The 57,255-nt window shown below is 67.9% G+C and carries 51 protein-coding genes, 1 tRNA gene and 2 pseudogenes (1 of these 54 only partly in view); 24 read left to right on the plus strand and 30 right to left on the minus strand.

Features of this window, described 5'->3' with window-relative positions; all coding sequences use genetic code 11:
* The 4 genes from A5622_RS08115 to A5622_RS08130 all read right to left on the minus strand — a co-directional run.
* Nucleotides 1-382, minus strand: a 382-nt coding sequence (locus A5622_RS08115) for an SIS domain-containing protein (RefSeq protein ID WP_197507971.1), incomplete at its 3' end; no start/stop codon positions are given.
* Entirely contained in the window at nucleotides 370-1,386 is a 1,017-nt protein-coding gene (locus A5622_RS08120) for a GHMP kinase (RefSeq protein WP_066877808.1), read from the minus strand. The genes A5622_RS08120 and A5622_RS08115, both read right to left, overlap by 13 nt.
* Before the next feature lie 141 nt (nucleotides 1,387-1,527).
* Nucleotides 1,528-2,661 (minus strand): M42 family metallopeptidase, encoded by a 1,134-nt coding sequence (locus A5622_RS08125; RefSeq protein ID WP_066877811.1) that lies wholly within the window; start codon nucleotides 2,659-2,661, stop codon nucleotides 1,528-1,530.
* A 74-nt stretch (nucleotides 2,662-2,735) separates the two neighbouring features.
* Nucleotides 2,736-3,938 carry an aromatic ring-hydroxylating dioxygenase subunit alpha gene (locus A5622_RS08130; protein WP_066877812.1) on the minus strand — a complete coding sequence of 401 codons (1,203 nt, stop codon included), beginning with the start codon at nucleotides 3,936-3,938 and terminating at the stop codon, nucleotides 2,736-2,738.
* A gap of 58 nt (nucleotides 3,939-3,996) precedes the next feature.
* Here A5622_RS08130 and A5622_RS08135 point away from each other — a divergent pair, with 58 nt between their 5' ends.
* The 3 genes from A5622_RS08135 (at nucleotide 3,997) to A5622_RS08145 (ending at nucleotide 6,861) form a co-directional block, all read left to right on the plus strand.
* Nucleotides 3,997-4,605 (plus strand): TetR/AcrR family transcriptional regulator, encoded by a 609-nt coding sequence (locus A5622_RS08135; RefSeq protein ID WP_066877848.1) that lies wholly within the window; start codon nucleotides 3,997-3,999, stop codon nucleotides 4,603-4,605.
* A 118-nt stretch (nucleotides 4,606-4,723) separates the two neighbouring features.
* A complete protein-coding gene (locus A5622_RS08140) occupies nucleotides 4,724-5,953 on the plus strand; it encodes a cytochrome P450 (protein WP_066877813.1) in 1,230 nt (409 codons plus the stop codon).
* Between the two features lie 98 nt (nucleotides 5,954-6,051).
* Nucleotides 6,052-6,861 (plus strand): DUF1906 domain-containing protein, encoded by an 810-nt coding sequence (locus A5622_RS08145; RefSeq protein ID WP_066877814.1) that lies wholly within the window; start codon nucleotides 6,052-6,054, stop codon nucleotides 6,859-6,861.
* A 35-nt stretch (nucleotides 6,862-6,896) separates the two neighbouring features.
* Here A5622_RS08145 and A5622_RS08150 read toward each other — a convergent pair.
* The 5 genes from A5622_RS08150 to A5622_RS08170 form a co-directional block, all read right to left on the minus strand.
* A tRNA-Ala gene (locus A5622_RS08150) sits at nucleotides 6,897-6,969 on the minus strand.
* A 51-nt stretch (nucleotides 6,970-7,020) separates the two neighbouring features.
* Entirely contained in the window at nucleotides 7,021-8,094 is a 1,074-nt protein-coding gene (gene glpR, locus A5622_RS08155; RefSeq protein ID WP_066877815.1) for a gephyrin-like molybdotransferase receptor GlpR, read from the minus strand.
* Between the two features lie 216 nt (nucleotides 8,095-8,310).
* The gene (locus A5622_RS08160) at nucleotides 8,311-8,964 is read right to left on the minus strand and encodes a GNAT family N-acetyltransferase (RefSeq protein WP_197498223.1); all 654 of its coding nucleotides are present in this window, start codon (nucleotides 8,962-8,964) and stop codon (nucleotides 8,311-8,313) included.
* Nucleotides 8,965-8,984: 20 nt separating this feature from the next.
* Nucleotides 8,985-10,274 (minus strand): gephyrin-like molybdotransferase Glp, encoded by a 1,290-nt coding sequence (gene glp, locus A5622_RS08165; RefSeq protein ID WP_066871932.1) that lies wholly within the window; start codon nucleotides 10,272-10,274, stop codon nucleotides 8,985-8,987.
* Nucleotides 10,275-10,408: 134 nt separating this feature from the next.
* Nucleotides 10,409-11,320 carry a UTP--glucose-1-phosphate uridylyltransferase gene (locus tag A5622_RS08170; RefSeq protein ID WP_066877816.1) on the minus strand — a complete coding sequence of 304 codons (912 nt, stop codon included), beginning with the start codon at nucleotides 11,318-11,320 and terminating at the stop codon, nucleotides 10,409-10,411.
* Between the two features lie 76 nt (nucleotides 11,321-11,396).
* Here A5622_RS08170 and A5622_RS08175 point away from each other — a divergent pair, with 76 nt between their 5' ends.
* The 4 genes from A5622_RS08175 (at nucleotide 11,397) to mscL (ending at nucleotide 13,696) form a co-directional block, all read left to right on the plus strand.
* Nucleotides 11,397-11,996, plus strand: coding sequence for a 5-formyltetrahydrofolate cyclo-ligase (locus A5622_RS08175; protein ID WP_066877817.1), 600 nt, complete (start codon nucleotides 11,397-11,399; stop codon nucleotides 11,994-11,996).
* An 88-nt stretch (nucleotides 11,997-12,084) separates the two neighbouring features.
* Nucleotides 12,085-12,426 carry an FmdB family zinc ribbon protein gene (locus A5622_RS27985; protein ID WP_082990644.1) on the plus strand — a complete coding sequence of 114 codons (342 nt, stop codon included), beginning with the start codon at nucleotides 12,085-12,087 and terminating at the stop codon, nucleotides 12,424-12,426.
* A 64-nt stretch (nucleotides 12,427-12,490) separates the two neighbouring features.
* On the plus strand, nucleotides 12,491-13,171 hold the full coding sequence (locus A5622_RS08185) for an SAF domain-containing protein (protein ID WP_066877821.1): 681 nt from the start codon (nucleotides 12,491-12,493) through the stop codon (nucleotides 13,169-13,171).
* Nucleotides 13,172-13,237: 66 nt separating this feature from the next.
* Complete coding sequence (mscL, locus tag A5622_RS08190) at nucleotides 13,238-13,696, plus strand: large-conductance mechanosensitive channel protein MscL (RefSeq protein WP_066871946.1); 459 nt, start codon at nucleotides 13,238-13,240, stop codon at nucleotides 13,694-13,696.
* A gap of 34 nt (nucleotides 13,697-13,730) precedes the next feature.
* On the opposite strand, the gene A5622_RS08195 is transcribed toward mscL, so the two are convergent.
* The 5 genes from A5622_RS08195 to rpmF all read right to left on the minus strand — a co-directional run bounded on the left by A5622_RS08195 (nucleotide 13,731) and on the right by rpmF (nucleotide 18,451).
* Entirely contained in the window at nucleotides 13,731-14,228 is a 498-nt protein-coding gene (locus A5622_RS08195; RefSeq protein ID WP_044487196.1) for a molybdenum cofactor biosynthesis protein B, read from the minus strand.
* A 59-nt stretch (nucleotides 14,229-14,287) separates the two neighbouring features.
* Nucleotides 14,288-15,820 carry a S1C family serine protease gene (locus A5622_RS08200; RefSeq protein ID WP_066877823.1) on the minus strand — a complete coding sequence of 511 codons (1,533 nt, stop codon included), beginning with the start codon at nucleotides 15,818-15,820 and terminating at the stop codon, nucleotides 14,288-14,290.
* 72 nt (nucleotides 15,821-15,892) lie between these two features.
* A complete protein-coding gene (locus tag A5622_RS08205; RefSeq protein ID WP_066877824.1) occupies nucleotides 15,893-17,461 on the minus strand; it encodes a HAMP domain-containing sensor histidine kinase in 1,569 nt (522 codons plus the stop codon).
* Nucleotides 17,462-17,477: 16 nt separating this feature from the next.
* A complete protein-coding gene (gene mprA, locus A5622_RS08210) occupies nucleotides 17,478-18,164 on the minus strand; it encodes a two-component system response regulator MprA (RefSeq protein ID WP_066871956.1) in 687 nt (228 codons plus the stop codon).
* 113 nt (nucleotides 18,165-18,277) lie between these two features.
* Nucleotides 18,278-18,451, minus strand: a complete 174-nt coding sequence (gene rpmF, locus A5622_RS08215) for a 50S ribosomal protein L32 (RefSeq protein WP_003872812.1) — start codon at nucleotides 18,449-18,451, stop codon at nucleotides 18,278-18,280.
* Nucleotides 18,452-18,737: 286 nt separating this feature from the next.
* Between rpmF and A5622_RS08220 the strand changes: the two genes are divergently transcribed.
* The 7 genes from A5622_RS08220 to A5622_RS08250 all read left to right on the plus strand — a co-directional run bounded on the left by A5622_RS08220 (nucleotide 18,738) and on the right by A5622_RS08250 (nucleotide 27,868).
* Nucleotides 18,738-20,468, plus strand: coding sequence for an acyclic terpene utilization AtuA family protein (locus tag A5622_RS08220; protein ID WP_066877825.1), 1,731 nt, complete (start codon nucleotides 18,738-18,740; stop codon nucleotides 20,466-20,468).
* Nucleotides 20,465-21,613: an acyl-CoA dehydrogenase family protein gene (locus A5622_RS08225; protein WP_066877826.1), complete on the plus strand. Its 1,149-nt coding sequence runs from the start codon at nucleotides 20,465-20,467 to the stop codon at nucleotides 21,611-21,613. Before A5622_RS08220 ends, A5622_RS08225 begins: the two co-directional genes overlap by 4 nt.
* Before the next feature lie 2 nt (nucleotides 21,614-21,615).
* Complete coding sequence (locus tag A5622_RS08230; RefSeq protein ID WP_156749383.1) at nucleotides 21,616-23,205, plus strand: acyl-CoA carboxylase subunit beta; 1,590 nt, start codon at nucleotides 21,616-21,618, stop codon at nucleotides 23,203-23,205.
* 5 nt (nucleotides 23,206-23,210) lie between these two features.
* A complete protein-coding gene (locus A5622_RS08235) occupies nucleotides 23,211-25,190 on the plus strand; it encodes a biotin carboxylase N-terminal domain-containing protein (protein WP_066877828.1) in 1,980 nt (659 codons plus the stop codon).
* Entirely contained in the window at nucleotides 25,187-26,353 is a 1,167-nt protein-coding gene (locus A5622_RS08240; RefSeq protein WP_066871971.1) for an acyl-CoA dehydrogenase family protein, read from the plus strand. The genes A5622_RS08235 and A5622_RS08240 overlap by 4 nt, the downstream gene beginning before the upstream one ends.
* Nucleotides 26,353-27,132: an enoyl-CoA hydratase family protein gene (locus tag A5622_RS08245; protein WP_066877829.1), complete on the plus strand. Its 780-nt coding sequence runs from the start codon at nucleotides 26,353-26,355 to the stop codon at nucleotides 27,130-27,132. The genes A5622_RS08240 and A5622_RS08245 overlap by 1 nt, the downstream gene beginning before the upstream one ends.
* A gap of 133 nt (nucleotides 27,133-27,265) precedes the next feature.
* Nucleotides 27,266-27,868, plus strand: coding sequence for a DUF1707 domain-containing protein (locus tag A5622_RS08250; protein ID WP_066871977.1), 603 nt, complete (start codon nucleotides 27,266-27,268; stop codon nucleotides 27,866-27,868).
* Between the two features lie 9 nt (nucleotides 27,869-27,877).
* Here the strand turns inward: A5622_RS08250 and A5622_RS08255 are convergent, their stop codons facing one another.
* The 7 genes from A5622_RS08255 to A5622_RS08285 all read right to left on the minus strand — a co-directional run bounded on the left by A5622_RS08255 (nucleotide 27,878) and on the right by A5622_RS08285 (nucleotide 37,003).
* On the minus strand, nucleotides 27,878-28,726 hold the full coding sequence (locus tag A5622_RS08255) for an aldo/keto reductase (RefSeq protein WP_066871979.1): 849 nt from the start codon (nucleotides 28,724-28,726) through the stop codon (nucleotides 27,878-27,880).
* A gap of 79 nt (nucleotides 28,727-28,805) precedes the next feature.
* On the minus strand, nucleotides 28,806-30,842 hold the full coding sequence (locus A5622_RS08260) for a VWA domain-containing protein (RefSeq protein WP_082994548.1): 2,037 nt from the start codon (nucleotides 30,840-30,842) through the stop codon (nucleotides 28,806-28,808).
* Entirely contained in the window at nucleotides 30,835-32,229 is a 1,395-nt protein-coding gene (locus tag A5622_RS08265; RefSeq protein WP_066877832.1) for an ATP-binding protein, read from the minus strand. Before A5622_RS08265 ends, A5622_RS08260 begins: the two co-directional genes overlap by 8 nt.
* Nucleotides 32,230-32,317: 88 nt before the next feature.
* Nucleotides 32,318-33,913, minus strand: coding sequence for a bifunctional phosphoribosylaminoimidazolecarboxamide formyltransferase/IMP cyclohydrolase (gene purH / locus A5622_RS08270; protein WP_066877833.1), 1,596 nt, complete (start codon nucleotides 33,911-33,913; stop codon nucleotides 32,318-32,320).
* Nucleotides 33,910-34,557: a phosphoribosylglycinamide formyltransferase gene (purN, locus tag A5622_RS08275; RefSeq protein WP_066871991.1), complete on the minus strand. Its 648-nt coding sequence runs from the start codon at nucleotides 34,555-34,557 to the stop codon at nucleotides 33,910-33,912. The genes purH and purN overlap by 4 nt, the downstream gene beginning before the upstream one ends.
* 119 nt (nucleotides 34,558-34,676) lie before the next feature.
* Nucleotides 34,677-36,044 (minus strand): DUF6350 family protein, encoded by a 1,368-nt coding sequence (locus A5622_RS08280; RefSeq protein ID WP_066877834.1) that lies wholly within the window; start codon nucleotides 36,042-36,044, stop codon nucleotides 34,677-34,679.
* Nucleotides 36,045-36,091: 47 nt separating this feature from the next.
* Nucleotides 36,092-37,003: a DUF5336 domain-containing protein gene (locus A5622_RS08285; RefSeq protein WP_066877835.1), complete on the minus strand. Its 912-nt coding sequence runs from the start codon at nucleotides 37,001-37,003 to the stop codon at nucleotides 36,092-36,094.
* Nucleotides 37,004-37,257: 254 nt separating this feature from the next.
* Here A5622_RS08285 and A5622_RS08290 point away from each other — a divergent pair, with 254 nt between their 5' ends.
* On the plus strand, nucleotides 37,258-38,106 hold the full coding sequence (locus A5622_RS08290) for an LLM class F420-dependent oxidoreductase (RefSeq protein ID WP_066866696.1): 849 nt from the start codon (nucleotides 37,258-37,260) through the stop codon (nucleotides 38,104-38,106).
* A gap of 107 nt (nucleotides 38,107-38,213) precedes the next feature.
* Here A5622_RS08290 and A5622_RS08295 read toward each other — a convergent pair whose 3' ends face one another.
* The 3 genes from A5622_RS08295 to sucC form a co-directional block, all read right to left on the minus strand.
* Complete coding sequence (locus A5622_RS08295) at nucleotides 38,214-39,737, minus strand: acetyl-CoA acetyltransferase (protein WP_066877836.1); 1,524 nt, start codon at nucleotides 39,735-39,737, stop codon at nucleotides 38,214-38,216.
* An 81-nt stretch (nucleotides 39,738-39,818) separates the two neighbouring features.
* Nucleotides 39,819-40,721, minus strand: a complete 903-nt coding sequence (gene sucD, locus A5622_RS08300) for a succinate--CoA ligase subunit alpha (RefSeq protein WP_066877837.1) — start codon at nucleotides 40,719-40,721, stop codon at nucleotides 39,819-39,821.
* A gap of 12 nt (nucleotides 40,722-40,733) precedes the next feature.
* A complete protein-coding gene (sucC, locus tag A5622_RS08305; protein WP_066877839.1) occupies nucleotides 40,734-41,915 on the minus strand; it encodes an ADP-forming succinate--CoA ligase subunit beta in 1,182 nt (393 codons plus the stop codon).
* Nucleotides 41,916-42,238: 323 nt separating this feature from the next.
* On the opposite strand from sucC, the gene A5622_RS08310 reads away from it, so the two are divergent.
* Together A5622_RS08310 and A5622_RS29575 are read left to right on the plus strand one after the other, a co-directional pair.
* On the plus strand, nucleotides 42,239-43,294 hold the full coding sequence (locus tag A5622_RS08310; protein WP_082994549.1) for a M23 family metallopeptidase: 1,056 nt from the start codon (nucleotides 42,239-42,241) through the stop codon (nucleotides 43,292-43,294).
* Between the two features lies 1 nt (nucleotide 43,295).
* Nucleotides 43,296-43,883: a hypothetical protein gene (locus A5622_RS29575; protein WP_197507972.1), complete on the plus strand. Its 588-nt coding sequence runs from the start codon at nucleotides 43,296-43,298 to the stop codon at nucleotides 43,881-43,883.
* Nucleotides 43,884-43,968: 85 nt separating this feature from the next.
* Here the strand turns inward: A5622_RS29575 and pcrA are convergent, their stop codons facing one another.
* A complete protein-coding gene (gene pcrA / locus A5622_RS08320) occupies nucleotides 43,969-46,368 on the minus strand; it encodes a DNA helicase PcrA (RefSeq protein WP_066877843.1) in 2,400 nt (799 codons plus the stop codon).
* Nucleotides 46,369-46,759: 391 nt separating this feature from the next.
* Here pcrA and A5622_RS08325 point away from each other — a divergent pair, with 391 nt between their 5' ends.
* Together A5622_RS08325 and pgi are read left to right on the plus strand one after the other, a co-directional pair.
* On the plus strand, nucleotides 46,760-47,080 hold the full coding sequence (locus A5622_RS08325) for a chorismate mutase (protein WP_082972517.1): 321 nt from the start codon (nucleotides 46,760-46,762) through the stop codon (nucleotides 47,078-47,080).
* 169 nt (nucleotides 47,081-47,249) lie between these two features.
* Nucleotides 47,250-48,914, plus strand: coding sequence for a glucose-6-phosphate isomerase (gene pgi, locus A5622_RS08330; protein WP_066866707.1), 1,665 nt, complete (start codon nucleotides 47,250-47,252; stop codon nucleotides 48,912-48,914).
* 1 nt (nucleotide 48,915) lies between these two features.
* Here the strand turns inward: pgi and A5622_RS08335 are convergent.
* The 4 genes and pseudogenes from A5622_RS08335 to cobF form a co-directional block, all read right to left on the minus strand.
* Nucleotides 48,916-49,664 (minus strand): annotated as a pseudogene (locus tag A5622_RS08335) (SDR family oxidoreductase).
* A gap of 41 nt (nucleotides 49,665-49,705) precedes the next feature.
* On the minus strand, nucleotides 49,706-50,164 hold the full coding sequence (locus tag A5622_RS30065; RefSeq protein WP_232002255.1) for a zinc finger domain-containing protein: 459 nt from the start codon (nucleotides 50,162-50,164) through the stop codon (nucleotides 49,706-49,708).
* 162 nt (nucleotides 50,165-50,326) lie between these two features.
* Nucleotides 50,327-50,569, minus strand: a pseudogene (locus A5622_RS30070) (DNA-formamidopyrimidine glycosylase family protein); the annotation flags it as partial.
* Nucleotides 50,570-50,573: 4 nt separating this feature from the next.
* Nucleotides 50,574-51,320 (minus strand): precorrin-6A synthase (deacetylating), encoded by a 747-nt coding sequence (gene cobF / locus A5622_RS08345; RefSeq protein ID WP_066866713.1) that lies wholly within the window; start codon nucleotides 51,318-51,320, stop codon nucleotides 50,574-50,576.
* 124 nt (nucleotides 51,321-51,444) lie between these two features.
* Here cobF and A5622_RS08350 point away from each other — a divergent pair, with 124 nt between their 5' ends.
* From A5622_RS08350 to A5622_RS08365, 4 genes are all read left to right on the plus strand, one after another.
* Entirely contained in the window at nucleotides 51,445-52,350 is a 906-nt protein-coding gene (locus tag A5622_RS08350) for a diiron oxygenase (protein ID WP_066877845.1), read from the plus strand.
* A 215-nt stretch (nucleotides 52,351-52,565) separates the two neighbouring features.
* A complete protein-coding gene (locus tag A5622_RS08355; RefSeq protein ID WP_232002907.1) occupies nucleotides 52,566-53,558 on the plus strand; it encodes a DUF4873 domain-containing protein in 993 nt (330 codons plus the stop codon).
* A 379-nt stretch (nucleotides 53,559-53,937) separates the two neighbouring features.
* A complete protein-coding gene (locus tag A5622_RS08360) occupies nucleotides 53,938-54,681 on the plus strand; it encodes an STAS domain-containing protein (RefSeq protein WP_066866716.1) in 744 nt (247 codons plus the stop codon).
* A gap of 114 nt (nucleotides 54,682-54,795) precedes the next feature.
* On the plus strand, nucleotides 54,796-55,662 hold the full coding sequence (locus A5622_RS08365) for an LLM class flavin-dependent oxidoreductase (RefSeq protein ID WP_066866718.1): 867 nt from the start codon (nucleotides 54,796-54,798) through the stop codon (nucleotides 55,660-55,662).
* Nucleotides 55,663-55,665: 3 nt separating this feature from the next.
* Here the strand turns inward: A5622_RS08365 and A5622_RS08370 are convergent, their stop codons facing one another.
* The gene (locus A5622_RS08370; RefSeq protein ID WP_066877846.1) at nucleotides 55,666-56,472 is read right to left on the minus strand and encodes an enoyl-CoA hydratase/isomerase family protein; all 807 of its coding nucleotides are present in this window, start codon (nucleotides 56,470-56,472) and stop codon (nucleotides 55,666-55,668) included.
* A gap of 75 nt (nucleotides 56,473-56,547) precedes the next feature.
* Here A5622_RS08370 and A5622_RS08375 point away from each other — a divergent pair, with 75 nt between their 5' ends.
* Nucleotides 56,548-57,255 carry the 5' portion of an SAM-dependent methyltransferase gene (locus A5622_RS08375; RefSeq protein ID WP_066866721.1) on the plus strand. The gene runs 210 nt beyond the window's last position, so only the first 708 of its 918 coding nucleotides appear in the window; the start codon lies at nucleotides 56,548-56,550; its stop codon lies beyond the right edge, outside the window.

Below are 57,255 nucleotides of genomic sequence, written 5' to 3' on the forward strand. Positions count from 1 at the left end.
CGACCACCACGTCGCCGGGGCGCCCGGCGGCGAGGACCTGGCGGGCGAACACCTCGTCATAGGAGTAGTCGTTGCCGATCGCCGTCATGGCCGCGGTGGCGTCGGGAAGGCTGATCGCCGCGAGTCCGGGGCGGTCAAAAGCGAAGCGGCCCATGAGTTCCGCCGCCAGATGTCCGGCATCTTGCGCAGAGCCGCCGTTGCCGAAGAAGATCACCTTGCCGCCGGCGCGCAGCGAGGCGATGATCACCTGCGCCACTTCGACGGTCCGTGCGGCGAAGTCGCCCTGCTGCATTTGTTGCTTGACCGCGATGGTCTCGGCCAGCCGCCGCTGGACCAGCTCGACGCTCGGTGACACGACGTCCGGCCCGGTCATGCCGACCATGTTGTCAATCCCTTGCTCTCAAAGGCGAATTCGGTGACGGTGGCCCCGGCACCCTCGAGGGCCTCGATGAGACGGTGTTTCTTGGCGAAGTCGCAGAACAGCAAAATGTATCCCCCGCCGCCGGCGCCGGTGAGCTTGCCGCCCAGCGCGCTGTTCTTGAGCGCGAGATCGTAGAGGTCGTCGATGCGCTCGTTGGTGATGTAGGGCGACATCCGTTTCTTGTGGGTCCAGGCTTCGCCGAGCAGAGCACCGAAATCGTTGAGCTTTCCGGTCAGCAGCGCCGCCTTCATCGCCACCGCCAGGTCCTTCTGGGCCCGAAGGCCGGCCAGGGTGTCATCCGAACCCGTTGTGGCGCGCCGGGTTTGGTCCTCGATCACCCGCGCGGAGTCACGGGTGATGCCGGTGTAGCACAGCAGCAGGCTCAGTTCGAGCTCGAAGGCGGTCTCGTCCCGGATCCGCAGGGGATTGACGATCACGCGGTCGGTGAACTCGATGAAGTTGAATCCGCCGAACGTCGCGGCGTACATGTCCTGCATGCCGCCCGCGATGCCCAGGTCTTCACGCTCGATGGCACACGCCAGTTGGGCGGTCTCGTATTCGCCCATCGGGACCCGGTAATGCTCGGCCAGCAGGCCGGTCAGGGCGACCATCATCGTCGACGACGAACCCAGCCCGGAGCCGGGCGGTGCGCTGGAACGCAGCACCAGGTCGTAGCCGTCCGTGCCGTCGCGGCCGAACCTGCGCACCGCGGCCTTGATCAGATCGAGGCTGCCGTCGTAGAGGATTTCGCTGTCGAGCGTCATCTCGTGGGTGGTCTTGAAGTCCACCGATTCGATGCTGACCCGACGGTCGGTGCGGGGCACCAGCGATCCCTGGGCGTAGCGGTCGATGGTCGCCGAAAGGACGCAGCCGCCTTCGGTCGTCGGGAACGGCGGCACGTCGGTGCCGCCCCCGGCGAACGAGATCCGCAGCGGCGCTCGTGCGCGAATTCGGGGACGCGTCACGGGGATTGGCCTTCGATTGGTTCACTCAACCAACCGGATAGCGATTTCCGAGAGGCCACGCCCGCCACGTGCTAATCCCATCATCCGGGGACAGTGAAGCGTCGCCAGCCTAACAGGCTGACCAGCGCGATCGGCGGGTTTTCAGGACTTCTTCCGACTGGGCTCCAGCACGAAATCGACGACGATCGCAGCGATGTCGTCGATCGCGCGGCGGGCGATGACTTCATAGCCGTGGGTGCTCAGCGTGGGCAGGCACAGCAGGCCGGCGCGCGCGGTCAGCCCGCTGGCCTTCGAGTGCGAGGCGTCGGATTCGAAGGCGCCCAGCGCGGCGGCCTGCGGTGACAGTTCGCGGTCGGTGGCGATTTTCAGAAGCCGGTCGGCGACGCTCTTGTCGTACACGCACAGCGCATCGCTGTAGCCGATGATCGGGCCGCCCGTCACGCTGGTGGTGTATTCGCGTTCGGTGGGGCCGACCTCCAGCGCGAGGGTGAGGTCGCCGGGCAGGGTGGCGCTGGCGTAGGTGCCGCCCACCCCGCCGATCTCTTCGTTGGTGGTGAACACCAGGTAGACGTCGTCGGCGGGCCGTTGTTGGCGCTCGCGCAGCAGCCGCGCGGCCTTCAGCAGCGCGGTCACCGCGGCGCGGTCGTCGAGGAAATAGGCGCCGACGTAGTCGCCGATCTCGACCATCGATCTCTTGCTGCGGTCCATGCAGACTCGGGTGCCTGGGTGCACCCCAGCGGCAGTCAGCTCGTCGGCGGTGCGGCCGGTGAAAACGTAGACGTGATCCCAGTCCAGCGCGCGGTCGCCCTGGTCGGGCTTGGTCTCCCAGATCCGCGAGCTTTCCTGGGTGGTGTGCTCGGAGCCGAGAGTCAGTACGGCCGTGAGGGTTTCGTTGTCGCCGAGGACGGAGACCGGGCCCAGTCCGAAGTTTCCCGGGTACATGGTGCCCAGCTGCGTCAAATGCAGTGTGCCGTCGGGTTCTACGCGCTTGACGATCATGGACAGTTCGTCCATGTGCGCCATGACGCGTGTCGCGGTGCCGGGGATGGCCTCGGTGCGGTGGCGGTGGTTGGGTGCCCCACTGTCGGCGGCGGACGGATCGGCGGCGACGTATCCGATCAGGTTGCCGGCGTCGTCGGTCCACATGTCGTCGACCACCGGTTGCAGTTCACGGGCGATGACTTCGCGAACGGCGTCCTCCTGCCCGCACGGCCCGTAGGTCAACAACAGCTCTTGCAACAACTCGTCGGTGGAATCGCGGTCGCGATGCGCCATCAGATCCTCTCCATCGTGGGGTCAGAGGATCAGTACCCGCCCCGGCCTGCGACTACGCCGAAAGCCCGAATATGTCAGCTCAGCGCCACGCCCAGTTCCTGGGCGAACACCCTGATCATGTGTTGTACGGCGATTTCGTTGCGCCCGATGATCATGTGGTCGTGCTGGCCGTGCCGGACGCCCTCGCCGCATTGCGGCAGCATCGCGAAGTCCTCGTCGCGCACGGCCGCATGGACGCCCTCGAAGACCGCGTCGTACGCGGCCCTCATCTCGTCGTTGGTGGCCGGGATGCGGCCCATCCAACTGTGGCGGACCGTGCAGCGGGTCGGCTCACCGGCGGGCAACATGTCGATGATCTCCACGCCCACCGGGCTGTTGGCCAGGATGAGGTTCGGATACACCCAATAGATCACTCCCATGTTCGCCACCGGGTCCAGCGACGCCGTGGAATCGGTGTCGGCGTTGGTGATCCAGGTGAACGGGAAGCCGATCCGGTGATGCTTGCCGAACTCGTCGTAGACCATCGTGTTGGCCAGGGTGTTCTGCCCGATGAGGCTCTCGCCGTGCACGTACGGGAAGTGGTAGCCCTCGGCGAACGCCTCCAGGGCGCCCTTCCAGGACACGTCGGAGGTGAATTCGCGCTGGGTGTGATAGCCGTAGGCCGCGTAGTTCCACAGCTCCAGTTCGGCACCGAACTCGCCCAGGTGCGCGTCGAGGTCGATGGTCGCGTCGGCGGTCAGCACCGCCCAGATGAAGCCGTACCGCTCCTCGGAGGGCAGCTCCACCAGGCCGTAATCCTTGGTGTCCATCGAGTCGAAGCCGGCCTTACCCGGGACGGTGAATAATTCGCCGGTGTTGCGGTAGGTCCAGGCGTGATACGGGCAGACGAACCGCGAGGCGTTGCCCGAGCCGCAGGCCGGCATCGCGCCGCGGTGCCGGCAGTAGTTGAGCAACACGTGGCTGGCGCCGGTGCGATCGCGGGTGACCAGCAGCGAATCCCCCAGCACCGAGCGCACCACGTAGTCGTTTTTGTTCGGCACCTGCGCCGACGGGACGATGGCCAGCGGCACCCGGCGCAGAATCTGCGATTCTTCGATCTCGGTGATCTTGGGATCGCGGTAGTAGTGCAGCGGCACCCGCAGTTCGCGCTCGGCCAGGTCGGTCGTCTTGTCCAGGGCATGACGCAGGCCGCGCCGCGTCAGCGTCGCGTCGGTGCCGGGCACCGGTCGGTCGATCGTCGTCACCCTGGCCTCCTTCGGTCCAACACTTCGGACCATACAACCACTATCGTTTGTATTGTCAAGGCGCGGGGCCGGCGTGTGCGACGATCACGCAATGCGCCGGCATGGCTGGTCGGGTGACATCCCGGCGGACGACGACGAGGCCGTCGCGCGCATCCTGACGGCGACGCGCGCGGCCATCGACGCGCGCGGGACCGTGAGCGTTTCCGAGGTCGCCTCGACGCTCGGCGTGACGCGGCAGACGATCTACCGGTACTTCCCCACCCATGAGGCACTGATGGGCGCCACGGCCCTAGCCTCCGTCGACGGATTCCTGGATCGCCTTGCGGCGCATCTGGGTTCGATCACCGATCCCACCGAAGCGGTGGTCGAGGGCATCGCCTACACGTTTGAGCAACTCGCGCATGACAAGTATTTGAGTCTGGTATTCCAACCCGGCAAGGCCAGCGCGTTCACGGCGGGAGTGACCTCGGACCAGGCCATTTCTTTCGGCCGGACGATCCTGCGGCGATTCGATGTCGATTGGGCCGCAGCGGGATTCGCCGACCGCAGACTCGACGAACTGGTCGAGGTCATGCTGCGGATGCTGCAGTCATTGATCGTGGATCCCGGCCGGCCGACGCGCACCGGACCGGAGCTACGACGCTTTTTGACGGACTGGATCGCGCCGTCGGTGCGCGCGCATGCCGCCGTTGAGCGCTGATTACCGGCCCGTGAATCGCGGTTCGCGTCGGGCGGCGCGGTTCCTCCGGCTAACCTGAACAGACGAAGTGACAGTCAACTGCCGGTTAACGCCCTGGGAGCCGATACGGAGGTGACGAATGCCCGTCAGGATCTCCAGCCCGAATGTGTTCGATGCGGACCTGCCGACCATCGAGTACGACGTCGCCACCGCCACGCCCGAACAGGTCTATCCGCAACTGTTGGCGGCGCAGCGACAAGCACCGATTGCCCTCGGCCCCTATGGACCCGAAGTGCTCTCGTACGAGCTCGTCCGAAACCTGCTGCGGGACAATCGGTTTCAGATCCCGCCCGGGTATATCCTCGCCGTCCAGGGCATCACCTCGGGCCCGCTGTGGGACAAGGTCGTCAACTCGTTGTTGGGCATGGAGGGGGCCAAACACCAGCGCGTCCGCGGCGTCGTCTCGAAGGCGTTCACCCCCCGTTCGGTCGAACGCCTGCACACCACGATCAGTCAGGTCATCAACGACCTCGTCGAGCCGATCAGCCGCCGCGGCCACTGCGACGTCGTCACCGACATCGCACGCCCCTACCCCGTGCCCATCATCTGCGCGCTGCTCGGCGCGCCCCGCGAGGACTGGCAACGCTTTTCACTGTGGGCCGATGACATCTTCAAGGCCTTCAACTTCACCTTCACCGCCGATGACGTGCCTGGCGTCATGCGCGCGTGGGGTGAACTCGACGACTACGTCGACGACATGATCGTCCGGCGCCGCCACACCCTCACCGACGACCTGCTCTCCGACCTCATTCGCGCCGAACACGACGGAGACCGGCTCGACGCCGCGGAGCTGCGCATGCTCGCTGCCGCGCTGCTGCTCGCGGGCACCGACACCACGCGCAATCAGGTCGCCGCGTCCATCGGGGTGCTCTGCGAGCATCCGGACCAGTGGCAGCTCTTGCGCGACACACCCGAGTTGGCGATGACCGCCGTCGAAGAGACGATGCGGCACTCCCCGATCGCCACCACGTTGTTGCGCGTCGTGGCCGAGGACGTCGAACTCGCCGGGGTTTACTTCCCCCAGGGAACGCTTGTCTTCGCGAATACCGCTGCGGCCAACCGCGATCCAGCGATCTACCAGGATCCCAACCGATTCGACATCACCCGCGCGGGGCTGCCGCCTGTGCTCAATTTCGGCGCGGGCGTGCATTATTGCCTCGGTGCGAACCTGGCGCGGCGCGAGATCGCCGAGGCGCTGATCACCGTGACCCGCCGGATCGCGAACCCGCGGAAGGACGGGCCATCACCCTGGAAGCCGGTGGTGGGCCTGAGCGGGCCGGCAAGCCTGCCCATCGCATTCGACACCTGACGGCCGTTGACTCGGACAGGTGAACCGTAAAGACCGATTTGATATCGAATACTTCACGTCGCTTTTGTTCAGAAAGTCCGCAAATTTAACATCACGCGATGCAGGAATTGTCGGGAAATGTGCACCTCCCGCGAACACGCACTATGCCCCGGCGCGACGTATTCCGTTACGCCATCGCCATGTCTGTGCTGCCAGGGTTATATGCGGCATCGGCAAATGTCACCATTCCTGCGACGGCCGCCGCCACTCCCAGATTGATCGACTTCGCCATGCGTCAAGTTCCAGCAGAGCAGATTCGAGCTGCCGGTTACTCCGGTGTCATCAACTACGTGTCGCTGTCGCGTCCCGGCTCGTCCATGGGTGCCAAGCCGATCACCCGGCCTTATGCCGAGCAGCTGAAAGCTGCCGGGCTGATGATCGTCAGCAATTACCAGTACGGCAAGCCAGGCGGGACAGCGCCATCGGACTTCAGGCGCGGGTTCGAGGGCGGCGTCGCCGATGCGCGCACCGCCTGGGCGCTGCATTCCGCGGCGGGCGGCGGTCAGAGCGCCCCGATTTTCTTCAGCGTCGACGAGGACATAAACCACGACACCTGGAACAATTTGGCGCTCAAATGGTTTCGCGGAATCAATTCGGTGCTGGGAGTACAGCGCACCGGAGTCTATGGCGGTAGCGATGTCTGCAAATGGGCCGCCGACGACGGCGTCATCGGAAATTCACGGACCCCCGGCCACCGGTGGGCGTGGCAAACGCGGTCCTGGTCCCACGGGCGCATCGAGCCCACCGCGGTTCTCTACCAACGCGTGGTGAGCACGGCGTCGAATCCCGGCCCTGTCGTCGGCGGACTCGAGGTGGATGTCAACGACGTCCTTGCCGAGGATTGCGGCCAGTGGAACCTGCATCCCTGATCCTGGTGCCAATCGCCTGACCTGGTCAAACTGTGTGGAGCTAAGGGGAATCGAACCCCTGACCTACTCGATGCGAACGAGTCGCGCTACCAACTGCGCCATAGCCCCTGATCGCTAAGCAGGCTACCAGTCGCGGCACCAACTACCGAACTGCCAGCACTACTCGCCGACGGCGCGCGGCAAGTCCCTGGGCCAACCGAAGGTCCGCATGGCCATCGCGTAGTCCAGGTGCTCGAACACGGGGTCCTCGTCGTCGATCTCCAGAACCACCGCGCCCGGGCGCCGCAGCCGCGACGGGACGACGTCGTAGCCGCGGTCGTAAGCGTTCTCCACGCCGAGCCGCGCCCGCGCCATCCGCTTCATCCTCCGGTGGCGCACCTTCTCCTCGATGCGCGTCTGGCGCCGCAGGTACCCGAGGTACAGCAGGGTGATCGCGGTGGCGGTGCCGCACAACCACCAGGCGCTCGGCGAGATCTTGAAGGCCGCGGTGGCCGAGCCGACCAGGACGACCGCCATCACCATCAGGACCTTCTTGCGGAAGGCGTACTTGCGGGCGCTGACGGCGGCGGCGGTCTTGTTGTCGAACCGGCGCCGCCGCGAGGCGTTGCGCGGCAGCGGTGCCGGCGCGTCGGAGTCGTCGGGCTCGTCGCTCTCGGCGGCGGGCTCCAGGCCGGACGAGTCCTCGACGTACTCGTAGCCGTCCTCGTCGCCGTCCTCGTCGGCATCGTCGGTTTTGGCGACGGCCTCGGTGTCGACCTCGCCGTCTTCGACGGGCTCGGTGTCGGCGATCTCCGCCTCGCCGGCAGACTCGCTGGCCCCTACCGGAAGGACGTGGGAATCCTCGACGACGTCGACGTCGAGGTAGTCGGGCTCGGAGGGCTCGCCTGCCTCGGCGACGGCCATTCTCATCACCACCGGGCGCCGGCGGCTCAGCTCGTCGGTCTCGGGGTCGTCGTCGGATTCGTGGTCGTCATCGTCGGCGAGGTCGTGTTCGTCGTCGAGGTCGGTCGAGTCTTGCGGCGGCGTCCAGTTCGGATCGCTGCGGTGACCGGCGGCCGGGCCGCTGCGCTTGACCAGCCGGGAGTTGCCCCCGCCGTTGAGCACCCGGGTCGCCAGGGCCACGTCGCTGGTGCGCCGCACCGCGTCGCGTTTGCTGACGAGCATCGGCACCAAGACAAACAGCCATAGCACCACGAGCGATATCCACAACAATGACTGCGGGATGCTTGGCATGATGACCTGCTCTCTTCGGTGTCCATCCCCCGCGAAGCCACTGGTGGCCAACGCGGCCCGGTCGTACGACCAGGACAATTACACACCTGTAATTTGCCTCTCACAAGCACCATGAGTCACTCGTGTCGCGCTAGTCCCAGAATGGCAACGATTCGGACTCCCGGCGAGCCGCCGCGAAAGCGGACGACGAAAGCCGGATGACCTAGCGAGAGCCGGTCACACCCAGCTGGCGTTTCCGGCGCGGACCAGCGTCGAGGCCACCGATCCGCTGACCTCTTCGACGGTGATGGCCATCAGCAGGTGATCACGCCACGCCTTGTCGACCTCCAGATAGCGCTGCAACAGGCCCTCCTGGCGGAATCCCACTTTTGCCAGCACGGCCCGGCTGGCGGCGTTTTCCGGACGCACGGTGGCCTCCACCCGATGCAGCATGACCGGGCCGAAGCAGTGGTCGAGGCCCAGCGCCAGCGCCGCGGTGGCCACGCCGCCTCCGGTGGCCGACCGCGGCACCCAGTAGCCGATCCACGCCGACCGCAACGCGCCGTGGGTGACGTTGCCGATGGTCAGCTGGCCGCAGAACCGGCCGTCGAGTTCGATGACGTAGGGCAGCATGCGGCCCTGCCGCGCCTCGGCGCGCAGCCCGGAACACAGCGCCGGCCAGGCGGCCACCGCGTGCCGGGCCGTCCAGTCGCCCTCGGAGCTGGGCTCCCACGGTTCCAGGTGCGCACGATCGGTCAGCCGGATGCGGCTCCACTGCGCGCCGTCGCGCAGCCGCACCGCCCGCAACCGGACGACGCCGGCCGGAACCCGAAGCGGCCCAACGCTCATGGGCCATCCTGGATGGCGGGAATTGGAGCGCAACAGGTTCACCGTGCGTGCAGTCGTTTCGCTCAGCCGCGCTGGGCCAGGAAGGCGACGTCGACGATCTCGCCGGTACGAATCTGCTCGGCGCCGCTGGGCACCACCACCAGACAGTTCGCTTCGGCGAGGGTGGCCAGCAGGTGCGACGAGGCGCCGGGCGCGCCGCCGAGCGCCTGCACCAGATACTCCCCGCTCTCCTGGTCGCGCATCAGCTGCCCGCGCAAGAAACCCTTGCGCCCGGCCACCGACGTAATGGGCGACAGCGTGCGCGCCTGCACGATCCGGCGCATCGGCTGACGCTTGCCCAGCGACAGCCGGATCAGCGGACGGACCATCACCTCGAACACCACCAGCGCGCTCACCGGGTTGGCCGGCAACAGGAACGTCGGGACGCCCTCCCGGCCCAGCTGCCCGAAACCCTGGATGGAGCCCGGATGCATGGCCACCCGCACGACCTCGATCTCGCCGAGCTCGGACAGCACCCGCCGCACCGCCTCGGCCGCGGCGCCCCCGACCGCGCCGGCGATCACGATCACCTCGGCGCGATTGATCTGGCCCTCGACGATCTCGCGGAGCTCGCGGGGGCCGCCGCCGACGATGCCGACGCGGTTGACCTCCGCACCGGCGTCGCGGGCCGCAGCCGCCAGCGCATAGGAGTTGACGTCATAGACCTGCCCGTTGCCCGGGGTGCGCGAGATGTCGACCAGCTCGCCACCCAGCGCCATGATCGTCACCCGCGGGCGCGGGTGGACCAGCACCCGTTCGCGGCCGACCGCGGCCAGCAGCCCGACCTGCGCCGCACCGATCACCGTCCCGGAGCGCACCGCGACGTCGCCGGGCTGGACGTCGTCGCCGGCGCGGCGCACGTAGGCGCCCGACGGGGCGCCCCGCAGGATCCGCACCCGCTGCGTCCCGCCGTCGGTCCACCGCAACGGCAGCACCGCGTCGGCCAACGTGGGCAGCGGGGCCCCGGTTTGCACGCGCACGGCCTGGCGCGGCTGCAGCCGGCTGGGGGTGCGCGAGCCGGCCTCGACGGTGCCCATCACCGGCAGCACCAGGCCCTCGCGGCGGTCGTTCTCGCCGGAGTCATCGAACGGCTCGGGAAGGCTGTCGCTGCCCACCTCGCCCACGCCGAGGACGTCCACGCTGCGCACCGCATAGCCGTCGATCGCGGCCTGATCGAAGCCGGGCATCGGGCGCTCGGTCACCACTTCCTCGGCGCACATCAGTCCCTGTGCCTCGGCGATCGCCACACGTATCGGTCGCGGGGCCACCGCGGCCGCGGTGATCCGGGCCTGCTGCTCTTCCACCGAACGCACAGCGCGCCTCTCTGCCCTCAAACCCGGCGGGCGCCGCCGTAGGCGACCCGCTCACTGCGCAGGCGGGTCATCCCCGCCCGGGACCGCTACGCGTTCCCGGCCCGCCGTCGTCCGCCAGCCGGGTCACCGCCGGGCTACTGCTCGGCCAGGCCCAATCGCGCCACCAACCACTGCCGCAAATCCGGGCCGTAGTCGTCACGATCCAATGCAAAGTCAACCGCAGCCTTGAGGTAGCCGCCAGGATTTCCCAAGTCGTGTCGAGATCCGCGATGCACGACCACGTGCACCGGATGGCCCTCCGCTATCAGCAACGCGATGCCGTCGGTGAGCTGTACCTCGCCGCCCGCCCCACGCTCGATGCGGCGCAACGCATCGAAGATGGCCCGGTCGAGCACGTAGCGACCGGCCGCGGCGAACAGCGACGGGGCGTCCTGCGCCCTCGGCTTCTCGACCATGCCGTTGACCCTGAGCACGTCCGGGTTGTCGTCGTCGGGGATCGGCTCCACGTCGAAAACCCCGTAGGCGCTGACCTCTTCGGGCGTTACCTCGATGGCACACAACACCGTGCCGCCGTAGTGCGCCCGCACCTTCGACATCGTCCCGAGCACACCGGTGGGCAGCACCAGGTCGTCGGGCAGCAGCACCGCCACGGCGTCCTCGTCGTCGGCCAGCCGCGACTCGACGCAGCCGATCGCGTGCCCCAGGCCCAGCGGCTCGCTCTGCACCACGGACTCGACCTTGATCAGCTGCGGGGCGCGCCGGACCTTGTCCAGCATCGCGGTCTTGCCGCGCTCCTCCAGTGTGCTCTCCAGCACCAGGTCCTCGACGAAGTGCGCGACGACGCCGTCCTTGCCCTCCGAGGTGATGATCACCAGGCGCTCGGCACCGGCCTCGGCCGCCTCGGCGGCAACCAGCTCGATGCCCGGCGTATCGACGACCGGCAACAGCTCCTTGGGGACCGTTTTGGTCGCCGGCAAGAAGCGCGTCCCGAGACCGGCGGCGGGCACGACCGCAGTGCGTGGCACCACCACGTTTGGGCTTGACATTGTTCACACGATAACCCGCATCCACTATGCCGAGTCGATGTGGCGCGGGGAAACACCTGGCTGTCATCGTTGAGCCATGGCGACCGCCAGCAAAGCCGCGCTGCGTGACCAGCTGCTTGCCGCCCGGCGCCGGGTTGCCGACGACGTTCGCGCCGCCGAGGCCCGGCACCTGTGCGAGCGGCTGGAAGCCTCCGAAAGCATCGTGACCAGCGGCAGCACCGTGTGCGCCTACGTTCCGGTGGGCACCGAGCCGGGCTCGGCCGCGATGCTGGACGCGTTGCTGCGGCGCTCCGGGCGGGTGCTGCTGCCGGTCGCGCGCACCACCGCGGACGACACGCCCATGCCGTTGTCCTGGGGCGAATACCGGCCCGGCACGCTGACCACCGGGCGCTGGGGATTGCTGGAACCGCCGCAACCGTGGCTGCCGCCGTCGGCCCTAGCCGAAGCCGCGGTGGTGCTGGTCCCGGCGCTGGCGGTGGACCGCCGCGGGGTGCGGCTGGGGCGGGGGCGGGGTTTCTACGACCGCTCGCTGGGCGGGCGCGACCCGCAGGCGCGGCTGATCGCGGTCGTCCGCGACGCCGAACTGCTCGACGAGCTACCGGCCGATCCGCACGACGTCCCCATGACCCATGCGCTCACGCCCCGGCAGGGATTGGTCGAGCTCGTCGGGCGCTGACATGTCGGGAATGAGACATGTCACGTGGCGGTTCTAGCACTTGAGACGCTAGAGTGCTAACCAGGTTTGCAATCATCCGGAGGTTTTCGTGCCGACTTACAGCTATCAGTGCACCGAGTGCGACGATCGCTTCGACATCGTGCAGGCCTTCACCGACGACGCGCTGACCACCTGCAAACGCTGCTCCGGGCGGCTGCGCAAGCGCTTCAACTCCGTCGGCGTGGTGTTCAAGGGCAGCGGCTTCTACCGCACCGACAGCCGCGAGTCCGGCAAGAAGTCGCCGAGTTCGACCAACGGCTCCTCGTCGAGTGATTCCGGATCGAGCGCCTCGAGCTCCAGCGAAAAGTCCGGCTCCAGCTCCAGTGAGAAGTCCAGCTCGAGCGACAAGTCGAGCAGCTCGGCGACTTCCGCCGCCGCCGCGACCAACTGACGGTTATCCACACCGGCGATGCCGGCGGGCGGCCTGTCCACCGGGTTGCGCCTACCGTTGCGGCGTGGGCGAATCATCGCTGAACCCAAGCCCTTTGAGTCGGCTGACGCTGTGGCTGCGCCCGGACTGGACTCGTACCGTGCTGGCGCGCCGCGTCGCCGCGGGCGGGCTCGTCGTCCTGGCCGGAATCGCCACGCTGCGGTCCAACCCCGCCGATGACTATGCGCAGGTGGTGGTCGCCGACCACGACCTACGGCCCGGCGCCGCGCTGACTCCCGCCGACGTTCGGCTCGAAAAGCGTTTGGCCGCAACGGTTCCCGACGGGGCACGAGCCGACCTGGATACGGTGGTGGGGTCGACGCTGGCCGGCCCGGCGCGCCGCGGTGAGGTGCTCACCGACGTCCGGCTGCTGGGCAGCCGGTTGGCGGAGGCCGCCATCGGGTCGAAGGCGGGCCCGGATGCCCGCATCGTGCCGCTGCATCTGGCGGACGGCGCCCTGATCGACCTGGTGCGGGTCGGCGACGTGGTCGACGTGCTGGCGGCGCCGGCCAGCGGTGCGCCGGACAATTCGCACGCGGCCCCGAAGGTGGTGGCCACCGACGCCGTGGTGGTGCTGGTATCGGCCAAAGAAAAGGCTCAGGCCGCCGATAGCGACCGCGTAGTGTTGGTTGCGCTGCCGGCTCGTGTGGCGAACACGGTGGCAGGGTCGGCGCTGGGCCAGACCGTGACGCTCACCCTGCACTGAGTGCCTGGCCGTTGTTCGTCTGCTGGCCGACGGCAAACTCTGTCCAGTCCCAGAAAGGCCATCCCAATGCTCAAAGGGTTCAAGGAGTTTCTCTCGCGGGGCAACATCATCGACCTGTCCACCGCGGTCGTCATCGGTACTGCTTTCACCGCCTTGGTCACCACATTCACCGACAGCATCATCAAGCCGTTGATCAACCGCATCGGCGTCAACCAGAAGTCCGATATCGGCATCCTGCGCATCAGCATCGGCGGCGGTCAGACCATTGACCTGAACAACGTGCTGTCAGCCGCCATCAACTTCGTGATCATCGCCGCGGTGGTGTACTTCCTGGTCGTGTTGCCCTACACGACGCTACGCAAGCGGGGCGAGGTCGAGCCGGCCGACGACGCGCAGGTCGTGCTGCTCAAGGAGATCCGGGACCTACTCGCGCAGACCAACGGCGATTCGTCGGGCAAGCACGGCAGTGTGGCCACCACGCCCCCACCGGAGTACGGACCCCGCGCGGAAGCCGAATCGAAATAGCCCGCCAATTCGGGGCTTGGCCCGCGACCCGGGTTTAAATCTCCAGGCTCGACAACTGCCCGATGATCTGGGCCGCCAACGGATTCAGCGTCGCCATCCCGTCGCGCACCGCATAGCGGGACCCGGCCAGGTTGACCACCAGCGTGCTGCCGGACACCCCGGCCAGACCGCGGGACAAGCCGGCGTCGATGATCCCCGCCGACAGCCCCGAGCCGCGGATGGCCTCGGCGATGCCGAGGATTTCGCGATCCAGGATCTCGCGGGTGGCCTCCGGGGTGACGTCGCGCGGGGTGACGCCCGTCCCGCCGACCGAGACCACCAGGTCCACCCCGCCGATCACCGCGGTGTTCAGCGCGTTGCGGATCTCGATCTCGTCCGCGGCGACCGCGACCACACCGTCGACGACGAAGCCCGCCTCCGTCAACAGCTCGGTCACCAGCGGACCGCTATGGTCCTCGTCCCCGTGCGCGGTGCGATCGTCGACCACCACAACCAGAGCCCGGCCAACTACCAATTCCGCACCCGTTTCCATGGGTGCAACCGTATATCCGAGCTCAGACAATCCCGTCGCCGAGGGTTCGTCCACTCTCACTACTGATCCGCCTTCCCGAGGGTGACCGGCACGGTGCGGCTGCCGCCACCGGCGGCATCCTGGAATGTCAGCGTTATCTTGTCGCCGGGTGCTTTGGACCGCACGGCCGCGACCAGCGCGTCGGCGCTGTTGATCGGCCGGTCGTCGACCTTCGTGACGACGACGTTCTTGGGGACGCCGGCCGATGCGGCCGCACCACCCGCGACGACGTCGACCACCTTGGCGCCGGGGGTGCCCTTGTCGTTGGTCACCTGCACGCCAAGCGAGGCGTGTGACGCCTTGCCGGTGGCGATCAGTTCGTCGGCGATGCGCTTGGCCTGGTCGACCGGGATCGCGAAGCCCAGACCGATCGACCCGCTCTGGGCGTCCGGCGAGTCGGCGCCCAGGGTGGCGATGGCCGAGTTGACGCCCACCAGTTGGCCGTTCATGTTGACCAGCGCGCCCCCGGAGTTACCGGGGTTGATCGCGGCGTCGGTCTGGATCGCGTCCAGCACGGTGTTCTGGTTGCCCGACTCACCGGTGGTGGACACCGGCCGGTTCAGCGCGCTGACGATGCCGGTGGTCACGGTGCCCGACAGGCCCAGCGGCGAGCCGATCGCGACGACGGGCTGGCCGACGCGCAGGTCCGACGAGGAACCCAGCGAGATGGGCGTGAGCCCGGACATGCCCTGCACGCGAATGACGGCGATGTCGCTGGTGGGGTCGGCGCCGACCACCGTGAACGGTGCGGTGCGACCGTCAGAGAAGGTCACCGTGGTCTTCGCCGTCGGCGCGCCGGCACCGCCGCCGCCCGGGCCGCCCGGTCCGCCCGGCAGGCTCGGCGGCACGGGGGCCCCAGGCGGAGCTCCCGGCGGGGCTGCGGGACCCTTGGGCGGTCCCGCCGCGGCGGCGATCACGTGGTTGTTGGTCAGGATGAGCCCGTCGGTGGACAGGATGATGCCCGAGCCCTCCTCGGACTGTCGCCCGATGTCGGTCTCGAGCATCACGACGCTGGGCACCACCTTGGAGGCGACTCCCTCGACGCTGCCCGGTGGCATGTTGGCGGCCGGGACGCTGGGCGCCGCCCCGATGACGCGGCCGCCGCCGTTCCCCGTGGTGTGGGTGCCGAACTCGACGGCCGTCGCGGCGGCACCGCCGATACCGGCCGACACCACCGCGATGGCCAACGCACCGACCACCAATAGTCCTGTGCGAGAACGCTTTTGGGGTTCCGGCGGGCCGGGCATCCCGGGCAGCATGCCGGGAATCGGGCCGCTGCCGGTGCCGCCCGGAATCGGGCCCACCCCGGTTCCGCCGGGAATCCGGCCCGGACCGGTGTTGCTGAAGGGCTCGTAAGGCGGACGGAACTGCGTCGTCGGCGACGATGAGGGCTGCGACCGATAGCGCCAGTCGTACTGCTGGTTGTACGGCTGCTGTTGTCCCGGGGCATAGCCGGAGGACGCCGCATGGCTCGGGACGGGCGCAGGCTGATTCGGCGCGGGCGGGTATCCCGGCTGCTGCGGCGGTGGCGAATACCTCGGGTCATTCGTCATGTCGCTAAGTCGCTCTTCCTCTATCTCAGTGTTTCGGCAAGTCGACGGCTGGGTTCAACAGTAGCCGCAGACCTACCTTGCCCGCGCGGACTGAGAGTCCACTGAGATTACGTTCGCCGATTCCCGAGAGTTCGCCTCGTCGCCACCCGGCGCCGTGGCGTGGTCGGCCGCGGCGTCTACCTGGTCGGTCTGCGGCTCGCCGGCGGTGGTGGAGTACGTCGAGGCGGGCATGGGCCGGCCGGGCAGCAGCACATAGAAGGAGGTACCCGGGGGTTGGCCGCCCGGAACGGTGTCCTCGACGCGCAGCAGTCCGCCGTGGTTGAGCACGACCTTCTTGACGATCGCCAGCCCGAGCCCGGAGCCGGGCATCGCCCGCGCCGTCGTCGACCGGTAGAACCGTTCGAACACCAGCCGGCGCTCCTGCGGCGGAATGCCGGGGCCGTGATCGGCGATCACCAGCTCCGCGTGCGACGGATCGAGCTGGCGCATGGTGACACCGACATGGCCCCCGGGCGGGCTCCACTTGGCGGCGTTGTCCAGCAGGTTCAGCACGGCACGCGACAGCCCGGCGGCGTCGCCGTACATCTGCCAGGGTGTGACGTCGACGTCGAAGTGAATGTCGTTGCGCCGCCGCCTGACTCGCTCCAGGCTGCGATCGACCACCTCGGCCATGTCGACGGGCTCGTGCACCACCTGGCCGGCGTCGTCGCGGGTCAGATCCACCAAATCGCCTACCAGCGTTGACAATTCCTCGATCTGCGCGACGACATCGGCGCGCAGATCCACCATCTCCTGCTCGGGCAGGCGCGGCGCTCCCGGCTCCATCGACGCCATCAGCAACTCGACGTTGGTGCGCAGCGAGGTCAGCGGGGTGCGCAATTCGTGGCCGGCGTCGGTGACCAGCCGAGCCTGCCGCTCCCGGGACTCGGCGAGTGCGCGCAGCATCAGGTTGAACGACTCGGTGAGCCTGGCCAATTCGTCGCTGCCGAACACGGGGATGGGCCTGAGGTCATCGGTACGTGCCACCCGCTCGGCCGCCTCGGTCAGGCGTGCCACCGGGCGCAGCCCGGCCCGGGTGACCATGCCGCCCGCCACGGCCGCGACTGCCACCCCGACCCCGCCGACGATCAGCAGCACCCAGCGCAGCCTGTTCATCACCGCTTCGGTGGGCTTGAGGCTCTTGGAGATCAGCAGCGACGTGCCGTTCTGCAGGTGCACGGCCAGGATCCGTTGGTCACCGGCGGTGCGCCGCGACATGAACAGATCGCCGTGGATGACCGCCTTCTCCGGCGCGCCGACCGGCAGGGTCTGGCCCGGCTGCTGGGCGGTGTAGATCGCGTGGCCCGGGTTCACCAGCATCGCGTTGACGTCGGAGTAGGCGGTGCCCTCGATGGCTTTGCCCGGGTCGGCGGCCAGCGAGCCGCTGGCGATCAACAGCTGTGCGCGGCTCTGCAGTTGGTTGTCGATGTCGCTGTACAGCGCGGCGGAGATCACGGCGTAGACGGCGAAGGCCATCAGCACCACCACCATGGCCACCATCGACATCGCCAGCAGCATCACCCGCCACCGCAGCGACAACGACGGTGTCGCGCGCAACGGCGGGCGCAGCGGCGGACGCTGGGGCCGGGGGAACCGGATCATCGGTGGACCCGCATCGTCACGGTGGCGTCTCCCGCAGGACGTATCCAACCCCGCGCACGGTGTGGATCAGCCGCGGCTCACCGTCGGCTTCGGTCTTGCGCCGCAGGTAACCGACGTAGACCTCCAGCGCGTTGCCCGAAGTGGGAAAGTCGAATCCCCACACCTCTTCGAGGATGCGGCTGCGGGTCAGCACCCGGCGCGGATTGGCGATCAGCATCTCCAGCAGCGCGAACTCGGTGCGGGTCAGGCTGATTCGGCGCAGGCCGCGGGTGACCTCGCGGGTCACCGGGTCCAGCGTCAGGTCGGAGAACGTCATCGCCACGGATTCGGCGTCGTCCTCCGGCTTGGTCCGGCGCAGCAGTGCACGCATCCGGGCTAGCAGTTCTTCCAGGGCGAACGGCTTCGGCAGATAGTCATCGGCGCCGGCGTCGAGCCCGGCGACCCGCTCGGACACCGAATCGCGGGCGGTGAGCACGAGGATGGGGAGATCGTCACCGGTGCTGCGGAGCTGACGGCACACCTCGAGGCCGTCCAGGCGCGGCATCATCACATCGAGGACGAGCGCGTCGGGACGATCGCTGGCGATCAATTCGAGGGCCTCGACCCCGTCATGGGCCAGCTCGACGGAGTAGCCGTTGAAGGATAAGGACCGACGCAGCGATTCGCGCACAGCGCGATCGTCGTCGACGACCAGTATTCGCACGACCCCTAGTTTCGTCCCACCGCCTGAGACGGACCTGAGAGGCGCGCCGGGCGGGGGCTAGCGGCGGTCACAAGCGCGGCGAAGCCGGGCGCCGTGGGCCGCCGCCATTCGGGCTAGCGGCGGTCGAGGTCGATCAGACCGAGGCGGGCCGCCTTGAGCAGCCGCCGGGGCACCTTGTGGCGCTGACCTGCGACCGTGACACCGACGAGTTCGGTCTTCTCGGCCTTCCACTGCGCGCGCCGGCTACGGGTGTTCGCGCGCGACATTCTGCGCTTGGGTACGGCCATGGTCGGGCCTAACTCCTCGTGTTGCTTCGGTAATTCGACGTGGGACTTGCAGTTCGGCATGTCGCGCGGCGTGGCTGGTGAGCCGAACGGGCGACGATCGCACATCAGGATAGTCGCTGGTCCGCTTGTGGCCAAAATGCACGCCCGCCCGCCGAGTGGCCGCCCGCTGGGCGCGCCAGGGCGGGCGCCTCCAAAGTGGGATCCTTGACGTGACACCGACGGCACCCGCTAACCTACCGGTTGGTTGGTAGGTCCGACCCGGTGAATCCCCGAATGGAGGACAGGCATGGCCTCTGCTTCCGGCGCCGCTGGCGCCCTGGGCAGCTCCGGCGCCGTCCGGATTGCGAACTGCTCGGGCTTCTACGGCGACCGGCTGTCGGCCATGCGCGAGATGCTCACCGGCGGCGACGTCGACTACCTGACCGGCGACTACCTCGCCGAACTCACCATGCTGATCCTGGGCCGCGACCGGATGAAGCATCCCGAGCGCGGCTACGCCAAGACGTTTCTGACCCAGCTCGAGGACTGCCTGGGCGAGGCCCGCGACCGGGGGGTCCGCATCGTCGCCAACGCCGGCGGCCTCAATCCATCCGGGCTGGCCGACGCGATACGCGCGCTGGCGCAGCGGCTGGGCATCGACGCGCGGGTCGCCCACGTGGAGGGTGACGACCTGTTGTCACGTGCCGCCGACCTCGGCCTGGGCAACCCGTTGACGGCGAACGCCTACCTGGGCGCCTGGGGCATCGTCGACTGCCTGGTCGACGGCGCCGACGTCGTCGTCACGGGCCGCGTCACCGACGCCTCGGTGATCGTCGGGGCGGCCGCTGCGCACTTCGGGTGGGGCCGCACCGACTACGACGCGCTCGCCGGCGCGGTGGTCGCGGGCCATATTATCGAGTGCGGGGTCCAGGCCACCGGCGGTAACTACTCGTTCTTCACCGAGGTTCCCGAGTTGACCCACGCCGGCTTCCCGCTCGCCGAGGTCCACGCCGACGGATCCTCGGTGATCACCAAGCACCCGGGCACCGGCGGCCTGGTCAGCGTCGACACCGTCACCGCGCAGCTGCTCTACGAGATCACCGGGGCGCGCTACGCCAACCCCGACGTGACCGCCCGGATGGACAGCGTCGAGCTGTCGTCCGACGGGCCGGATCGGGTGCGCATCAGCGGTGCGCGTGGCGAGGCCCCGCCGCCCACCTACAAAGTGTCGATGAACAGCATCGGCGGGTTCCGCAACTCGATGACGTTCGTGCTGACCGGCCTGGATATCGAGGCCAAGGCCGACCTGGTGCGCCAACAACTCGACGCCGCGCTCACCGTCAAGCCCGCCGAACTGCAGTGGACTTTGGCACGCACCGACCACCCGGACGCCGACACCGAGGAAGCCGCCAGTGCGCTGCTGCACTGCGTCGTACGCGACCCCGACCCCGCCAACGTGGGACGCCAATTCTCTTCGGCTGCCGTCGAATTGGCGTTGGCCAGTTATCCGGGATTCCACGTCACCGCACCCCCGGCTGACGGCCAGGTCTACGGCGTGTTCACCCCGGGCTACGTCGCCGCCGATCAGGTACCGCACGTTGCGGTACACGCCGACGGCACCCGCGTCCACATCCCTTGCGCCACGGACACTTTGGAGCTCTCCCCCGCCGCTGAGCCACCGCTTCCCGAACCCCTACCGGACGGGCCGACCCGGCGCGTGCCGCTGGGCCGCATCGCCGGCGCGCGCAGCGGCGACAAGGGCGGCTCCGCCAACATCGGGGTGTGGGTACGCACCGACGAGCAATGGCGATGGCTGGCCAACACGTTGACCGTCGAGCTGCTCGGAGAACTGCTGCCGGAAGCGGCCGACTTCGGCGTGACGCGTCACCTGCTGCCGAATCTGCGAGCGGTCAACTTCGTCATCGACGGCATCCTCGGCCAGGGCGTCGCCTACCAGGCCCGATTCGACCCCCAGGCCAAGGGGCTGGGCGAATGGCTCCGCGGCCGCTACCTCGACATCCCGGAGAGTCTGCTGTGAACCTTTGGACCACACCCGAGCGCGAACAGCTGCGAAAGACGGTGCGCTCGTTCGCGGAACGCGAGATCCTGCCCCACGTCGACGAGTGGGAGCGCAGCGGCGAGCTGCCGCGCGAATTGCACCGCAGCGCCGGGGACGCCGGGCTGCTGGGTGCGGGCTTCCCCGAATCGGTTGGCGGCGGTGGCGGCGACGGCGCCGACGCGGTGATCATCTGCGAGGAGATGCATCAGGCCGGGGCCCCGGGCGGCGTGTTCGCGTCGTTGTTCACCTGCGGCATCGCGGTGCCGCACATGATCGCCTCGGGCGATCAGCGGCTCATCGAGGAGTTCGTCCGGCCGACACTGGCCGGTGAGAAGATCGGCTCGCTGGCCATCACCGAGCCGGGCGGCGGTTCCGACGTCGGGCACCTGCGTACCTCCGCGGTGCGCGATGGTGACCACTACATCGTCAACGGCGCCAAGACCTACATCACCTCCGGGGTCCGCGCCGACTACGTGGTAACCGCGGTACGCACCGGAGGCCCTGGCGCGGGCGGGGTTTCGCTGCTGGTGGTCGAGAAGGGGACGCCCGGCTTCGAGGTGAGCCGCAAGCTGGACAAGATGGGCTGGCGTTCCTCGGACACGGCCGAGCTGTCCTACACCGACGTCCGCGTCCCGGTCACCAACCTGGTCGGCGTGGAGAACAGCGGGTTCGCCCAAATCGCCCAGGCCTTCGTCGCCGAACGCATCGGTCTTGCCGCACAAGCCTATTCGAGCGCACAGCGATGCCTGGACCTGACGGTGCAATGGTGTCGCGACCGCGAAACATTCGGCCGCCCATTGATATCGCGGCAGTCGGTGCAAAACACGTTGGCCGAGATGGCGCGTCGCATCGACGTCGCCAGGGTTTACTCGCGCCACGTGGTGGAGCAGCAACTCGCCGGCGAGACCAAACTGATTCCGCAGGTGTGTTTCGCCAAGAACACCGCCGTCGAGGCCGGCGAATGGGTGGCCAACCAAGCCGTCCAGTTGTTCGGCGGCATGGGCTACATGGCCGAGTCCGAGGTCGAACGCCAATATCGGGACATGCGGATCCTGGGCATCGGCGGCGGAACCACCGAAATCCTGACCGCACTGTCCGCCAAACTGCTGGGATTCCAATCATGACCGTGCTGCAGTCCACCCTCGATGCCGATGCCACCGCCTTCGCCGACGCGGCGTCGGCGGCTATTGCGAAACTCGAGGAGATCGATACCGAGCTGGCCAACGCGCTGGCCGGGGGCGGGGCCAAATACGTTGAGCGTCACCATGACCGGGGCAAGCTGACGGCACGCGAACGCATCGAATCCCTGGTCGACCAGGATTCGCCGTTCCTGGAACTGAGCCCGCTGGCGGCCTGGGGCAGCGCCTTCAAGGTCGGCGCCAGCACGGTCACCGGCATCGGGGTGGTCGAAGGCGTCGAATGCATGATCGTCGCCAACGACCCGACGGTCAAAGGCGGCACCAGCAACCCGTGGACCCTGAAGAAGATCCTGCGAGCCAACCAGATCGCCTTCGAGAACCGGCTCCCGGTGATCTCGCTGGTGGAGTCCGGCGGCGCGGATCTGCCCACGCAGAAGGAGATCTTCATCCCCGGCGGGCGGATGTTCCGCGACCTCACCCGGCTCTCAGCGGCCGGAATCCCCACCATCGCACTGGTATTCGGCAACTCCACCGCGGGCGGTGCCTACGTCCCGGGCATGTCGGATCACGTGGTGATGATCAAGGAACGTTCCAAGGTCTTCCTGGCCGGTCCCCCGCTGGTGAAGATGGCCACCGGCGAGGAATCCGACGACGAGTCACTCGGCGGCGCCGAAATGCACGCCCGCGTCTCCGGTTTGGCCGACTACTTCGCCGTCGACGAACTCGACGCGATCCGCATCGGCCGCCGCATCGTGGCCCGGTTGAACTGGGCCAAGCACGGGCCGACACCCAAGCCGGTCACCGAGCCGCTGTTCGACACCGAGGAACTCATCGGCATCGTGCCCGCGGATCTGCGGATCCCGTTCGATCCCCGCGAAGTGATCGCCCGCATCGTCGACGGTTCCGAGTTCGACGAATTCAAGCCGCTGTACGGCTCGTCGCTGGTGACGGGCTGGGCCCGGCTGCACGGGTATCCGATCGGCATCCTGGCCAACGCGCGCGGCGTGTTGTTCAGCGAGGAGTCGCAGAAAGCCACCCAGTTCATCCAGCTGGCCAACCGGTCCGACACGCCGCTGCTGTTCCTGCACAACACCACCGGTTACATGGTGGGCAAGGACTATGAAGAGGGCGGGATGATCAAGCACGGCTCGATGATGATCAACGCCGTGTCCAACTCCACGGTCCCGCACATCTCGCTGCTGATCGGCGCCTCCTATGGCGCGGGCCACTACGGCATGTGCGGGCGCGCTTACGATCCGCGGTTCCTGTTCGCCTGGCCGACGTCGAAGTCCGCGGTGATGGGCGGCGCCCAGTTGTCGGGTGTGCTGTCGATCGTGGCCCGTGCGGCCGCCGAGGCGCGCGGCCAGCAGGTCGACGAGGAGGCCGACGCGGCGATGCGGGCCGCGGTCGAGGGCCAGATCGAAGCCGAGTCGCTGCCGCTGGTGTTGTCCGGGATGCTCTACGACGACGGGGTGATCGACCCGCGAGATACCCGCACCGTCTTGGGGATCTGTTTGTCCGCCATCGCCAATGGCCCGATCAAGGGGACGTCGAACTTCGGCGTCTTCCGGATGTGAGCCCCATGGTCACTCGAGTACTGGTCGCCAACCGCGGTGAGATCGCGCGGCGGGTGTTCGCCACCTGCCGCCGGCTCGGCTTAACCACCGTCGCCGTCTACACCGAACCCGACGCCGGCGCCCCGCACGTCGCCGAGGCCGACGCCCGGGTGCGGCTGGACAAGACCAACGACTACCTCAACGCGCAGGCCATCATCGCCGCCGCCCGCGCCGCGGGCGCCGACGCGATCCACCCCGGTTACGGATTCCTCTCGGAGAACGCCGACTTCGCGGCCGCCGTCGCCGACGCCGGCCTGACGTGGATCGGCCCGCCGGTGGATGCGGTGCGCGCGATGGGCTCCAAGATCGAGTCCAAGAAACTCATGGCCGCGGCCGGGGTGCCCGTGCTCGACGAGCTCGACCCCGACACCGTCACCGAGGCGCAGCTGCCGGTGCTGGTCAAGGCCTCCGCGGGCGGCGGCGGACGCGGCATGCGGGTGGTGCGCGAATTGTCCGCCCTGCCAGCCGAAGTGGAGGCGGCGCGCCGCGAAGCCCAGTCCGCCTTCGGGGACCCGACGGTGTTCTGCGAGCGCTACCTGCCCACCGGACACCACATCGAGGTCCAGGTCATGGCCGACACCCATGGCACGGTGTGGGCGGTCGGCGAACGCGAATGCTCGATTCAGCGCCGCCACCAGAAGATCATCGAGGAGGCGCCCTCGCCGTTGGTGGAGCGCACACCGGGCATGCGCGCCAAGCTGTTCGACGCGGCCCGGTTGGCCGCCGAAGCCATCGGCTACACCGGCGCCGGGACGGTGGAGTTCCTCGCCGACGACGACGGCGAGTTCTACTTTCTCGAGATGAACACCCGGCTACAGGTCGAACACCCGGTGACCGAAGAGACCACCGGACTCGATCTGGTCGAGCTGCAGCTCGCCGTCGCCGACGGCGCCCGCCTGGACTCGGACCCTCCTGCCGCGCAAGGGCATTCGATCGAGGCCCGGCTCTACGCCGAGGACCCCGCCAAGAACTGGCAGCCGCAGGCCGGCCTGGTCCGCGGCTTCGAGGTGCCTTCGGTTCGGGCCGAGTTCGGTTCCCTGGGGCACCGGACCGGGATCCGGCTGGATTCGGGCATCGTCGACGGGTTCACGGTCTCGATCCACTACGACCCCATGCTGGCCAAGGTCATCTCCTACGCCCCGACGCGACGCCAGGCCGCGCTGGTGCTCGCCGACGCGCTGGCGCGCGCCCGCGTGCACGGCGTACGCACCAACCGGGACCTTTTGGTGAACGTGCTGCGGCATCCCGCGTTCCTCGACGGTGCGACCGACACAGCGTTCTTCGATACCCACGACCTGGCCCGCCTCGCGGCGCCGCTGGGCGATGCCGCGGTGGTCCGACTGTCCGCCATCGCCGCGGCACTCGCCGACGCCGCGCATAACCGGGCCGTGGCGCCGGTGCTGCGCGCCCTTCCCAGCGGCTGGCGCAACCTGCCGTCGGTCTACCAGGTCAGGGACTATCACGACGACGCGGGCGACGAGATCAGGGTCCAATATCGCTTCACCAGAACCGGTTTGACGCTTCCCGACGACCCGTCGGTGCAGCTGGTGTCGGCCACGGCGAAAGCCGTCGTGCTGCGGGTGGACGGCGTCGAGCACGGCTTCTCGGTGCGGCGCTACGATGCCGACGTCTACGTCGATTCCGCGCGCGGGCCGGTGCATTTGACCGCGCAGCCGCGTTTCCCCGAGCCCGGCTCGACCGTCGAAAAGGGCTCGCTGGTGGCGCCGATGCCGGGCAGCGTGATCCGGCTCGGTGCCGCGATCGGCGACACGGTCACCGCCGGCCAGCCGCTGATCTGGCTGGAGGCCATGAAGATGGAACACACCATCGCCGCCCCGGTGGACGGGGTGCTCGCCGAACTCAACGTCAAGACCGGTCAGCAAGTCGAAGTGGGCGCTGTGCTGGCAAGAGTGGAAGCGCCACAATCAGAAGGGGATTCAGCATGACCGACACCAGCTTCATCGAGAGCGAGGAGCGTCAGGCCCTGCGCAAGTCGGTGGCGGCCTGGGCAGCCAACTACGGCAGCGAGTACTACCTACGCAAGGCCCGCGCACAGGAACACACCGACGAATTGTGGTCGGAGGCAGGCAAACTCGGCTTCCTCGGGGTGAACCTGCCGGAGGAGTACGGCGGTGGCGGCGCCGGAATGTACGAGCTGTCGCTGGTCATGGAGGAGATGGCGGCCGCGGGCAGCGCGCTGCTGCTGATGGTGGTCTCGCCCGCCATCAACGGCACCATCATCAGCAAGTTCGGCACCGAGGAGCAGAAGAAGCGCTGGATCCCCGGCATCGCCGATGGGACGCTGACGATGGCGTTCGCCATCACCGAGCCCGACGCCGGCTCTAACTCGCACAAGATCACCACGACCGCGCGCCGGGACGGCAGCGACTGGATCGTGAAGGGCCAGAAGGTCTATATCTCCGGCATCGACCAGGCGCAGGCGGTGCTGGTGGTGGCCCGCACCGAGGAGGCCAAGACCGGCAAGCTGCGCCCCGCACTGTTCGTGGTGCCCACCGACGCGCCCGGCTTCACCTACACCCCGATCGAAATGGAACTGATCAGCCCCGAACGGCAGTTCCAGGTCTTCCTCGACGACGTGCGGCTGCCTAGCGACGCGCTCGTCGGCGCCGAAGATGCCGCCATTGCACAGCTTTTCGCCGGCCTGAACCCCGAACGGATCATGGGCGCGGCGAGCTCCGTCGGGATGGGACGGTACGCGCTGGGCCGGGCCGCCGAATACGTCAAAACCCGGCAGGTGTGGGGCACGCCGATCGGCGCGCACCAGGGGCTGTCACACCCGTTGGCGCAGTGCCACATCGAGGTCGAACTGGCCAAGCTGATGCTGCAGAAGGCCGCCACCCTCTATGACTCCGGCAACGACATGGGCGCGGCCGAGGCCGCGAACATGGCCAAATACGCTGCGGCCGAAGCCGCCACGCGCTCGGTGGATCAGGCGGTGCAGTCACTGGGCGGCAACGGACTGACCAAGGAGTACGGCCTGGCCGCCATGCTGGCCTCGGCCCGGCTGGGCCGCATCGCCCCGGTCAGCCGTGAGATGGTGCTGAACTTCGTCGCGCAGACATCGCTGGGCCTGCCCCGAAGCTACTGATGGACCCCGTCGTCGAATACGCCGGACCCGCCGACACGGGCGGACCTTACGCGCGGCTGACCCTGAATTCACCGCACAACCGCAACGCGCTGTCCACCACACTGGTCAACCACTTGCACCAGGGGTTGCGCGACGCCTCGGCGGACCCGGCGGTACGGACCGTGGTGCTGGGCCACACCGGTGGAACCTTCTGTGCCGGTGCGGATTTGAGTGAGTCCGGCGGGGGCGATCCCTTCAGCATGGCGGTGGCCCGCGCCCGGGAGATGGTCGCCTTGATGCGGGCCATCGTCTCCTCGCCGCTGCCGGTGATCGCCGCCATCGACGGGCACGTCCGCGCGGGCGGCTTCGGCCTGGTGGGCGCCTGCGATATCGCGGTCGCGGGTCCGCGCAGTACCTTCGCGCTCACCGAGGCCCGCATCGGCGTCGCCCCGGCGATCATCTCGTTGACGCTGCTGCCGAAACTGTCGGCGCGGGCCGCGGCGCGCTACTACCTGACCGGCGAGAAGTTCGGCGCCGCCCAGGCGGCCGAGATCGGACTGATCACCGTTGCCGCCGACGACGTCGACGCCGCGGTCGACGAACTGGTCTCCGATATCGGCCGTGGTTCGCCCCGGGGCCTCGCGGCATCCAAGGCGCTGACCACGACCGCGGTGCTGGAAGGGTTCGACCGCGACGCCGAACGGCTCGCCGAGGAGTCCGCGCGGCTGTTCGTGTCCGACGAGGCCCGCGAAGGCATGCTGGCGTTTCTGGAGAAGCGCGCGCCCAATTGGACGAGTTAGCCAGCCGGGAAGTTAGCCAGATGTCAAACAAAGGGTCCGGCCGAACGGTCGGCAGTGCGGCGCGGGCCGGCGCAAGGTTGCAGTTTAGCCAATCCTCTTGCAGCAAAAGCTGTACGTCGTAGGCTCGTGGGTGATGAGCAACTCAACGCAACGGGATGCGGAGGACACGCGCGGCGAGCCGTCGCGCGCGGCTGATACCGACCGCATCCAGATTGCCCAGTTGCTTGCGTATGCGGCCGAACAGGGGCGCCTGCAGCTCAACGACTACGAAGACCGTTTGACCAGGGCCTATGCGGCCACGACGTACGAGGAACTGGATCAATTGCGGGCCGATCTGCCGGGGGCTCCGATCAGCCCGCGCCGCGGCGGCAAGCCCAATCCGGCGCCCTCGACGCTACTGCTGGCCTTGATGAGCGGCTTCGAGCGCCGCGGCCGGTGGAACGTTCCGAAGAAGCTCACCACCTTCACCCTGTGGGGCAGCGGGGTGGTCGATCTGCGCTACGCCGACTTCACCTCGACCGAGGTCGACATCCATGCGATGTCGATCATGGGCGTGCAAAACATTTTGCTGCCGCCCGAAGTCAACGTCGAGGTGCACGGCCGCGGCGTGATGGGAAACTTCGACCGCGTGGTGGACGGACAGGGCACGCCCGGCGCGCCGACCGTGCACATTCGCGGCTTCTCACTGTGGGGCGGTGTGGGGATCATCCGCAAGCCCCGGCGGCCACGCGGCTAGCCGTAGCCCTCAGCCGGGCACGTAATCGAACGTGTCGGGGTTGGGCCCGTTGCGTCCGGCCTCGCCCTGGTCCAGCGTCGAGATCGCGTCCATGTCGGAGTCGTCCAGTTCGAAGTCGAACAACTGGAAATTCTCCTTGACCCGCTCCGGTGTCACCGACTTCGGGAAGACGATGTCGCCGCGCTGGATGTGCCAGCGCAGCACCACCTGCGCCGCCGACTTGCCGCGGGCCTGCGCGACGCGGTTGATCACCGGATCGTCGAGCACCTTGCCCTGCGCGATGGGCGCCCATGCCTCGGTGGCGATGCCATGCTCGCGTCCGTACGCCCGGACCTGTTCGTTGCCGAAGTACGGATGCACCTCGATCTGGTTGACCGACGGCACGGTGTCGGTTTCGGCTGCGAGCCGATCCAGATGTGCGACTTGGAAATTGGACACACCGATGCTGCGGGCGCGTCCGTCCCGCGCGAACTCTTCGAAGACCTTCCACGTCGACACGAAGTCGCCGTCGTAGAGGGTGGGCAGCGGCCAGTGGATGAGGAACAGGTCGACGTAGTCCGAATCCAGCTTCTTCAGCGTCTCGTCGAAGGCGCGGCGCGCGTCGTCGGGTTTGTGAAATCCATTGTTGAGCTTGCTGGTGACGAAGACCTCACCGCGGTCCAGGCCCGCGTCGCGGATGCCCTGCGCCACTTCCTTTTCGTTGCCGTACATTTCGGCCGTGTCGATGTGACGGTATCCGATCTCGAGCGCCGTCTTCACCGCCGCGGCGGTCTCGTCGGGCTTGATCTGGAACACCCCGAAACCCAGCTGCGGAATGCTGACGCCGTCGTTGAGTTCGATCGTGGGAACCTGGCTCATTACGTCTCCTCCTTCTCCAAATCCTGTACCCCGTCGAGAAAACACCAATCCCCCATCGGCATTGCCACGCAGGCCCGGGTTAACGGCGGCGTGACCGCAGGTAGTCGCCGACCACGGCCGCTCCCAGTCCGTCGAGATCGGGCACCACGACCCGTCCCTCGACACGTCGGGCGACCTGGTCGATGAACCGGGCCAGGCCCGGGTCGCTGCCCAGCCGGAAGATGGTGATCTGGGCGCCCAGGCGGGCCATCTCGTCGAAGCCGCGCACGGTATGGGCGATGGTCCGAGGGTGCGGTGGGTAATCAAAAAACACAGCAGAACCGCCGTCACCGTCGAAGTCCTCCAGGTGCGCGGTCGGCTCCCCGTCGGTCACCACCAGCACGACGGGCTGCGCGTTGGGATGCCGACGCAGATGGCGCCCCGCCAACGCCAACGCGTGGTGCAGGTTGGTGCCCTGCTCGTAGACCCCTTCCAGGCCGGTGAGCTCGGCGGCGGTCACCGTCCGCGCGTAGCGGCCAAAGGCGATGATCTCCAAGGCATCCGAACGAAATCGCGTGCACACCAGGTGGTTGAGTGCCAGCGCCGTTTGCTTCATGGGCAGCCAGCGATTCTCCATCACCATGGAGAACGAGGTGTCGACCAGCAGCGCGACCGCGGCCTGGGTCCGCGTCTCGGTCTCGGAGACTTCGACGTCGTCGACGGTGATTTTCAACCGCCCGTCGGGTCCGTCCAGGGTGGCGGTTCCCGATTGCCGCAGAACGGCATTGGTCAATGTGCGGGAGATGTTCCACGGCTCGGTGTCACCGAACTGCCAGGGCCGAGTGGCCCCGGTGAGTTCGCCCGCCGCGCCCGCGCGCCGGTGGTCGCGCTCACCGCGTCGCCCGGAAAGCTGTTGCGCCACATCGCGTAGCGCCGTCTCACCGAGCCGGCGCATCGCCTTCGGCGACAGCCGCCACTGCCCGTCGGAACCGCGGTCCAAGAAGCCCTGATTGACCAGTGCGCGTTCCAATTCGGCGAGCGTGCGGGCGTCGACGGCCGCCTGGTCGCCGAGCTGACGGGCCAGCGCGTCGAGGTCGACGTCGTCCATGGTCGCGCCCGGATAGCTCTGCGAGAGCTGCTCGGCCAGTTGCTCCAGCTCGGCGATGTCGGACAGCGCCTGGGTGCCCTCGCCCATCCCGAACGGGTTGTCACCGGAGAACTGCTCGGAGCCGCTCCAGTCCTCGCCCGGTCGCGCCGCCTGCAGGTGCGCATCGAGCCGGTTCAGCGCCTGCATCAGGGCGGGCGAGCCAAAAGCCTGCTGCGCCAGGGCATCCAGCTCGGCGCGCTGCTCGGCGCTCAGGCTGTTGCGGAACCGCTGCGCGGCGGCGGCGCGCTTGGCCAGCGAGTCCAGCAACTCGTCGACGTTGCGCGGGTTCTCCGGAAAGAACTCGCCGTGCTTGTCCATGAAGTCTTCGAAGTCCTGCTGGGTGTCCTCGCCGCGGGCGTGCTTGTCCAGCAGGTCGTTGAGGTCATTGACCATGTGATTGACCCGCTGACGATCCTCGTCGGTGGCGCCTTCGAGCGCCTGCTTCATACCCGCGAAGCGCTGATCGAGCATCTCGCGGCCGAGCAGATCCTTGATCTGGTCGTACTTTTGGCGGGCCTCGGCGCTGCGCCAGTTGTAGTCGGAGAGCTCCTGGACGGCCTTGGCCGGCGATGACGGCAACGCATCGAGCTGCAGTTCACCGAAGCGGGCGTCGTCGTCGAGCGCGCGGGCCAACTCCTTGCGTTCGGCCAGCACGGCCTCATCCAGCAGCTTCTTGATCTCCTGCAGAGTCCCGTCTAAGTTGTTGTGCCGCAACAACTCCCGTCGCCGCCGGTTGGCCTCGGCGGCCAGCCGGTCCGCGCCCGGCAGGTTCTTGGTGCCGCGGCGCAGCAGCTCGGACAGTGCGCGCCGCGGCGACGTGCCGGCCATGACATCCTGGCCGATCTGTTCGAGCGCCTCGCGCAGATCCACCGGCGGGGCCAGCGGGTCCGGCCCGCCGGTGTACGCCGAGTAGCGCGAGGAATGCCCTCGTGACGATGGCGAGCGCGGCGTAGCCGGGCGCTGCGGGTCGTCACCATCAGACCTAGCCATAGACGGTTTGACCCTCCCCGGATACCTTGTCGATGCGCTTGGCCAGATACAGCGCCTCGAGCGCCAGTTCCAGCGCCGCGGCGCGTTCGCCCTCCGACTGCGCCCCGAGCTTGGCCGCGATCTTGTCGACCACCGGCAGGCTCGGCACCGCGGCCAGTACGTCCTTGGCCGACACCCGCTCACCGGTCGTCACGGCCGAACCGCCCTCCACCGCGGACACCAAGGATCCGACGTCGATGCCGCCGAGCACCCGCGACGCGGTGTCCGCGGTCGCCCGGCGCAACAGGTGCTCGAGCACGGCCTGTTCGCGGCCCTCCTCGCCGGACTCGAACTCCAGCTTGCCGCGCAACACGTCGATCACCGTGCCCAGGTCGACCACCCGGGCCACCGGATCGGTCTCCCCCAGCACCGCGCCCCGATGCCGCGCGGCGGCGGCGACGGTCTCGGCGGCGGCGATCGCGAACCGCGCCGACACCCCGGAGCGTTGATCGACGGAGTTGGACTCCCGCAGGTAGCGGGCGAACCGGGCGATGACCTGCATCAGGTAATCGGGAACCTGGGCCGACAGGTGCGCTTCCTGCGCGATCACACCGACTTCCGCGTCGAGTTCCAACGGGTAGTGCGTGCGGATCTCGGCACCGAACCGGTCTTTGAGCGGGGTGATGATGCGACCGCGGTTGGTGTAGTCCTCGGGGTTGGCGCTGGCGACCACGAGAACGTCCAGCGGCAGGCGCAAGGTGTAGCCGCGGACCTGGATGTCGCGCTCCTCCATCACGTTGAGCATCGATACCTGGATGCGCTCGGCCAGGTCGGGCAGCTCGTTGACGGCGACGATGCCGCGGTGTGCGCGCGGGATCAGGCCGTAGGCGATGGTCTCGGGGTCGCCCAGGCTGCGGCCCTCGGCGACCTTGATCGGGTCGATGTCGCCGACCAGGTCGGCGACGCTGGTGTCCGGGGTGGCGAGCTTCTCGGTGTAGCGCTCGCTGCGGTGCCGCCACTCGATGGGCAGGTCGTCGCCGAGGGTGGCGGCCTTGCGGATGGACTCCGGGGTGATCGGGCTGTACGGGTGCTCCCCGAGCTCGGCACCGGCGATCACCGGCGTCCACTCGTCGAGCAGGCCGATCAGTGCGCGCAGCAGCCGGGTCTTGCCCTGGCCGCGCTCACCGAGCAGCACGAAGTCATGACCGGCGATCAGCGCCCGCTCCAGTTGCGGCAGCACGGTGTCGTCGAATCCCAGAATGCCCGGCCAGATGGCTTCGCCATCCCCGCCTTCGGCGAGGCGTGCGAGCAGATTTTCGCGGATTTCCTGCTTGACTCCCCGTTCACGATGACCGGCGGCGCGCAGCTGGCCGACGGTGCGGGGCAGGTTGCTCGGTGACGTCACCACTCCACGCTACGACGCGCGCTCTGACGAGTCATGCCAAGGGCGTTCACTAGACGCTTATTGACAGGCGCGTCGCACGCGCACACCGTGGCTAGTGCGCGAAGTGGCGCGCCCCGGTCAGATAGAGCGAAATGCCGGCGTTGGCGGCCGCCGCGGTCACTTCGTCGTCGCGCACCGATCCGCCGGGGTGCACGATCGCCTTCACCCCGGCGCCGGTCAGCGTCTCGAGCCCGTCGGGGAACGGGAAGAACGCGTCGGAGGCCGCGACGGCGCCGTGCACCCGGTCGCCGCCGCGCGCATTCCCTCTTTCAACGGCCAGCCGCGCCGCGTCGACCCGGTTCACCTGACCCATGCCGACGCCGATGGTGGCTCCGCCGCCGGCGATCACGATCGCATTCGATTTGACGGCGCGACAGACGCGCCAGGCGAACACCAGGTCGGCCAGCGTCGCCGGATCGGCCGGTGAGCCGGTGGCCAGCGTCCAATTCGCGGGGTTGTCGCCGTGCGCGTCGAGCTCGTCGCGCTGCTGCACCAAAAGTCCGCCGCTGATCGGCCGCAGCTCGGTCCCACCGGTCAGCGGCTCCGAGGCCACCAGCACCCGGATGTTCTTCTTGCGGGTCAAGGCCTCCAGGGCGGCCGGCTCGTAGGCGGGGGCGACGATGACCTCGGTGAAGATGGTGCTGACGTATTCGGCCATCTCCAGGCTGACTTCGGTGTTGGACGCGATGACCCCGCCGAAGGCGCTCAACGGATCGCATTCGTGCGCCTTGCGGTGCGCGTCCGCGACCGATTCCGAGGAGATGGCGATGCCACATGGGTTGGCGTGCTTGATGATTGCGACGCAGGTCTCTTCGTGGTCGAAGGCGGCCCGCCAGGCCGCGTCCGCATCGGTGAAGTTGTTGTAGGACATCTCTTTTCCGTGCAGCTGCTCGGCCTGCGCCAGTCCTGGCCAGGCGCCGGGGTCGCTGTACAGCGCCGCCTGCTGGTGCGGGTTCTCGCCGTAGCGCAGCATCGCCGAGCGACGCCAGTTGCGGCCCAGCCACTTCGGGAAAGTCGTCGGCGGATGTTCGGGAGCCAGCGTCGACTCCATCCAGCTCGCGACGGCGATGTCGTACTCGGCGGTGTACTGAAAGGCAAGTGACGCCAGCTTTTTGCGCTCGGCGAGGCTAAACCCGCCCGACCGTACCGCGGCCAACACTCCGTCGTAGCCCTGCGGGTCGACGATCACCGCCACGCTGGGGTGGTTCTTCGCCGCGGCCCGCACCATCGACGGGCCGCCGATGTCGATCTGCTCGACGCATTCGTCGATGCTGGCCCCGGAGTCGACGGTCTCGGTGAAGGGGTACAGGTTGACGACGACGAGCTCGAACGCCGCGATCCCGAGCTCCTCGAGCGCGGCGGCGTGCTCGGGCTTGCGGAGGTCCGCCAGCAGGCCCGCGTGCACGCGCGGGTGCAGCGTCTTGACCCGGCCGTCGAGCACTTCGGGAAATCCGGTCAGCTCCTCGACCCGGGTCACCGGAATGCCTTTGTCGGCAATGACCTTCGCCGTGGATCCGGTCGACACGATCTCGACACCCGCGGCCGCCAGTCCCTGGGCGAGGTCGACGAGCCCGGTCTTGTCGTACACGCTGATCAGGGCGCGCCGGATCGGCCGTTTGGCGTCTTCCCGCCAGTCGTCGGTGCTCATCGGTTCGTCGCCTTTCGTCCGATCGTCGCTTTTCTCCCGACCAGGGTCAGGCCGCGTGTTGCGATCGCGGCCACCACGTCCACCAGGAGCTTCCGTTCGGTGACTTTGATGCGTTCGTGCAGAGTCTCTTCGGTGTCGCCGTCGAGCACCGGAACGGATTCCTGCGCCAGAATCGGCCCGGTGTCCGTCCCGGCGTCCACCAGGTGCACCGTACAGCCTGTGACCTTGACACCGTAGGCCAATGCGTCGGCCACCCCGTGCGCACCCGGAAACGCCGGCAACAGCGCCGGATGGGTGTTGATGACCCGACCGTAGAACCGTGAAAGGAACTGCGGCCCAAGGATTTTCATGAACCCGGCGGAGACCACCAGGTCGGGCGAGTGTGCGGCGGTGGCCTCGGTGATGGCGGCGTCCCAGGCGGCGCGGTCGGGGTGCTCGCCGAGCCGGACGGTGAAGGCGGGCACGGACGCGGCCGCGGCGATCTCGGTGGCCAGGCAGTCGCGGTCGGCGCCGACGGCGACCACCCGGGCCGGGTAATCCGCGACGGCGGAGGTCAACAGCGAATTCAGCAGCGACCCGGTGCCCGACGCCAGTACCACTACCCGTGCCGGTGCGTTCGGGGGCACATGGAGCGGTTCGACCACATCGGCGAGCCTAGCCCGCCGACGATGCGGGTCGTGCAGCGACGTGAGCAGAGTCGGGCGATCGACCTCGGCACCCCGTCGGCGCCAACCGGGTTGTCGCGCGGCGGCCGGCGGAAGGCTTAATCCTCGGAATCTCGCTCGGTGGCTTCTTGTCCTGGCTCGCGCGGGGATGGCGTGTCGGTCATCGGGGGGTCGGGTTCGGCGGCCTCGCCCGCGGGCGGATCCAGCGCGTCACCCGCCTCCCCAGGGATCCCCTCCTCCTCGTCGGGCGACGGCTCGTCGTCGAAGACGCCCGCGAAGTCGGCCGGTTCCTCGGCCGCCGCGGCCGCTGCGGGCTTGACCTTGGGCCGCCGGGGACGGCGGCTGACCCCGCCGGTCATCACCACCGTGATCCCGCCGACGACCGCGAACCAGAAGAAGACGCCGACGAGCAACGCGCCCTGGTCGACGCCGACGTGCCCGAAGTTACCCAGCTGGCCGCTGCCGGCGTACGCGATCACGGACATCACCAGCGCGCCCACGACCGCGGCGACCAGCAGCTTGGCCGCGGCCGCCAGCAACGGCAGCGCCCGCCGGGCGCACTGCTGCCCGACCGCCACACCCGACGACGCACCGATGATGAGCAGCGCCACCCACACCGGCCCCAGCGGCGGCCTGGGGACCGCGGCCAGCACCGGCACGGCCGGGATGTCACCACCGAACACGGTGAACGAACTGAAGGTCGCGAATCCGATGTGCGCGCTGGAGCCGACGGCCATTGCCGCGGTGCCGACAATCACGTTGGGCGCGTACAGCATCGACAGCACGGTGAGGCTGAACTCGCCGAAGATCGAATCGGTGATGCCGTAGAGCTCCTGCATGGTTGACCAATGCACCACCAGCGACCCGGCCGTCACGAAGCCGGAGAGCCCGAGCAACGCCAATACCCCGGCGGAAGCGGCGCGCAGCGAGTCGCCCAGCCAGAAGGGCAGCGACGCCGCCGCGAGCGCGCGCGGCCCCACCCGGGACCACACCCCGATGCCGGCGCCGGCGGCATGCACCGCGAGCACGCTGAGGAACGCGCGTAGCGCACTGGGCGTTTGCAGCTCGGTGATCACCGAGGATGCGTCGTGGATGACCGCCAGGGCGATCGCCGTCATGAACAACGGGCCGCCCAGCGCCGAGGCGACGACCCAGCGGACGACCAGCCACGACGAGTAGGGCGTCGTGGCCCGGGCGGTGCTGCGTGCGGTGGCCCAGACCATCAACAGGACCGGCAGCAGCGGCATCACACCGAGCACGCGACCGCCGATCGAGACCGGTACCTGGTGCACGCCCAGCCACATGCTGGCGATGGCGCCCAGCGCGCCGGTCATGTCGCTGTTGGCGATCAACAACTGGATCAGCGTGACCGCGGCGATGATGACCAACGCCACCACCGCGGGGGCGAACGCGACCCTGACGAGGTCACGCGCCTGGCGAGCGCCCGCTGCCCGGTTGTCCTCCACCCGTGTCACTCTGGGGCACGTCCCCGACTAGGCGCGACAGCGCACGGTTAGGAGGGCGCTGGCCCAGACGGTGACGACGGCGACTGCTGCTCGTGGCCGAACTGCTGGCCCCCACCCTGCTCGGAGAAGTTTGCCGTCGCAGAGGAGTCCGATCCGCCGACGTTGGGCGGGGGGCTGAAGCTGGGGAAGCCGGTGGGCGGCGTGTTCGAGCCGTGCTGCTGCGCGGACGGTTGCGGTCCGGACTGCGGCGAGGGCTGAGCTCCGAAACCGCCGGTCGGAGCGCCGCTCTGGGTGGGCGCCGCGCTCGGCGAATAGCCGCCGTACTGCGAACCGTAGCCCTGCGGCGACTGCTGCTGCCCGCCGTGCTGCTGGCCGCCCGGCTGCTGACCGTAGTAGGGCTGCTGCTGACCGTATTGGCCGTATTGCCCGTACTGGCCATACTGCGCGTACGGGTCGTATTTGGGCCGCGGCGCCGGGGCGGTGATCACCCCGGAGTCCAGCAGGACCACGACGACGGCGGCGATCGCCTGCAGCACGACGGCCGCCACCAGCGGCCACATCGCCCAGCCGATCGAGAAACCGGCGGGCAGGTTGATCGTCTCGGTGATGGCGAGCAAGGCACCCAGCACCGCGATGACCGCGACGACTCCCGCGTAGTTCCTGGCCTTCGGCAGCAGGCCGAGCCCGGCGAGCAGCGCCGCCAGCACGGCAACCACGACCGCGGTGCCGGCGTCACCGGCGCGGCCACCGATGCCCGGGCCGAGGTCGGCGCCGATGGTAAAGGTGGGGCCGAAGTTCAGAAGGTAGGCGGCCAGACCGAGAACCACCACCGCGATGTTCAGGTAGAACGGCAGCTTGCTCGTTCCGTGGTCGTCCTTGGCGAAGGACGGTGTGCCGCCCGCATAGGCGCCGCCGGGTTGCGCCGGTGGATAGCCCGGGCTTCCGGGAGAGTAGGTCATGGCTCCTCCTGTTGCTTCCAGTGCCTTGAACTGCCTAGCGGTCGCCACAGTTGCAGTGCAACGCTGTGCTTCCAGGCGCCTCGCTGCGTTAGCGACGCGGTCGATCACCCACGCTAGCGCACGTGCGGCAGCCCGTGCCGCTGCCACCGGCTTGCTCGGTGACGTCCGCATCGGCGGGCCCGCGACCTGCTCGCGAGACGGTCCGTTTCACGACGGCTTGCCCAGCGGAGGTAGAACACGTTCTAATTCACCCCATGGATTACGGGCTTGTGCTTTTTACCAGCGATCGTGGCATCTCCCCGGCGAAGGCCGCGAAGCTCGCCGACGACCACGGCTTTACGACCTTCTACGTGCCAGAACACACCCACATTCCGGTGAAGCGCGAGGCGGCTCACCCCACCACCGGGGACGAGTCGCTGCCCGACGATCGCTACATGCGGACACTAGACCCCTGGGTGAGCCTGGGCGCGGCGTGCGCGGTCACCTCGCGGGTGCGGCTGTCCACCGCGGTGGCTCTTCCCGTCGAACACGACCCGATCACGTTGGCGAAAAGTATTGCCACCCTTGACCACCTGTCCGGCGGACGGGTCAGCCTGGGCGTCGGGTTCGGCTGGAACACCGACGAACTCGCCGACCACAATGTGCCGCCGGGCCGGCGCCGCACGATGCTGCGCGAGTATCTCGAGGCGATGCGGGCGCTGTGGACCGAAGAAGAAGCCTCCTACGATGGCGAGTTCGTCAAGTTCGGTCCCAGCTGGGCCTGGCCCAAGCCCGTGCAGCCGCACGTCCCGGTGCTGGTCGGCGCGGCGGGCACCGAGAAGAACTTCAAGTGGATCGCCCGCAGCGCCGACGGCTGGATCACCACCCCGCGCGACTTCGACATCGACGAGCCGGTCAAGTTGCTGCAGGACACCTGGGCGGCCGCGGGCCGCGACGGCGCCCCGCAGATCGTGGCGCTGGACTTCAAGCCGGTGCCCGAGAAGCTGGCCAAGTGGGCCGAGCTCGGCGTGACCGAGGTGCTGTTCGGACTGCCGGACAAATCCGAGGACGAGGTCGCCGCCTACGTCGAGCGCTTGGCCGGCAAGCTCGCCGCCCTGGTCTGACCCCAGGCCAGGCGTGTCGCCGAGCCCGTGAACGCCGAGACTTAAACCAGTGCGACGCGTGACGGCGTGTCGGGTGCGTGGTTTATGTGTCGCGACGGCGACAGCCGCTAACGCAGCGACGCGCGGTTACCGTTACCGGTCGACCACACCGAGATTTCCGCACCGAGCGGATCGCCGTCGCACATCAACGCGACCAGATCCTCGTCGTCGGTCGTCGCCATGAATCGCGTTGTGTCCGTCTCGAGCCTGCCGACGATGATGCCGGTCCGGACCGGCCAGTCGTAGCGCACGGAGTACGTCTCGATCGTCGCTTCACCGTCGGGCGTTTTGGTGACGTTGACCTTGGGCAGCGCTTCAACCTGCTTGTTCAGCTCCGCACAGTTGTCGGTGCGCCAGTCCACAGGTGTGGTCGAGTAGATGCCGACGGAGTACTTGCTCATGATCCCGCCGTTGGCGCCGACGAGGCCGAACTGCCCTGGCCTGTCCCGCATCTGCGCGACCGTCTCGGCGATAGCGTGCAGGGAGTAGCTGTTGCCGGGGCCACCGAAGTACGGCAATCCGCCGGTCAAGGTCAGACCGCGCGGGTCGTCGCCGTCGATGCCGAGAGCTTCGCAGATGACGAAGACCGGGAACGGGAAGCAGCTGTACAGATCAAAGGTGGCGATGTCGTCAACGCCAATTCCCGCTAACCGCAACGCTTCTCGGGCCGCGTGGACCGCCGCCGGGCTGGCCCCGAGGTCGACGCGGTCGAGCATCGCCTGCTCGACCATGTCGGAGTGGCCGTGCAGGTAAACCCATTTGTCTTGCGCCACACCGAGGCGGGTCGCGGCTTCCACGGACATCAGCACCGCCGCCGCGCCCTGGTTGACCTGATCGCGGGCGACGAGCAACCGGGGGTATGGGTCACTGATCATCCGGTTGTCGTCGGTGACCGTGATGATCTCCTCGACCGACCGCTCGACCGGCGATGACGAAAACGGGTTCTTGGCAGCCACTTTGGACATCGGGGCGAACAGTTCGGCCATCTCGCGCCGATAGTCGGCCACGCTGCGTCCCAGGCGGGCGCGGCGGGCGTTCTCGAGCAGCCCGTACTGCACCGGCGCCCCGGTCAAACCGTGCTGGATGGTGTATTCGTCGATGTAACTCGAGATCTGGTGACCGCGATCCTCCAGTTGACCCTCGACGTCTTCGGTGAAGTCCGGCTTGTCGTCACGGTTGGCGAAGTAGCGCGCCGTCGACCCCGGCTCCGAGCCCATGATCAGCACCACGTCGGCGTCGCCCGCCACGATGGTGTTGCCCGCCTCCGTGACGAGCTTCTGCGGCCCCTGCCCGCCGACCGGTTCCAGTACCACCCGGGTTGGGTCGCCGCCGAGCCGGTTCATCACCGAGCGCGGGTAGTTGTTCGACTTGCCGAGCGTCGCCGGCATCGGGCCGGAGATCTCGAATTGCCGAAGCCCGAAGACGGTGTCGACGGCCTGTGCAACGCCGTTGGCGCCCGTGTCGGCAAGGGCCGCCTGCGCGGCGGCCGTCGCGAGGTCGACCGCCGACATGCCCCGGTAGTCAGCGTCGTCGATGCGCTCGGTGAACTGGCCGACGCCGACGAGCACCGGGGTGCGGGGATGCACCGGCATTACAGGCCTCCTGACAAGTGTTAATTCGTCAGGCTAACCGAAACCTGAAACGTGTTCCAATTTGGCCGCGAACGGCCCTGCTCACAGGCTCTGCAGGATCTCCCGGGCGAGCGCGGCGGTCTCCGACGGCGTCTTGCCGACCTTGACGCCGGCGGCCTCCAGGGCCTCCTTCTTGGCGGCCGCGGTGCCCGACGAGCCGGACACGATGGCGCCAGCGTGGCCCATCGTCTTGCCCTCCGGCGCGGTGAATCCCGCGACGTAACCGACGACCGGCTTGGACACGTTGGCCTTGATGTAGTCGGCCGCCCGCTCCTCGGCGTCACCGCCGATCTCACCGATCATCACGATGACCTTGGTGTCGGGGTCCTTCTCGAAGGCCTCGATGGCGTCGATGTGGGTGGTCCCGATCACCGGGTCACCGCCGATACCGATCGAGGTGGAGAAGCCGAAATCGCGCAGCTCGTACATCATCTGGTAGGTCAGGGTGCCCGACTTGGACACCAGCCCGACCGGACCGGGGCCGCTGATGTTGGCCGGCGTGATGCCGGCCAGCGCCTCGCCCGGGGTGATGATGCCCGGGCAGTTCGGCCCGATGATGCGGGTCTTCTGCCCCTTGTCGACGTTGTAGGCCCACGCATAGGCGCTGTCCTGCACCGGAATTCCCTCGGTGATGACGACCAGCAGCGGGATCTCGGCGTCGATGGCCTCGATGACGGCGTCCTTGGCGAACTTCGGCGGCACGAACACGACCGAGACGTTGGCGCCGGTTTCCTTGATCGCTTCGGCGACGGTGCCGAACACGGGCAGCTCGACGTCCTTGCCGACCGGGTCCACGTGCGACACGGTCGTGCCCGCCTTGCGGGCGTTCACGCCGCCCACCACCTGGGTGCCGGCCTTGAGCATCAGGGCGGTGTGCTTGGTGCCCTCACCGCCGGTGATGCCCTGGACGATGACCTTGGAGTCTTTGTTCAGGAAGATCGACATAGCTTGGTTCCCTTACTTGTTCGCCAGCTCGGCGGCTTTGTCGGCACCGGCGTCCATGGTCTCGGCCTGGATCACCAGCGGGTGGTTGGCTTGGGCCAGGATCCGGCGGCCTTCGTCGACGTTGTTGCCGTCGAGCCGGACCACGAGCGGCTTGTTGGCCTCGTCGCCGAGCATGTTCAGCGCGGTCACGATGCCGTTGGCGACGGCGTCGCAGGATGTGATGCCGCCGAACACGTTCACGAACACGCTCTTGACCTGCTTGTCGTTCAGGATGACGTCGAGGCCCGCGGCCATCACCTCGGCCGACGCGCCACCGCCGATGTCGAGGAAGTTGGCCGGCTTGACCCCGCCGTGCTTCTCGCCCGCGTAGGCGACGACGTCGAGCGTCGACATGACCAGGCCCGCCCCGTTACCGATGATGCCGACGGAGCCGTCCAACTTGACGTAGTTGAGGTCATGCTCCTTGGCCTTGAGCTCGAGCGGGTCGGTCGCGTCGCGGTCCTCGAACTCGGCGTGGCCCGGCTGACGGAAGTCGGCGTTGGCGTCCAGCGTGACCTTGCCGTCCAGCGCCAGGATCTGGCCTGGGTCGTCCTCACCGCGGGAGGGAGTGCGCACCAGCGGGTTGACCTCGACCAGGGTGGCGTCCTCGGCGACGAAGACCTCCCACAGCTTGTTGATGGTGACCGCGGCGGCGTCCAGCACCTCGGCGGGCAGGTGGCCCTGCTCGGCGATGGACCGCGCGGTCGCCAGGTCGACGCCCTTGACGGCGTCCACCGGAACCTTGGCCAGCCGCTCCGGCTTGGTGGCGGCCACCTCCTCGATTTCCATGCCGCCCTCGACCGAGCACATGGCCAGGTAGGTGCGGTTGGCGCGGTCGAGCAGGAAGGAGATGTAGTACTCCTCGGCGATGTCGCTGGCCTCGGCGACCAGCAGCTTCTTCACCACGTGGCCCTTGATGTCCAGGCCGAGGATGTTCTTGGCGTGCTCGTAGGCGTCCTCGGGCGTCGCCGCGTACTTGACGCCACCCGCCTTGCCGCGCCCGCCGACCTTCACCTGCGCCTTGACCATCACCGGGCGACCGATCTCGGTGGCGATCTCGCGAGCGCCCTCGGCGGTGTCGGTCACGCGTCCCGGCGTAGTCGGTACGTTGTGCTTGGCGAACAATTCTTTTGCTTGATACTCGAAAAGGTCCATGGACTCTCTGTCTTCGCTCGACTCAACTACTAGGCCTCTTGGTGGGCGGTGCCGCACTGGGCAACTCGCACGGACGAACTGTATCCACCCCTCAAATGCCTTTGACCGCCGCGTCCGCCGATGTGGCACAGCTCACGAGCTATGGGTTGACCGTCCGCGTGATCCAAATCACAATTCCGCCCGGATTCTGCGACGAGGTTGCCAGTTCCGCGCGTTAGCGGATACCTTCCTAGGGTCCAGATAACGTTATGGTCACGATACGAGGACATTTCAGGTTGTCCCAGCACCGTTTTGCCCGGCCTTCTGCCGTAACCGAGGGCGTCGTGAGGGTTGGTCGCGCGGCAGGAGCCCGATGGGCGGAAGCCCCGCACCGCACCGAAGTCACCGAAATCCTCCCGCTCGACGGCTTCGATTTCGACGACTTCGAATTCAGCGACGACGCCGGCGATCTCGGCGGCCTGGACTTCAGCAATGACTCGACCTTCGACAACGAAGCACAGGTGCTGCTGGCGCCCGAGCTCGACGACCTGCACGACGCGGACGACCTACGCCCGGCATGGCTGGCGGCGCCCGTCACCGAGGTGCTGCCGCGGGTGGTCATCGAGCCCCGCACCGAGCGGCGCCTCGATCGCCCCCACGCCACCGACGTCGTCGGCGTCGCCCGGCGCGGCGGGCAGCACCGCAAGCAACCGACCAGCGCGGCCCGGGGCCGCCTGCTGATCTCGGCGATGGCCGCCGGCGCCGCCGCCGCGGCCGCGCACACGGCCACCAGCCACGCCGACACCCCCAAGACCGACGCGGTGCTGACCGCGAACGCCTCCGCGCTGACCGGCGGCGCGGGCGGCAGCAACACCGTCCGCGGCCCCCAGGTGATCGCGGCGGAGCCCGCGGCCACCGCCGCGCTGCACAACCAGGAGCTGGCGAAGGGGGTCGCCTTCGCCAACGACCGCGCCCAGCGCGAGGCCCGGTTGTCCCAACCGCTCTACGTGATGCCGACCAAAGGCATCTTCACCTCCAACTTCGGCTACCGCTGGGGAGTGCTGCACGCCGGCATCGACCTGGCCAACTCGATCGGCACCCCGATCTACGCGGTGTCCGACGGCGTCGTCATCGACGCCGGTCCGGCCGGCGGCTACGGCATGCTGGTCAAGCTGCGCCACGCCGACGGCACGGTCACGCTCTACGGTCACATCAACACGGCGTTGGTCAGCGTCGGTGAGCGCGTGATGGCCGGCGACCAGATCGCCACGATGGGCAACCGGGGCAATTCGACCGGCCCGCACCTGCATTTCGAGGTCCTGCAGGGCGGCACCGAGCGGATCGATCCGGTGCCGTGGCTCGCTAAGCGTGGTCTCAGCGTCGGCAACTACGCTGGCTGAGGTGACCGCGCCGAACGAAGAAAATTCCGGTCCGCGTCCGCCCGAGCCCACACCGGAGCACGACCCGCCCTCCGACTCACGGACACGGATCATCCGCCGCGCGCCGACCGGTCCCATCCCCACCATGCCGGACACCCCCACCACCCACTTCACCCCGCAGCCGCCGCCCTACCGGTCCGGTTCCGGCGCGGCCCGCATGGGTTACGGAGTGCCGGCCATCGAGCCCAGCGATCGCACGGCCGTCGCCGCGTGCGCGGTGAGCATCGTCAGCGGCTGGGCCACGTCGGTGGTGGCCACCGACCTGATCGCCGGCTGGTGGCGTACCGACCGCCTGTTCTGCATCGCGGTCGCCTTCCTGGCCCTGGTCTTCGCCGGCACCACGGTCTCTGGCGTGATCTTGCTGCTGCAGCGCCGATCGGTCAGCCGCTACCTGCTGATGGCCGGAGCGCTGGTCGCCGTCCTCACCTACATCGGCGTGTTCATCGCCGGGGCGCGGGTCGCCTGGGTTGTGCATCTGCTGCCCGCATTGCCGATCGCCACGGTCGTGCTCGTGCTGCTGCCGCAAACCAAACGCTGGCTGGACGCCTGACCTTTGCCGAACGTGCACTCCCGGTGAGGATTTCGCCGATTTCTCGCGCTGAGTGCACCCTCGACGCGGAAGCTCGCGGTCGCGGCTAGAGCTTGCTGATCGGGGCGTGGTTGTGCATCAGCTTCACCCGTCCCGAGCTGCCGAAGTCGATCAGCGACATGGCCGATTCGCCGACGCCGGACACTTCCTCGACCCGGCCCAGTCCGTACTTGTCGTGCGTCACCCGGTCTCCGGGTTCGAGCACCAGCAGCGGTCGCTTGCCCATCCCCGAACGGGTCGGGGCCGCCCGCGGGGTGCCGAACCGGCCGGCGCCGCTCACCGGCGCGCTGAACGACGGGGTGGGTGCCGTGCGCCGCCATTCGATGAGCTCTTGCGGAATCTCTTGCAGGAAGCGCGATTCGGGATTGAGCATGGGCTGCCCCCAGGACGACCGGACGATCGCCCTGCTGACATAGAGGCGTTGGCGGGCCCGGGTGATCCCGACGTAGGCCAGCCGTCGCTCCTCGGAGAGCTCGACCGGATCGTCCAAGGACCGCATGTGGGGGAACATTCCGTCCTCCCAGCCGGTGACGAACACCACCGGAAACTCCAGGCCCTTGGCCGTGTGCAGCGTCATCAGGGTGACCATGCCGGCGCCGTCCTCGGGGATCTCGTCGCTGTCGGAGACCAGCGAGACCCGTTCCAGGAATTCCGCCAGCACGCCGGTGTCCGGCACGTCCTCGTCTTCAGGTGTCTGCAAGGACTCGCCCAGCGCCGCGGCGTTGGCGCGGTCGGTGCTGAATTCGTGTGCCACGCTGACGAGTTCATTGAGGTTGTCCAGGCGCGCCAGCTCCTGGGGATCGGTGGACGATTCCAGCTCCCGGCGATATCCGGTGCGTTCGAGCACCGACTCGACCAGGTCGCCGAGGTCGTCGTCCAGGCGGCCGCGCAGCTCGTCCAGCAGCTCGACGAAACCGGCGATCGCCTTCTCCGCGCGCGAATTCAGCATCGGCACTTTGCCTTCGGCCGCGGCCACCAGCGCGTCGGCGAAACTGGCGCCGGTGTTCTCGGCATACACCGCCACGCACGCCTCGGCGCGATCGCCGATGCCCCGGCGCGGGGTGTTGAGGATGCGCCGCATGCTGACCGCGTCGCCGGGGTTGTCCAGCACCCGCAGGTAGGCGACGATGTCGCGGATCTCCTTGCGCTCGTAAAAGCGCACTCCCCCAACGACTTTGTAGGGGATTCCGGCGCGGATGAACACCTCTTCGAACGACCGCGACGAGTTGTTGGTGCGGTAGAAGATGGCGACATCGTTGTAGGTGATCTCGCCCTTTTCGGCGAGCGCGTCGATCTCCTCGGCGACGAATCGGGCCTCGTCGTGCTCGTTGTCGGCGACATAGCCGACGATCAGCTCGCCGGCGCCTTCGGCGGTCCACAGCCGCTTGTCCCGGCGTCCGGAGTTGCGGGCGATCACCGAGTTCGCGGCGGACAGGATGTTTTGCGTCGAGCGGTAATTCTGTTCCAGCAGAATGGTTGTCGCGTCCGGGTAGTCGCGTTCGAAGTCTTCGATGTTGCGGATGGTGGCGCCGCGGAACGCATAGATCGACTGGTCGGCGTCGCCGACGACGCACAGTTCCGCGGGCGGCACCTCGTCGGAGACCTCGTCACTGCCGGGTTGATTCGGCGGTCCCAGCTTCACCTCGCCTCCGCCGGCCCCCGGGCCAGCTCCGGCGCCGCCGCGACCCGCCAATTCGCGGACCAGCACGTACTGCGCGTGGTTGGTGTCCTGGTACTCGTCGACCAGGACGTGGCGGAACCGCCGCCGGTAGTGCTGGGCAATCTGCGGGAAGGCGCGCAGCACCGCCACGGTCTCGCCGATCAGGTCGTCGAAGTCCAGGGCGTTGGCCGCGCGCAACCGCCGCTGGTACTCGCCGTAAACGCTGGCCACCGTGCGGGACAACTCGTCGGAGTCGTCGGTCAGGTTGGCTACCGCCCCGGCGGGGTCGATCAGCTCGTTCTTCAGGTTGGAGATGGCGTTGGCCAGCAGTCGCGGCGAGTAGCGCTTGATGTCGAGCCCCATGTCGCGGCCGATCATCTGCAGCAGCCGCCGGGAGTCGTCGGCGTCGTAGATGGAGAAGTTGGAGTTCAGGCCCTCGATCAACGACGCCTGGTTGCGCAGGATGCGCACGCAGGTCGAGTGGAAGGTGGACACCCACATCGCGCGGGCCCGGTTGCCCACCAGCCGGACCACCCGTTCGCGCATCTCGGCGGCGGCCTTGTTGGTGAAGGTGATGGCCAGCACCTGCCCGACCCCGACCCCTCGTTCGGCGATCAGGTAGGCGATGCGGCGGGTCAACACCGCGGTCTTTCCCGAACCCGCGCCCGCGACGATCAGCAGGGGCGAACCCTCATGCACCACCGCTTGGCGCTGTTGCGGATTGAGACCCTCGAGCAGTTGATCTGCTTCGGAGGCCGGCTTGGCATCTGTTACGTGCACACTCATGTCAGTCCAAACTTACCGCCGCCCACTGACGCATCAGCGCCCCGGGATCAGACCAGGCTAGTGGCCGGACCGGCCGGTGCGGCGTCACGGACGCTACCCGAAATCCGGCGTGTCGGAATGGCGTTTCCGAAGCTGGTTCCATCCGGCCGGCTAATTGCACCGGAGTCCAAAAAGCGCAGCTTAAACGCGATTTTTTGCGTGTTCACGGTTTTTAGTGGCACACTCGATTGGTGCTCAACGTGCAATGTCGGCGACGCTCCTCGGCGCAGGAGTGGCGCCGCCGATTTCCCTACGGGTACCAGTTCGCGGTGCCCGTGGTCTAACTGCTTCCGCAGAGCCCCGTGGTCCGCTTCGGCACTCGGGGCTCGTCTTTTGTGAGGCCCGATACTGCATGAGACCAGAACCCCCACATCACGACGAAGACGCGGAGTCAGCAGAGATGAACATCGAGACGGTGGCGACCGAAGTGCCCACCGACATAGACGAGTTGCGTCACGAGATCGACCGGCTCGACGCCGCGATTCTGGCCGCGGTGCAGCGGCGCACCGAGGTGTCTCAGGCAATCGGCAAGGCCCGGATGGCCTCGGGCGGCACGCGACTGGTCCACAGCCGCGAGATGAAGGTGATCGAGCGCTACAGCGAACTCGGCCCCGAAGGCAAGGACCTGGCGATTCTGCTGCTGCGCCTGGGCAGGGGCCGGCTCGGTCACTGACCGGGTCACATCGGCGCGGCGTTATACCTGGCTCCGTCACCTCACAACCCATAGGGTCGAAGCATGACCCGCGTCGGCGACGATGCAGAGCGAAGCGATGAAGAGGAGCGGCGCCAATGACCCGCGTCGGCGACGATGCAGAGCGAAGCGATGAAGAGGAGCGACGCCAATGACATCCGTGCACACCCTCCCCGACATCACCGCCACCCCGGCGTGGGACGCCCTGCGCAGGCATCATGAACAGATCGGCCAGACCCATCTGCGTCAGTTCTTCGACGACGATCCCGATCGCGGCCGCGAGCTGACCGTCTCTGTCGGTGACCTCTACATCGACTACAGCAAGCACCGCATCACGCGAGAAACGCTGCGGCTCTTGGTCGATCTGGCGCGCACGGCCAATCTCGAAGAACGGCGCGACCAGATGTTCGCCGGGGTGCACATCAACACCTCCGAGGATCGCGCGGTCCTGCACACCGCGCTGCGGCTGCCCCGGGATGCCGAGCTGACCGTCGACGGCCAGAACGTGGTCGCGGAGGTGCACTCGGTGCTCGACGCCATGGGCGATTTCACCGACCGGTTGCGCAGCGGTGAATGGACGGGGGCTACCGGCAAACGGATCAGCACGGTCGTCAACATCGGCATCGGCGGATCGGACCTCGGCCCGGTGATGGTCTATCAGGCGCTGCGCCACTACGCGGATGCGGGGATCTCGGCGCGTTTCGTCTCCAATGTCGACCCTGCCGACCTGATCGCCACTCTGGCCGACTTGGACCCCGCCACAACGCTTTTCATCGTAGCGTCGAAAACGTTCTCGACGCTGGAAACCCTGACCAATGCCACGGCCGCACGCCGCTGGATCACTGACGCCCTCGGGGACGCGGCGGTGGCCCAGCACTTCGTCGCCGTCTCCACCAACAAACGCCTCGTCGACGACTTCGGCATCAACACCGACAACATGTTCGGGTTCTGGGATTGGGTCGGGGGCCGCTACTCGGTGGATTCGGCGATCGGCCTGTCGGTGATGGCCGTCATCGGCCGAGAAGCCTTCGGGGACTTCCTATCCGGGTTCCACATCGTCGACCGGCATTTCAAGACCGCGCCGCTGGAATCCAACGCGCCTGTGCTGCTTGGGCTTATCGGCCTGTGGTACTCCAGTTTCATGGGCGCGCAGTCGCGCGCCGTGCTGCCGTACTCCAATGACCTGGCGCGCTTCGCGGCATACCTGCAACAGCTGACCATGGAATCCAACGGCAAATCGACCCGCGCGGACGGCAGCCCGGTCACCACCGACACCGGTGAAATATTCTGGGGCGAACCGGGAACCAACGGGCAGCACGCGTTCTACCAGCTGTTGCATCAGGGCACCCGGCTGGTGCCCGCCGACTTCATCGGGTTCAGCCAACCCCTCGACGACCTGCCCACCGCCGAAGGCGACGGCAGCATGCACGACCTGTTGATGAGCAACTTCTTCGCCCAGACCCAGGTGCTGGCGTTCGGCAAGACCGCCGAGGAGATCGCCGCCGAGGGCACCCCCGCCGACATCGTGCCGCACAAGGTGATGCCCGGTAACCGGCCCTCGACCTCGATCCTGGCCAACCGGCTCACCCCGTCGGTGATGGGCCAGCTGATCGCGCTGTATGAGCACCAGGTCTTCACCGAGGGCGTCATCTGGGGGATCGACTCGTTCGACCAGTGGGGCGTGGAGCTGGGTAAAACCCAGGCCAAGGCCCTGCTTCCGGTGATCACCGCGGACGGCTCGCCGGCGCCGCAGTCGGACAGCTCCACCGATGCCCTGGTGCGCCGCTACCGCAGCGAGCGCGGGCGCACCAGCTGAATCAGGCGAACATCTTGGTCAGCTGCGGCGGCAGCACCCGCATCAGTTGCACCAGCGGCGCCCACGGCCACCGCGGCACCACGGCCCGGCCAGGCTCGCGCTCGATGGCACCGACCAGCGCCTTGACACCAGTCTCGTTGTCCACCATCAGCATCGTGCTCCCCGACTTGGCGGTCATCTCCGATTCGATGTAACCGGGCTCGATCACGGTGACCCTGATCGGACCTTTCGAATACTCGGCGCGCAGCGACTCACCCAATGACGTCAGCCCCGCCTTGCTGGCGCAGTAAGCGGCCTTGACGCCCGGGACGCCGGTGTTGCCGAGCACCGACGAAACGAGCACCAGGTGCCCCGATCCGTTCTTGTTGAACATCTCCAGTGCGGCCTCGATCTGCACCAGCGCTGAGACCAGGTTGGTCTCGATGGTGGCCTTGTTCGCCCACAGTTTGCCGGACCCCAGCTTTGCGCCCTTGCCGATGCCGGCGTTGACGACGATGCGGTCGATGCCCCCGAGTTCGTCGCTGAGTTCGGCAAACACCTGGGGACGGCCTCGTGGTCGTTGACGTCGAGCGCGGCGACGGCGATGTTGATGCCCGGATGCTTTTGCGACAGCTCGGCTTTGAGCTCATCGAGCCGGTCGGTGCGCCGCGCGCACAGGGCGAGGTCGCGGCCCTTGGCGGCGAACGCACGCGCCATGCCGGCGCCCAGGCCGGAGCTGGCACCGGTGATGATGATCTTCTGGCGAGTCATCGGGGCAGCATATCGACAGGTGTCAAGTCCCGGCCCGGCGACTACTTCAGCAAACGCGACATCCGCCGGTCGGCCAGGATCTTCCCGCCGGTCTGACACGTCGGGCAGTACTGAAAAGACTTGTCCGCGAACGAGACTTCGCGCACGGTGTCCCCGCACACCGGACAGGGCAGCCCGGTGCGGGCGTGCACCCGCAAGCCGGAGCGCTTCTCGCCCTTGAGCGTGGCCGCGCCCTGCCCGACGGATCGGGTCACCGCATCGGTGAGCACCGAAACCATCGCGTCGTGCAGGGTGGCGAGCTGCTGATCGGACAGCTTGCCGGCCGTGGCGAAGGGCGAGATCCGCGCGACGTGCAGGATCTCGTCGCTGTACGCGTTGCCGATCCCGGCGATCACCTTCTGGTCGGTGATGACGGTCTTGATCCGGCCGGTGTTGCCGGCCAATAGATCGGCCAGCGCGTCGGCGTCCAGATCCAACGCGTCCGGGCCCAGCGCGCCGATGCCGGGGACCTGAGCCGGGTCGTCGACCAGCCACACCGCCAGCCGCTTTTGGGTGCCGGCCTCGGTGAGGTCGAAACCGGGCGCCTCGCCGGGCGTGCCCAGGTGCACCCGCAGCGCGATCGGGCCCTTGCCGGGACGCAGCGGCGCGGCGCCCAGCTTGTCCGACCAACGCAGCCAGCCGGCACGCGACAGATGCGCGATCAAGAAGAGGTTGTCGGTGCGCAGCCCGAGGTACTTGCCCCACCGCTCGGCCCCGGCGACGGTCTGGCCGTGCAGCGCGCTGATCGGCGGGTCGAAGGTCTTGAGCACGGACAGGGCGGCGATGTCGACCCGGCCGATCGGCAGGCCGACGGCGTGGCGCCGCAGGTGGTCGACCAGCGCTTCGATCTCGGGTAGTTCGGGCACGGTTTCAGTGTGCCGGTCGCAGCAAATAGGTGTCCATGATCCAGCCGTGCCGGGCGCGGGCTTCGGCTCGCAGCGAAACGATGCGCGGCCCCACCTCGCCCACCGTGCCCGCGATGAGCAGTTCATCGTCGGTGCCGAGGTAGGCGCCCCACCAGATCTGCGTGTCGGGCGGGCAGACCTGAAACGAGCAGTCGCCGTCGAGCATCACCACGGCCGATGCCGAAGACGGCCCGTAGGTGCGCAGTTGCCTGCCCGTGGTGATCAGCACGGGTTCGCCTACCTCGTTGAGCGGGATGCGGTGGCGTGCCGTCAGCGCCTGCACGGCGGTGATCCCCGGAATGACGTCGAACGTGAAGTCGACGCGCGCGGCCACCGCGTCGAGGATGCGCAGGGTGCTGTCGTAGAGCGACGGATCGCCCCAGGCCAGAAACCCGCCGACGCCGTGCGGACCGAGTTCGGCGGCGATCGCATCGGCCCAGATCTGCGCACGGGCGGCGTGCCACTGAGCAACCGCGCCCCGGTAGTCGGCATCGTCTGCGCGCTTGGGGTCGGCCAGCTCGACGAACCGGTAGCCCGGCTCACGGATGAACCGGTCGCAGACCTCGCGTCGCAGCGCCACCAGGTCGCTCTTCTGTTCGCCCTTGTCCATCGCGAAGAAGACCTGTGTGGCGTTGAGCGCCTTGATCGCCTGCACGGTCACGTAATCGGGGTCGCCGGCCCCGATGCCGATGACATGAATGTGCCGGCCCACCGCGTCGCCTCCTGATGCTCGTTGCCCGTCAGATTGCCGAATCGCAACCTTCAACATCTAGCCGGGACCCCAAGTACCCAGTACCATGGGTACCGTCTGAAGCACCCAATGGAGGGAGCGGCGCATGACCTCAGCGGTGAAGCCCCCAGGGCCGAGTCGTGAAGACTTCTCGGACCGGTTGCTGAAGGGCTCGGTCAAGAAGTCCTACGAACCCGTCGTCGACATCGATTGGGACGCACCGCTGGATCCGGACAAGTTCTATCTGCCGCCCCGGCTGGTGTCGCTCTACGGCACCCCCATGTGGGACGAGATGTCCCGCGAACAACAAATCGAGCTGTCCCGCCAGGAATTGGTCAACACGCTCTCGGCCGGGATCTGGTTCGAGAACATGCTCAACCAGGCGCTGCTGCGCACCATCCTGCATGAAGACCCGACCAGCAGGTCGACGCACTACAAGCTGACCGAACTGGGCGACGAGACCCGCCACATGGTGATGTTCGGCAAGGCCATCGAACGCATCGGGGCAAAGCCGGTGCGCCCCAAGCTGTTTCACCGAATGATCATCAATGCGCTGCCGTTGGCGTTTCAGCGCGGCTCGATGCTCTGGGTGGCCGCCCTGATCGGTGAGGAGATCTTCGACTCGCTGCAGCGGCAGATGATGGACGACCCGGAACTGCAGCCAATCATCCAGCGCCTCATGCGGATTCACGTCACCGAAGAGGCACGCCACATCCAGTTCGCGCGCGACGGCGCCCGTAAGCGCGTCGTCGAGATGCCCCGGTTCAACCGTTGGTTCATGGCCAACATCAATGGGTTGGGCGGATACTTCTTCAACTACCTGTTCAGCAATCCGGTCCCGTACGCACGGGCGGGCCTAGACCGCAAGCGGGCCCGAAAGGTCGCGCGCACCAGCCCACATCGCCGCGACACCCAGGTGGCCGGCTTCGCTCCGCTGGCGGCGTTTCTGACCGAGGTGGGCCTGCTGGGGCCGATCGCGCGCCGCGGTTGGAAGCGCAGCAGGTTTCTGTGACGGCTGAGCATCCGCTGGTCGTCATCGGTCCGGACGCCGGCGTCCGCTCCGTTTTGCAGTCCGCCGGCGTGACCGACGTCGCGACGCTGGACGTCCCGATCCCGCGTTGCGTGTTCGACGAGGGCACCGACACCTGGACGCTACACACCGACGGCGGCCGCGTCGTCCGGGCGCACGTCGTCGTCGACGCACACCGCCGGCCCGGCACCCCGTGGATACCGAAGTTTCCTGGAGACAAGACCTTTCGCGGTGCGACGTTTCACGCCGCGGCATGGGACCGCGGATTCGATCCGTCCGGCAAGCACATTGCGGCGATCGGCACCGACGCCGCGGCGGCCCATCACCTCGAGCGACTGACTCGGGCGGCAGCTTCTGTCACCGTGTTCGGCCACGCACCACGCCGGGTGGTGGCCGACATCCCGGCATGGTCCACCCGCGCCAAACGCTGGCTGCGCAGCCGCGCCCGGCCCGCCGCCACGCGGCCGCTGCTGACGATCGCCGCGTCGGCGATCGAGGCGGTCACCGCAGCGGGCGTGCGCACCGCCGACGGCGTCGAGCACCGCGTCGACGCCATCGTCTATGGCACCGGCTTCTTCATCCCCGAGGACGCCGCCGACGACGGCTTGATCGGCGCGGGCGGCCTCACCCTGCGGCGGGCCTGGCACGACGGGATGGAGCCGTTCTGTGGGGTGGCGGTCCGCGGATTCCCGAACTACTTCGTCATCACCGGACCCGATCGGGACGCCCAGGCGCGCTACGTCGCCGAGTGCCTGAAAGTCATGGCGCGCACCGCCAGCGCCCGCATCGAGGTGCGGGCCAGCAGCCAGCGGGTGTTCAACGAGCGGGCCCAGTTGCGACCGGCCGAGCCGCCCCCGGTGGCATCCGCCTTCGAACTGTCGGCCACCGCGCCCGCCGGCGACAACACCTACAGCGGAGCCGCCACCCTGGAAATCGGTGGCGCCCGCCATCCGGTACAGGTCCGGCTGACCGGCCATCTGGACCCGCTCGACGGCCGCTATCACTGGCAGGGAACCGTCTTCGATTCGGCGGCCGGACCGTTGTCGGACGACCTCTTCAAGCAAGTACGGACCGGCACACTGACCATCGGTCGGCGCAGCGCGCCGGCACGCATCGTCGAACAGACACCGTGGGGAACGCATTCGGTCGCCGGGGTGGGCGCTCCGCCCTACGCACTGAGCAACCGCTGAGCCCCGCTCGGGGGCCGCCGCGGCCGCCGAGACCGGTGCCTTTGCGCTGGTTAATGCACGTTTGTTGAACGTACCCAAAAGTTTGGCGGCGCTCAGCGCGTGGTAACCCCGGGGAAGCGCGTGCTGGGCGACGGACTCCACAGCACGCTGGGGCGATGAAAGTCGAACGCCCCAGCGGGTGGGGAGGGGAACACATGATGCCTTCACTGCGGGCTTGCGGCACAGATTCGGGCGAATGCCGATCGCCTGTGGATTCTGCCTGCGTAGTCGCCGACGAGTTGCGAAGTAGACTTTTGCCCCTGAGAGCGGATACTCAAGCAGTCGGCCCGGCAGAATGCGAGGAGCGGTAAATGGAACCGGACGCCAGGACCGAGCTGGGATGAGCCCCGTGGCCGTTGCGATGCGAACGGATGACTCGGTCGCCGTTCTGACCGTCGACGGTGAGCTGGATGCCGCCAACGCCACCACTGTGCTCGAGCGAATTCTCAAGGCCACGTTGGACGACGCCGCCGCCGTGATCGTCAACGTCTCCGGCCTCAAGGCGCACACCGAATCAGCATGGTCGACCTTCATGGGCGCTTACTGGCAGGTTGGCAGCGCTCCGCACGTTCCGATCGTGTTGGTCTGCACCGACCGGGCGACCCGCGAGGCGATCAGCAATAGCGGGATCACCCACTTCATGCCGGTCTATCCGAGCGAAAAGGCGGCAATGAAGGCGCTCGGCCAGAACAGCCGCCGCCCGGTGCGGCGCGCCGATGTCCAGCTGCCCGCCGACCTGACCAGCCTGCGCGAGTCACGGCGCATGGTCCGCGAGTGGCTCACCACCTGGTCGCAATCGAAACTCATTCCGGTGGCCCTGGTGGTGGTCAACGTTTTCGTGGAGAACGTGCTCGAGCACACCGCGAGCGTTCCGGCGGTGCGCATCGAAGCGCAAGGCACCACCGCGACCATCGCGGTGTCCGACGCCAGCGACGCGCCCGCGGTGCGGCTGCCGTCGCCGCCGAAGGGCATCGACGTGTCCGGGCTGGCGATCGTCGAAGCGTTGTCGCGCGCGTGGGGCAGCACGCCCACCCCGTCCGGCAAGACGGTGTGGGCGGTCATCGGTCCCGAGAACCAGCTGTAATCCGAAACCGTCCCTCGACGGCGCCCCCGTTCCCGTCGCGCCCAGCTGCCGGTTGTGCTGAAACTAGAACACGTTCTAATGTCGAGGGACGACCCCTCCAGGAAGGCAGATGACGTGCGGTTTACCTATGCAGAGGCGATGACTGACTTTAGGTACTACATCCCGCTGGCCAAGGCAGCCGAGGCGGCTGGCTACGACGCCATGACGATCGCCGACAGCATCGCCTATCCCTTCGAATCCGACTCGAAGTACCCCTACACCCCGGACGGCAACCGCGAGTTCCTGGACGGCAAGGAGTTCATCGAAACCTTCGTGCTGACATCGGCATTGGGCGCGGTGACCACCAAGCTGCGGTTCAACTTCTTCGTCCTCAAGCTGCCCATCCGCCCACCGGCGTTGGTGGCCAAGCAGATTGGCTCGCTGGCGGCGATGACCGACAACCGAGTGGGTTTCGGCGTCGGCACCAGCCCATGGCCCGAGGACTACGAGCTGCTGGGTGTCCCGTTCGCCAGGCGCGGCAAGCGGATGGACGAATGCATCGAGATCATCCAGGGCCTCACCACCGGTGAGTATTTCGAGTTCCACGGCGAGTTCTACGACATCCCCAAGACCAAGATGACGCCCGCCCCGACCAAGCCCGTGCCGATCCTGATCGGCGGGCACGCCGACGCGGCCCTGCGGCGCGCCGCGCGCCTGGACGGCTGGATGCACGGCGGCGGTGACCCCGAGGAGCTCGATCACCTGTTGGCCAAGCTCAAGAAGTTCCGCGAAGAGGCCGGCAAGACGGGGCCGTTCGAGATCCACGTCATCTCGGCCGACGCCTACACCGCGGACGGCATCAAGCGGCTCGAGGACAAGGGCGTCACCGACGTCATCGTCGGCTTCCGCATCCCCTACATCAAGGGCAAGGACACCGAGCCGCTGGACAGCAAGATCCGCAACCTGGAGATGTTCGCCGAGAACGTGATCGCGAAACTGTAAAATTCACAACGAATCCCATTTCGGGGCGCGCTTCTCTCGGTGCGCCAAGGCGGCTTCGACCGGGTTGTTGGTGAAGCCGCTGAGGATCTGGGTGCGGTTCTCGATCTCGATGGCATGGCGCAGGCTGGGCGCATCGAGCGCGGCGTTGAGCCCAATCTTGGTCTGCCACACGCCATAAGCGTTGTTCTCGGCGATCGCACGGGCCAGCTTGAGCGCGGCGGGCAGCAGCTCGTCGGGGGCGACGACCTCGTGCACCAGCTTGATGCGATAGGCCTCGGCCGCATCGATGATGCGGCCGGTGAGCATGAGTTCGCGGGCCACGCCGGCGCCGACGATCTTCGGTAACAGGTAGCTGGTGCCCATGTCCATCGACGAGAAGCCCGCCTTGATGAACACCGAACCGAACCGGGCCTGCTCGGAGGCGACCCGGACGTCGCAGACCAACGAGAACGCCAGGCCGCCACCGACGGCGACACCGTTCACCGCTCCGATCACCGGAATGTCCATCTCGTAGATCCGGGTGTACAGGTTGGCCAACCGAACCTGCGCGTCGTAGTTCACCTTGAACGCCGGGGTGGTCGGCTTGTTCTGCGTCCACGGCTGGCCGGTGCCGCTCAGGTCGGCGCCGGCGCAAAAGCCGCGCCCGGCACCGGTGAGGATCGCCACCCGGAACTCGCCCTCGTCGAGAACGTCGAGCGCCTTGTCCACGCCGTCGATCAACGACCCGTCGATGGCGTTGAGGCGCTCGGGCCGGTTCAGGGTGATGCAGGCGATGTTGTCTTCGAGAGCTTCTAGTGTCACTGCGGGCATAGGGGAACCGTAGGCGACGTGCCTGTTCACCGATGAGGCATACCGTGGTTTTGCCACCACACCGAAGGAGAAGCCATGGCACGAACCGAAGGCGACAGCTGGGACCTGGCCAGCAGCGTGGGCGCCACCGCCACCATGGTGGCCGCCGCCCGCGCGGCTGCCACCAAACGTCCTCAACCGGTCATCACCGATGAGTTCGCCGAGCCGCTGGTGCGTGCCGTCGGGCTGGACGTCTTCACCAAGCTGGCCAGCGGCGAACTCGATTCGGCCGACATCGAAGAGGGCGTCGCCTTCTCGCGAATGGTGGACACCTTCGCGGCTCGGGGCCGGTTCTACGACGACTACTTCGCCGCCGCCGGGCAGGCCGGGCTGCGTCAGGTGGTGATCGTGGCGTCCGGGCTGGATTCGCGGGCCTACCGGCTGCGGTGGCCGGCCGGGACGACGGTGTACGAGATCGATCAGCCGGAGGTGATCGCGTTCAAGACGGCGACGCTGGCCGAGATCGGCGCGGCCCCCACCGCCGAACTCCGCACCGTGGGCATCGATTTGCGCGAGGACTGGCCGGCGGCTTTGCAGGAGGCCGGCTTTGACCCGGATCAGCCGACGGCGTGGCTGGCCGAGGGAGTGCTGATCGGATTCCTTCCGCCCGAAGCCGAAGTGCGGTTGCTGAACGCCATCATTCCGTTGTCCAGCGAGGGCAGCCGGTTCGCCGCCGATTTCGGGACCGTCGCCCCGCCGACGCCGGAGGGCCAGGAGCAGGCGCAGCGCATGACCGAGGGGTGG

The sequence above is a fragment of the Mycobacterium sp. 1245801.1 genome, assembly GCF_001673055.1.
GTDB classification, from domain to species: Bacteria; Actinomycetota; Actinomycetes; order Mycobacteriales; family Mycobacteriaceae; genus Mycobacterium; species Mycobacterium europaeum_A.

Coding starts and splice junctions, on each gene's coding strand:
- A5622_RS08125 (WP_066877811.1), bottom strand. CDS start 2,661: ATGGCGCATCGCGACCGCGATTCCACCGACGAGTTGTTGCAAGAGCTG.
- A5622_RS08130 (WP_066877812.1), bottom strand. CDS start 3,938: ATGGTCCGAAGTGTTGGACCGAAGGAGGCCAGGGTGACGACGATCGAC.
- A5622_RS08135 (WP_066877848.1), top strand. CDS start 3,997: ATGCGCCGGCATGGCTGGTCGGGTGACATCCCGGCGGACGACGACGAG.
- A5622_RS08140 (WP_066877813.1), top strand. CDS start 4,724: ATGCCCGTCAGGATCTCCAGCCCGAATGTGTTCGATGCGGACCTGCCG.
- A5622_RS08145 (WP_066877814.1), top strand. CDS start 6,052: ATGCAGGAATTGTCGGGAAATGTGCACCTCCCGCGAACACGCACTATG.
- glpR (WP_066877815.1), bottom strand. CDS start 8,094: ATGCCAAGCATCCCGCAGTCATTGTTGTGGATATCGCTCGTGGTGCTA.
- A5622_RS08170 (WP_066877816.1), bottom strand. CDS start 11,320: ATGTCAAGCCCAAACGTGGTGGTGCCACGCACTGCGGTCGTGCCCGCC.
- A5622_RS08175 (WP_066877817.1), top strand. CDS start 11,397: ATGGCGACCGCCAGCAAAGCCGCGCTGCGTGACCAGCTGCTTGCCGCC.
- mscL (WP_066871946.1), top strand. CDS start 13,238: ATGCTCAAAGGGTTCAAGGAGTTTCTCTCGCGGGGCAACATCATCGAC.
- A5622_RS08195 (WP_044487196.1), bottom strand. CDS start 14,228: ATGGAAACGGGTGCGGAATTGGTAGTTGGCCGGGCTCTGGTTGTGGTG.
- A5622_RS08200 (WP_066877823.1), bottom strand. CDS start 15,820: ATGACGAATGACCCGAGGTATTCGCCACCGCCGCAGCAGCCGGGATAC.
- A5622_RS08205 (WP_066877824.1), bottom strand. CDS start 17,461: ATGATCCGGTTCCCCCGGCCCCAGCGTCCGCCGCTGCGCCCGCCGTTG.
- rpmF (WP_003872812.1), bottom strand. CDS start 18,451: ATGGCCGTACCCAAGCGCAGAATGTCGCGCGCGAACACCCGTAGCCGG.
- A5622_RS08220 (WP_066877825.1), top strand. CDS start 18,738: ATGGCCTCTGCTTCCGGCGCCGCTGGCGCCCTGGGCAGCTCCGGCGCC.
- A5622_RS08235 (WP_066877828.1), top strand. CDS start 23,211: ATGGTCACTCGAGTACTGGTCGCCAACCGCGGTGAGATCGCGCGGCGG.
- A5622_RS08240 (WP_066871971.1), top strand. CDS start 25,187: ATGACCGACACCAGCTTCATCGAGAGCGAGGAGCGTCAGGCCCTGCGC.
- A5622_RS08245 (WP_066877829.1), top strand. CDS start 26,353: ATGGACCCCGTCGTCGAATACGCCGGACCCGCCGACACGGGCGGACCT.
- A5622_RS08250 (WP_066871977.1), top strand. CDS start 27,266: ATGAGCAACTCAACGCAACGGGATGCGGAGGACACGCGCGGCGAGCCG.
- A5622_RS08255 (WP_066871979.1), bottom strand. CDS start 28,726: ATGAGCCAGGTTCCCACGATCGAACTCAACGACGGCGTCAGCATTCCG.
- A5622_RS08260 (WP_082994548.1), bottom strand. CDS start 30,842: ATGGCTAGGTCTGATGGTGACGACCCGCAGCGCCCGGCTACGCCGCGC.
- purH (WP_066877833.1), bottom strand. CDS start 33,913: ATGAGCACCGACGACTGGCGGGAAGACGCCAAACGGCCGATCCGGCGC.
- A5622_RS08285 (WP_066877835.1), bottom strand. CDS start 37,003: ATGACCTACTCTCCCGGAAGCCCGGGCTATCCACCGGCGCAACCCGGC.
- A5622_RS08290 (WP_066866696.1), top strand. CDS start 37,258: ATGGATTACGGGCTTGTGCTTTTTACCAGCGATCGTGGCATCTCCCCG.
- A5622_RS08295 (WP_066877836.1), bottom strand. CDS start 39,737: ATGCCGGTGCATCCCCGCACCCCGGTGCTCGTCGGCGTCGGCCAGTTC.
- sucD (WP_066877837.1), bottom strand. CDS start 40,721: ATGTCGATCTTCCTGAACAAAGACTCCAAGGTCATCGTCCAGGGCATC.
- sucC (WP_066877839.1), bottom strand. CDS start 41,915: ATGGACCTTTTCGAGTATCAAGCAAAAGAATTGTTCGCCAAGCACAAC.
- pcrA (WP_066877843.1), bottom strand. CDS start 46,368: ATGAGTGTGCACGTAACAGATGCCAAGCCGGCCTCCGAAGCAGATCAA.
- A5622_RS08325 (WP_082972517.1), top strand. CDS start 46,760: ATGAGACCAGAACCCCCACATCACGACGAAGACGCGGAGTCAGCAGAG.
- pgi (WP_066866707.1), top strand. CDS start 47,250: ATGACATCCGTGCACACCCTCCCCGACATCACCGCCACCCCGGCGTGG.
- A5622_RS08350 (WP_066877845.1), top strand. CDS start 51,445: ATGACCTCAGCGGTGAAGCCCCCAGGGCCGAGTCGTGAAGACTTCTCG.
- A5622_RS08360 (WP_066866716.1), top strand. CDS start 53,938: ATGAGCCCCGTGGCCGTTGCGATGCGAACGGATGACTCGGTCGCCGTT.
- A5622_RS08370 (WP_066877846.1), bottom strand. CDS start 56,472: ATGCCCGCAGTGACACTAGAAGCTCTCGAAGACAACATCGCCTGCATC.